Source organism: Achromobacter colocynthidis (genome assembly GCF_057334535.1).
Window position 1 is genome coordinate 1 of record NZ_JBHFIZ010000023.1, and the last position, 57,433, is coordinate 57,433.

Sequence of the window (57,433 nt, forward strand, 5' to 3'; positions counted from 1 at the left end):
CACGACCGTGCAACAAGCGATTGACTACATCAATTCGCACGGTAAGCAGTAAGCTCGATTTATATCCTTCCGGTTGCCCGACTTTCGGGGCCAACCGGGAAACGGGGCGGTTTCAGGAATTTGCCGTGTGGTCCGCGTGCGGGAAGGGCGTTGTAAAGCCCGACCCGCTTTCGCGTGGGCCACACGTGCAGCGCATCCCGAAAACCGCCTTTCTTTTGTCTGTTTGAGGAGTCATCCGTGAAGCGACGTGTCGTCATCACCGGCCTGGGTATCGTTTCTCCCGTTGGAAACGACCTGACCACCGCTTGGGACAATATCGTCAACGGACGTTCTGGCATCAGCCGCATCACCCGTTTCGATCCCTCGGCCATCACCACGCACATTGCTGGCGAAGTCAAAGACTTCGACATCAGCACCTATATCTCGAGCAAAGAAGCCCGCCAGATGGATACCTTCATCCATTACGGCCTGGCCGCCGGGATGCAGGCATGGCGTGACTGCGGCCTGGAAGTCACCGAAGCCAATGCCGAGCGCATTGGCGTGATCGTGGGCTCCGGCATCGGCGGTTTGCCGCGCATCGAAGAAACCCAGGTCGAATACATGGCCAAGGGTCCGCGACGTATTTCGCCGTTCTTCGTGCCGGGTTCGCTGATCAACCTGATCTCCGGTCATTTGTCGATTGCCTATGGCATGAAGGGCCCCAGCTACGCCGTTGTCTCGGCTTGCACGACTGGCCTGCATTGCATCGGCGACGCCGCGCGCCTGATCGAATACGGCGACGCAGACGTCATGGTGGCGGGCGGTGCTGAATCGACCGTGTCGCCGCTGGGCATCGGCGGTTTTGCCGCCATGCGCGCCTTGTCGACCCGCAACGATGATCCTCAGACGGCTTCGCGCCCCTGGGATCGTGACCGCGACGGCTTCGTCCTGGGCGAAGGCGCTGGCGTCCTGGTCCTGGAAGAGTACGAGCACGCCAAGAAGCGCGGTGCGCGCATCTATGGCGAACTGGCCGGTTACGGCATGAGCTCGGACGCGCACCACATCACGGCTCCGGACAAGGACGGCCCGCGCCGAGGCGTCATCAACGCGCTGCGCAATGGCGGCCTGAACGTGGACGACATCCAGTATGTCAACGCGCACGGCACGTCCACCCCCCTGGGCGACAAGAACGAAACCGAGGCGCTGAAGCTGGCGTTCGGCGATCACGCCAAGAAGCTGGTGGTCAATTCGACCAAGTCCATGACCGGGCACTTGCTCGGCGCGGCCGGCGGCATCGAGGCAGTGTTCACGACCTTGGCCGTGTACAACCAGGTTTCGCCGCCTACCATCAACATCTTCAATCAAGATCCTGAATGCGATCTCGACTACTGCGCGAACGAAGCGCGGCAGATGAAGATTGAAGTCGGCCTGTCCAACTCGTTCGGCTTCGGCGGCACCAACGGCTCGATGGCCGTGCGCCGGGTTTGATTTGGAAGGCTCCGACGCAGGGCGCTGGTCGCTGCATGTGCCCATCGGGCGGCCGGCCGGCGTCCATGCGCTCTACGGTCTGGCCGTCGTAGTCGCGGCCGGCAGCGCCTTGATGGCGCTGTCCTGGCACGGCATGGCGGCAGAGGCCGCGGTAGTGGCAATTGCGCTGCTGCTGGTGCCGGCCTGGCTGTTACACTCGGCACGGAGCGGACCGTCCCCAGTATCGGCTTTGCGCACGGCGGCCGGGGCGGGGCGCTGGCAGGTTCGCCAGCCGCAAGGCGGGCAAGACGCGCGCTTGTTGGATCACCAGCGCGGCCCTCGCTGGCTTACGCTCATTTTGCAGCCCTTGCCCACCGGGAGTACCGTCTTTACAAATAGCACAATCACCCTCACCGTCTGGCAGCGGACGTTGCACCCCCAGTCTTGGCGGCGCCTTTGCCTGCTGACGGGTACAACGCAGCAGGCTCGCCCGGCGGCACGTAGGCGGGAGACGTCATGAGCGAGCGCGAAGTCGACGCGGAGTTGGTCGCGCGCGTTCAACGGGGCGACAAGAAGGCCTTTGATCTGCTGGTGCTCAAGTACCAGCGCAAGATCCTGCGCCTGCTGGCCCGGATGATCCGCGACCCCTCGGAAATCGAGGATGTAGCCCAGGAAGCGTTCATCAAGGCTTATCGGGCCTTGCCCCAATTCCGGGGCGACAGCGCTTTTTACACCTGGTTGTATCGTATCGCCATCAATACGGCTCGCAATTGGCTGGCCTCGCAAGGCCGGCGTCCCAGCGCGCCCAATGCGATAGAAACGGAAGACGGTGAAACTTTTAACGAAACCGACAACCTAACCGACATAAGCACGCCGGAATCCATGGTTGCCAGCCGCGAAATCGCCGAGACGGTGAACGCGGCCATCGAGGAATTGCCCGAAGAGTTGCGCACCGCAATTGTCCTGCGTGAAATCGAAGGTATGAGTTACGAAGACATCGCCCAAAGCATGGATTGCCCCATTGGTACGGTGCGCTCCCGCATTTTTCGTGCGCGTGAGGCCATCGCGACCAAATTGCGTCCATTGCTTGGCACCGATGCCGAGCGTCGCTGGTAAGGAGTGGCAGTCATGCAAACAGCAGCCAAGTCCGTTGAAATCGCCGAGGCCTCCTGGGAGGAATCGGTTTCCGCCTGGATGGACGGAGAAGATTCCGACGATATTCTTTCCAGTCTGTTGTCCAAGGAAGGACGTCAGACCTGGGACACCTATCATTTGATCGGTGATTCTCTACGCAATGCTGATCTGGCATTGACGCCCAGCGCCGCGTTCCAGTCGCGGCTGGCGCGTGCGCTTGACGCGGAACTGCCTATCGTGGCCGCGCCGCGCCGACGTTCGCCGTTGCGGGTCGGCCTGTCCGGCCTGGCCGTGGCGGCTGCGGTGGCTACGGTCGCCTGGGTGGCGCAGCCTTACCTGACCGGCACGCCGGCCACGGAAGTGCGCGTGCTGGCCGATGCCAGCGGCACGCCCACGGCGGTCTCCGCCGCTGATGACGCCGGCCTGCGCGACTACCTCGAGGCCCATCGCCAGATGGCCGGCCCCAGCGCGGTCCGACAAGTCTCGTTCGACGCCGGAGCCGGACGTTGATGGCGCTGGCGTTACCGACACGTTGGCCGCGCGCAGCCTCCTGGAACGCACATCGCGCCGGATGGTTTGCCGCTACGCTTCTGACCGCTTTTCTGTCTGCCCATGAGCCGGCGCGCGCCGCCGATGCGGCCCCGGCCACGGATGACGTCGTCCAACTGCTGACGCGCATCCAGCAAGCCGCGCGCAAGCAGGACTATGCGGGCGTCTTCATGTATCAGCAGGGCGAAATGATCCAGTCCTCGCGCCTGGTGCACATGTTGGACGGCACCGGCGAGCGCGAGCGCCTCGAGATCCTGGACGGCCAGCCGCGTGAATACCTGCGTCACAACGACGACGTACAGTGCCTGATTCCCGAGCGCAAGACCGTGCTGATCGAACGCCGGCGCGGCGACCGCTTTCCCGGCTTGTTGCTGGGTGATCCGGCCAATCTTGCCGAGCACTACAAAATCCGCACCGAGGCCAAGCTGCACCGGGTGGCGGGCCGCGAATGCCGCCTGATCACGATCGAACCGCTGGACAAGCTGCGCTATGGCTATCGCCTTTGCGCCGACGTTGAAACCAATCTGTTGCTCAAGGCGCAGACGCTGAATGCTGCCCGGGGCGTGGTTGAGCAAGTGTCGTTCACGTCGCTGCGCCTGGGCTCGGAAGTCGATCCGCAACAACTGAGTTCGCGCTGGAGCACGCGCGACTGGAAGGTGCTGGAATCGACCATGACGCCGGTCGACCTGACGGCCCAGGGCTGGCGCATTCCTGCCCCCAAGGGCTTCAAGGTGGTCATGCAGGTGTCGCGGTCGATGGGGCGCGGCGCGGCGGTCAGCCAGATGGTGTTGTCCGACGGCTTGGCGGCCATCTCGGTTTTCATCGAGCCCTATGACAGCGAGCGCGGACATCATCCGCCGCCCGGGGCCGCGCAGCGCGGGGCCATCACGGTGTATGGCACGCGCATTGCTGATTACTGGTTGACGGCCGTGGGCGAGGTGCCCGTGGCAACGCTGGAACAACTTGCGCAAGCGACAGAATACGTGCCGGCCGCTGGGTCCAAGTGATTCAGGCCCGGGCTACAGGCAGCAAGCAGCAACTTCGGAGTAACTTATGAAAGCAATGACGGTGTCGAACGCTTTTTTCCGGCGCTTTCTGGTGGCCGTGGCAGCAGGGGTTTTCATGTCTGCCGCCTATGTGCCCGCTTCTGTCGCGCAAACGCCCTTGGTGGCGTTGCCCGACTTCACGGGGATTGTCGAAAAAGCTGACCCGGCGGTGGTTAACATCCGTACGACGGCCACCGTGCCGGTCCGTGGGCCTGGCCCCGGCGGCGGTAGCGACCCCTACGAACTCTTCCGCTGGTTCTTCGGCCCCGACATTCAACCCCCTGGCGGCGGCGGGCAAGTGCCTGCGCCGCGCCAGCGGCCCCAGCCTGAAGAGCGGACCGTGCCGCGCGGCGTGGGATCGGGCTTTTTTGTGTCTGACGACGGCTACATCCTGACCAACAACCACGTGGTGGTTGACGCAACGGATATCTACGTCACCTTGACCGACGGACGTGAGTTCAAAGCCAAGGTCATCGGCACCGACGAACGTACCGACGTGGCGCTGATCAAGATCGAAGCCAAGGACATGGTTCCGCTGGTGATTGGCGACCCCAAGAAGCTGAAGAAGGGCCAATGGGTGCTGGCGATCGGTTCGCCGTTTGGCCTGGATTCCACCGTGACCTCGGGCATTGTCAGCGCGATCGGTCGCGACACCGGTGAATACCTGCCGTTCATCCAGACGGACGTTGCCGTCAACCCGGGTAATTCGGGCGGGCCCTTGATCAACCTGGATGGCGAGGTTGTGGGTATCAACTCCCAGATCATTTCGCGCAGTGGCGGCTTCATGGGTATTTCCCTGGCCATCCCCATCGACGAAGCAATGCGCGTCGTGGACCAATTGCGCACCACCGGCAAGGTGACTCGCGGCCGGGTTGGCGTGCAGATCGGTGAAGTGGGCAAGGACGTGGCCGAAGCCATCGGGCTGCCCAGGGCGGAAGGCGCGCTGGTCAGCAGCGTTGAAGTCGATGGCCCCGCCGAACAAGCGGGCGTGCAGCCGGGCGACGTGATCTTGAAGTTCAACAACGAACCGATCAAGCGCTGGTCCGACCTGCCGCGCATCGTGGGTGAAACCAAGCCTGGCACGCGCGCCGACATGCAAGTGTGGCGCAAGGGCAAGAGCCTGACGTTGGCGGTCAAGGTGGGTGAGATCCCGACCGAAAAGGCGGCCGCGGCCGAAAAGAAAGCGGCGCCCGTGCCGGAAGTGACCAATGCGCTGGGCCTGGGTGTGGTGGATGTGCCGGCCGACGTGCAGAAGAAGCTGCGCATCAAGGGTGGCGTCCAGGTGAAGGCCGCCGAGGGCGCGGCCGGCAAGGCCGGCCTGCAGGAAGGCGACATCGTGTTGGCTTTGAACGACACCGACGTGACGGGTGCCAAGCAATTCGGCGAACTCGTGGCCAAGCTCGACAAGAGCCGCACTGTGGGTCTGCTGGTGCGCCGTGGGGACCAGACCCAATGGGTCGCGGTGCCTGCATCGAAGTAGGGCAGGTTTGCCCCGGTGGGGCGCCTTTTTGCCAGGCTGCGGGCAGCCGGCAGAAAAAATTGCCCAAGACCGGCTAAAATGGCTGGTTGCCGCAAGAGGGGGCGCTTGGCGCCCCCTCGTTTTGCCCGGGTTTTGCCCCGTCAGCGCCCCTCTCGTCAGCCGTGTGTTCTCCGGCGGCGGCGTCTTCCGGCCTGGTGCCGAGTGTTCCGTCCCTTATAATTTCAAGCATGCAGCATATTCGCAACTTCTCCATCATTGCCCACATCGATCATGGCAAATCGACCTTGGCCGATCGCTTGATCCAGCGCTGCGGCGGATTGGCGGATCGCGAAATGTCGGCGCAGGTGCTCGATTCCATGGAAATCGAGCGCGAACGCGGCATCACCATCAAGGCCCAGACCGCCTCCCTGCAATACAAGGCGAATGACGGCAAGGTCTACAACCTGAACCTGATCGACACCCCGGGGCACGTGGACTTCTCGTACGAAGTCAGCCGCTCGCTGTCGGCCTGCGAAGGCGCGCTGCTGGTGGTGGACGCGTCGCAGGGCGTGGAAGCGCAGACGGTCGCCAACTGCTACACCGCCATCGAGCTGGGCGTGGAAGTGGTGCCGGTGCTGAACAAGATGGACCTGCCGCAGGCGGATCCCGAAGGCGCGCGCCAGGAAGTGGAAGACGTCATCGGCATCGATGCCTCCGAAGCGGTGCTGGCCAGCGCCAAGACGGGCATGGGCATCGACGAAATCCTGGAAACCATCGTGGCGCGCGTGCCCGCGCCCAAGGGTGACCCCGAGGCGCCGCTGCAAGCCCTGATCATCGACTCGTGGTTCGACAACTACGTGGGCGTGGTCATGCTGGTGCGCATCATCAACGGCGTGCTCAAGCCCAAGGACAAGATCCTGCTGATGGCCTCCGGCGCCACCCACCTGTGCGAGCAGACCGGTGTGTTCACGCCGAAGTCGCAACAGCGTCCGCACCTGTCGGCGGGCGAAGTGGGCTTCATCATCGCCGGCATCAAGCAGTTGGAAGACGCCAAGGTGGGCGATACGGTCACGCTGGCCAACAAGCCCGCGCCGTCCGCGCTGCCCGGCTTCAAGGAAGTGAAGCCGCAGGTGTTCGCCGGCCTGTATCCGGTGGAAAGCTCTGAATACGACCAACTGCGCGATTCGCTCGACAAGCTCAAGCTGAACGACGCCGCGCTGATGTTCGAACCGGAAGTGTCGCAAGCGCTGGGTTTTGGCTTCCGCTGCGGCTTCCTGGGCTTGTTGCACATGGAAATCGTGCAAGAACGCCTGGAGCGCGAATTCGACATGGACATCATCACCACCGCGCCGTCGGTGGTGTATGAAGTCGAGCAGCGCGATGGCTCCGTGATTACCGTGGAAAGCCCGTCGCGCATGCCCGAAGTGGGCAAGATCCAGGACATTCGCGAACCCATCGTGAAGGTCACGCTGTTCATGCCGCAGGACTACGTCGGCCCGGTCATGACCCTGTGCAACAACAAGCGGGGTTCGCAGATCAACATGAGCTATCACGGCCGCCAGGTGCACCTGGTGTACGAGATTCCGCTGGCCGAAATCGTGCTCGACTTCTTCGACAAGCTGAAGTCGGTATCGCGCGGCTACGCCTCGATGGACTACGAATTCCTGGAATACCGCTCGGCCGACGTGGTGCGTGTTGACCTCCTTATCAACAACGACCGTGTCGACGCGCTGGCTGTGATCGTTCACCGCAGCAACGCACGCCATCGCGCCCGTGACGTCGTCACGCGCATGCGTGGGCTGATTCCCCGCCAGATGTTCGACGTGGTCATCCAGGCCGCCATCGGCGCCGAAATCATCGCGCGTGAAAACGTGAAGGCCCTGCGCAAGAACGTGCTGGCCAAGTGCTACGGCGGCGATATCTCGCGCAAGAAGAAGCTGCTTGAAAAGCAGAAGGCCGGCAAGAAGCGCATGAAGCAGGTGGGTAGCGTTGAGATTCCGCAGGAGGCGTTCTTGGCCATCCTGCAAGTGGAAGACAAGTAGAACCAAAAGAAGGCGGTTAGCTGATGAGTTGGAACTTTGCCCTGATCCTGTTTGTTCTGCTGGTCTTGACCGGCATTATCTGGGTGCTTGATCTGGCGGTGCTGCGGCGTGGCCGCGAAGCGCGGGCGCAAGCGGCAATGGCGCAGTACGATGCGGCCCTGGTCGGAGACGCCCAGGAAGCCGAACGCCTGCGCCGCGAAGCCGGCGACATCGCGCGGCGCGTGCCCTGGTGGATCGAATACGCCGTCAGCTTCTTTCCCGTCATTCTGTTCGTGTTCATGCTGCGCTCGTTCGTGGTGGAGCCGTTCCGGATTCCGTCGGGTTCCATGTTGCCGACGCTGCAGTCGGGTGACTTGATCCTGGTGAACAAGTTCAGCTATGGCTTGCGCCTGCCCGTGATCGACAAGAAGGTGATCGACATTGGTGAACCCAAGCGCGGCGATGTGTTCGTGTTCCGCTATCCCGTTGATCCGGACGTGGACTACATCAAGCGTGTGGTGGGCCTGCCCGGCGATGAAATCGCCTACCTGGACAAAAAACTGTACGTCAACGGTGAACTCGTGCCCCATGTGCGCGACGGCGACTACTTCGAACCGGACCGGGTTTCGTATATTGCCCAATATAAAGAGAAGTTGGGCGACGTTGAGCACAAAATACTGCTAGATGAGAACAAGCCGCAGGATTATTCTCCGATGTGGCAATTTCCTCACCGCCAGAACTGCCAATACAGCCGCAATGGGGTACGCTGCAAAGTACCTGAAGGCAGTTATTTCGCCATGGGTGATAATCGGGACAACAGCGCGGACAGCCGGTACTGGGGCTTCGTACCTGAAGCCAATATCGTCGGACGCGCGTTCTTCATCTGGATGAATTTCAGCGATCTCAGCCGCATCGGCCGGTTCAACTGATTATGTCGCTAGCCACGCTAGAAAACCGCCTGGATCACCACTTCGGTGATCCGGCTTTGCTTGAACAGGCACTGACGCATCGCAGTCATGGTGCGCGCCACAACGAGCGCTTGGAATTCCTTGGGGATTCCGTGCTGAACTTCGTCGTGGCGGCCATGCTGTTCGAGCGCTACTCGAAAATTGACGAAGGCGATCTGTCGCGGCTGCGGGCCAATCTGGTCAAGCAGGCCTCGCTGGCGGATATCGCCCAGCGCCTGGAGCTCTCGCAGTATCTGCGCCTGGGCGAAGGCTAATTGAAACGCGGCGGGTTCCGCCGGCCATCGATTCTTGCCGACACGGTCGAGGCGCTGTTTGGAGCCGTCTTTCTGGACGCGGGCTTTGAGGCCGCGCGCCGCGTGATCGTGCGCCAGTACCTGCCGGTGCTGGCTTCGGTTGACCCCAAAACGCTGGGCAAGGACGCCAAGACCTTGCTGCAGGAATTCCTGCAAGGCCGCAAGTTGGCGCTGCCGCTGTATACGGTGGTGGCCACGCATGGCGCGGCCCACAGCCAGCAGTTCGAAGTCGAGTGCGCCATCCCGGCGCTCGAGATCAAGGTTACGGCGCCCGGCGCCAGCCGCCGCGCCGCCGAGCAATCGGCGGCCAAGCTGGCTTTGGAGGCGGCGCTGGCTATCAGCCCGGCCACCAAGGCTGCCCGCAAGTCGGGCAAGGCGCGCAAAACCGCGCAATTGTCGCTGCCCGTGGCAGTGGCTCAAGAGACTAAATGAGCGATACCCCTTTTCGTACCGGCTTTGTTGCCATTGTTGGCCGCCCCAATGTGGGCAAGTCCACGCTGACCAACGCCCTGATCGGTTCCAAGATCTCCATCGTGTCGCGCAAGGCGCAGACCACGCGCCATCGCATCCATGGCGTGTTGACGCGCGAACACGAGCAGTTCGTCTTCGTTGATACCCCCGGTTTCCAGACGCGCCATGGCGGCGCCATGAACCGCATGATGAACCGCGTCGTAACGCAGGCCCTGGCCGACGTTGACGTGGTGGTGCATGTGGTCGAGGCCGGCAAGTGGTCGGAAGGCGACGCCAAGTTGCTGCCGCTGTTGCCCAACCCGGAACGCACGATTCTGGTCGTCTCGAAGATCGACCAAATGAAGAATCGTGATGATCTCTTCGCCTTCGTTTCCAAGATCGTGGCGCTGCATCCGTTCGGCGCCGTGGTGCCGATTAGCGCCACGAAGAACCAGCAACTGGATCAGTTGCTGGAAGAAATTGCCACGCGCCTGCCCGAAGGCGAGGCGATGTTCGAAGAAGACACCCTGACTGACCGCCCCATGCGCTTCATTGCCGCCGAACTGGTGCGCGAGAAGATCTTCCGCCTGGTCGGCGACGAGCTGCCCTACGGCTGTACCGTCGTCATCGAGCAATGGGAAGAGACCGCCAAGGGCGCCAGCATCAACGCCTGCGTGGTGGTCGAGCGCGACAGCCACAAGCCCATTCTCTTGGGCACGGGCGGCATGCACATGAAGCGTATCGCCACGGAGGCGCGGCAGGACATCGCCAAGCTGCTGGACAAGCCCGTGCACCTTGAGGTCTACATCAAGGTGCGCAAGGGGTGGTCCGACCGCGAGGGTGCGCTCCGCGATCTGGGCTATGAGTAGACGGGCGCCTCGCGTCCAGGATCGCCCGGGCTTTATGCTGCACGCCACCGCGTGGCGTGAGACCTCCCTTATTGTTCAGACTTTTTCCCGCGATCATGGCTGTGTGGCCATGGTCGCCAAGGGCGCCAAGCGCCCTTACTCGGTGCTGCGGCCCGTGTTGTCGGCCTTTCAGCCCTTGTTGCTGTCCTGGACCGGCAATGGCGAAGTCAAGACGCTGACGCGCGCCGAAATCGCGGGCATCCGCCCGTTGACCGGCACCGCACTGATGTCCGCCTGGTACATGAACGAGCTTTTGCTGCGTCTGCTGCCACGTGAGGACGCCCACCCCTTGTTATTCGATGCCTACGACATGGCGTTGCAGCAGTTGTCCAATGGCACGCGCGCCGCGGGCGCGTTGCGCCGCTTTGAATGGACCTTGCTGCGCGAGACCGGCTATGGCGTGGACGAAGCCGCGCCCGATTTCGAAGATACCGCCATCGAACCCGCGTTGCGCCGCGACTTGCGCGAGCGCCTGGCCGAAATTCTTGCCGGCCGCCCCTTGTCTACCCGCCGCGTCCTGATGGACTTGCAGCGCGTCTGAGCGTGCCGCAAGCAGCCTATGACCTTCACGCTGAAACAGGTCGAGACGTTCCGCACCGTGTACGAAACGGAAAGCGTGACGGCCGCGGCTCGGCGGCTGGATGTGTCGCCCGCGACAGTCAGCGCGACCTTGGCCGCGCTGGAAGCCAGCATTGAGTTGCGCTTGTTCGAGCGCGTGCGCCAGCGGATGCAGCGCACGCCCGAGGCCACCTTGCTGTACGAGGAAATTCGCCGTTTGAACGCGGGGCTGGAAAGCCTGGGGCGCAAGATCCGCGCGATACGTGGCGCCGCGCAGCCGCGCCTGCGCATTGGTTGTATCCATGCGTACGGCGGCACCATCGTCAGCGACGCGATCTCGCGGTTTCGCACGCGCTATCCCGACACGCCGCTCTATCTGCAAATTCGAGACTCCAACAGCTTGCGCGATATGGTGGTGTCGGGTGAGCTCGACCTGGCGGTGGTGGCCGACGAATCTGAACTGGAAGGGCTGCTCGGCCACCGGCTGGCCAGCTTGCGTGCCGTGGCGGTGTTTCCCGCCGGCCATGCGCTGGCGCGCGTGGAACGCGTGGAATTCGCCCATCTTGCAGATGCCGAGATCATCGCCCTGAATGCGGAGGACGGCTCGCGCAAGCGTCTGGATTCGCTGTTGTTGCAGGCGGGGCTAAGCCTGAAGGTGGCCATCGAAACCCCGTATTCCAGCACCGTGTGCCAATTGGCGCTGGCGGGGCATGGGGTAGGCATCGCCAACCCGGCCACCGCCGTGGGGATGGAGGCCGCCGGCCTGTGCTACCGCCCGCTGACCGCGCCCGTGCATTTTGAATGCCACATGATTCTGCACGGCAGCCGGCCCCTGTCCGAGGCCGGCAAATTCTGGGCCACCTGCCTGCGCGGCGCGCTGGCCCCGCTGGTGGAGCGCTTCGGCGTCTAGGGCAGCAAGGCTCGTTCAGCCGCGGCGTCCGTCCGAGGTCAGCATCAGCACCACCGACGATTCGGCATCCAATACGCCTGAGCGCCGCAGCCGAGCCACTGCCGCCAGCGCGGCCGCCGAAGACAGCTCGGTGCTGATCCCCCTTCGTTCCAGCCGTTGCTGCGCCTGGGCGGCCGCCGAATCGGATACTTCCACCGGCATGCCACTTGAGCGCGTCAAGGCCTCCAGGGACTGTAGCGTGCAGGTGCCGCCGGCAATGGAGTACAGGTCCGTTGCCGCGTCCCACAAGCCGCGCGCGTCCCCGGTGGCTTGAGCTTGCGACAGGCGCGCATAGGGCTCGACGGCGTGCAGGCGGGGCAGGTGTTGGATACGGCCGCTATGCAACAGGTGCTGCCAGCCCAGGAAGATTCCCCAAAGCAGATCGCCGCGCGCGGTGGGCACGATGATGTCGGTGGGCAGGCCGCAGCGGTCCAGGATCTCGGCGGCGATGGGCTTGTAGCCCTCGACGCCGTAAGGGTGTGTGCCGACGGGCGGATTCAAATAATTGGTGCCCGCGAATGCGCCGTGGTTGCGGCACAGGTCTTCCACGTACGGCCAACGGGCCAGGCTGTCTTCGAAGGCGCTGAGCTTGGCGCCGAAGCGCTGCATGGCTTCGCGCTGCAAGGGAGGGCAGTTGCGGGTGATGGCGATATCGGCCTGCAAGCCGGCGGCGGCGCAATAGGCGGCGATCGAGACGCCGGCATTGCCGCTGGAAGCCGCCGCTACGCGGGTGGCGCCGGCCAGCCTTGCCCGCGATACCAATTGGGCCGCCATGCGGTCCTTGTGGCTACCGGTGGGGTTGGCGCCTTCACATTTAAGCCAAAGCTGGCCGATGCCTTCGGCCTGCGCCAGGTCCAGCGCTTCCAGGCAGGGCGTGTCGCCTTCACCCAGCGTGAAGGGGGCCAGGATCGGCAAGGGCATGGCGGGATTGTCGCCGGACGAGTCGTAGCAGCATTCCAGCGTGGCGGGGTGGCCGGCCGCCAGGCAATGGGCGCAGCCTTCGGGATAGTCGCCGGGCGGCCACAGGCTTGCACAGCGAATACAACGCAGGCCGGACAATCTTGGGTTCATCTGCATGGGTCAGTATTTCGACACGAGAGTTTCAAGGGGAAGGGCGGGCGCCACTTGCAGCAGGCAGTCGCCGTCGTCGCTGCGGGCAATGGCGCGCAGGCACACGACCGTGCCTGCTTGGGGGCTGTGCAAGGGGCGCATGGGGATGTCCGGACGGGCGGGTTCGATCAAGCGGCCAATCTGCTGGCCGGCAGCGACGGATTGCCCCAGTTCCACACCGGGCACGAACACCCCCGCCTCGCTTGCGCGCAACGTCGCAGCGGGGGCGTCCAGGTCGTAAAGCTGGATGTTCGGGTTGCGGGGGCTAGTGTGGCCGGGCAGCAGGCCCAGTTCGCCCAGACAACCGAGCAGCCCATCACGGCAGCGCTCGACCAGGGCAGCGTGGGTTTCCCTGCCGCCGCCGATCTCGGCGCTCAGGCGCAATACGCCGTGGCGGCTGGCCGCGGCCGGCATGGAGCCCGCTTCATTGCCGCGAAAGAACACGCAATGCGGCAGACCGAACGCGCGCGCCAGGGCAGGCAGGCGCTCGTCGTAGGTGTCGTTGCCGTAGCGCGTGATCACGGATGACGGTAGATAGCGTAGGGACGCGCCACCGCTGTGCACGTCGACCATGGCCTGCACGCGCGGCAGCAGACGCGCTTCCAACGCGGCCGCGACGCTTTCGGTGTAGCCGCGCGCCGGGGCGCCCAGGAAGGCGCGGTTCAGGTTGCCGCCATCGGCGGGAGACAGCCTTGTACCGGCTAGCGAGGCCTCCGCGTTGACGGCGGGCAGCAGATAGACCGTGCCGCGTTGCAGAACGTGGGGCAGGTGATGCCACAGATCCAGGATGGCCGCCTGGCCTTCCCATTCGTCGCCATGCACGCCGGCAATCAGGGCAACGGAGGGGCCGGGGCCGGCGTCGATCCGCAACACGGGGATGGTGATGCGCCGATAGGCCGATTCGTTGGTCGCGGCGGCGACGGAGAAGTCTTCCCGGCTTAGCTGAACCATGTGGCGCCTCCCGCCGAGGTGTCTGCGGAAGGGCCGCCCGCCGCAGGTTCGCCTGCCGCAGGACCGCCCGCCGCAGGATTCCCCATGGGCCTTAATCCAGCGTGGCGGCCTTGATGATGTTTTCCCATTTGGGCAGTTCCTTGCGAATTTGGGTTTGTACGTCTTGCGGAGTGCCGCCCAGCGGCGCCTGGGAACGGCTGCGCAGTTCCTTTGCGACATTTTCCGATCGCAGCGCCTGGTTCATCGCGGCATTCAGGCGGTCGATGACGGCAGGCGGCGTACCGGCCGGGGCGATCAGTGCACTCCAGGCGGACTGCTCATAGTTGGGGTAGCCCTGTTCGGCCACCGTCGGCACATCGGGGTTGGAGGCGGCGCGGGACGTCGTCGTGACGGCCAGCGCGCGCAGGCGGCCGTCCTTCAAATTTCCGATCAGCGGTGGCAGGTTTTCCATCATGGCGTCCACGTGGCCGCCAAGCAGGGCGGAGAGCTGCGCGGCCGTTGCCTTGTAGGGAATCTGGCGCACGGCCGCGCCGGTCTGGGCGATGAAGAGCTTCACCCCCACCTCGCTGGTCGTGCCCGGGTCCGCCGACGTCATCGTCAGGCGGTCGGGCTGGGCGCGGCTGGCCTCGATGAAACTCTTCAGGTCGCGATAGGGCGAGGCCGCGTTCACCACGATGACGTTCGGGGTTTCGGCCACCAGGCCGATCGGCGTCACGTCACGGTCCAGATCGTAGAGTTGTTGTTTGAACAGAAACCGGTGCAGCACCAGCGTGCCAACGTGGGCATAGCCGATGGTGTAGCCGTCGGCTGGGGCGCGAACCACTGCCTGGGTGCCGATGCGGCCACCGGCCCCCACGCGGTTTTCCACCACGACGGGCTGGCCAAGCTGACGGCTCATCTCCTGGCCGATCAGGCGCGCGGTGATGTCCGCGTTGCCACCCGCGGCCGCAGGCACGATCAAGGTGATGGCCCTTTCGGGATAGGCAGCGTGCGCGGACGTGGCGCTAAGGCAAAGCAGCAGGGCGGCAAGGCAGGCAGAGCGTTTCATGACGATTCCCCAGGCGTTGAGAGCTGCGCCATTGTGCGGCGGCCGCCCGCGAGATCCGTTTGGTTTACTAAGATGCTTGTTTGGAAAAAACTAATGGTTGTCGGGCTTTCTGGCGTCGGCCTGCCTTCCCAATGCGTAGCCCACGGCGGCCGCGCCCAGCGCCACGGCCGCGCCCAACAGCGCGATCAGCGCCACGCCATGGCCCAGCATGTCCACCCCCGCCTTGACCCACCCGCTGGCGGCGTCTCCGCCACGGTAGACCACGGTGTCAATGACGCTCTTGGTTTTGTACTTGTCTTCGGGCGGAACCGCAGTGAACAGCATTTCACGACCCGGCCTGATCAGGGCGTATTCGCCGGCCCGGCGCAGGATCATGGCGGCCGCCAACACGCCAAAGACCGGAAACGCGGCCAGGGCCAGGAACGACACCCCCACGGCCAGCGGCACCGCGGTCAACAGGAAGCGCAGCCCCAGGCGCGCGGCCACGCGGCCCGTAATGAACACCTGCGACAACAGCGCCAGCGTCTGCACGGTGAAGTCCAGCGCGCTGAAGACGCGGATGCGCTGCGCCGTGTCGGGAAACGTATCGGCGACGAGTCGCGCCTGCTCCATGTACAGAAAGGTGTTGAGCGTGGCCAGCAGTACCACCAGCAGCGAAATGCCCAGCAAGTAGCGTGATCGGAAAATTCGCGAAATGCCGGCCAGGACGCTGCCTTCAATGGGGTGCTTGATGTCTTCCAGACTGACGTCCGTCCGCGTGGCCGCGCGCCATCGCAACAGCCATTGCTTGAGCGGCAAGGTTGCCGTGAGCAGCAGCGCGGACAATAGCAACAGGCCCGCCGGGCCAAGCGCGCCGGCCAGCAACGCGCCCAACAGCGGACCGCACAGCCCGCCCGCGCTGGCGCCGGCGGCAATCAAGGCGAACAGGCGCTTGGCTGATTCCATGCGGAACACGTCGGCCATCAGGCTCCAGGCGATGGAAACCACGAACAAATTGAAGACCGACAGCCACACATAGAACGCGCGCGCGGCCCAGATGCTGCCCGGTTGCAGGTACAGCAGGACAGCGAAGCCCGCCATGGTCAGCGCGAAGAGGCCGTAGACCCAGGTCAGCAGCGTTGAGCGCGGCACGCGCGAGGACAATACGCCAAACAGGGGCACCACCGCCAAGGTGGCGACGAAGGTGGCGGTGAACAGCCATTGCAGTTGGTTCACGCCCGCCTGGATGCCCATGGTTTCGCGGATGGGGCGCAGCATGAAATAGCCGCAGAACAGGAAGAAAAAGAACGCGAAACCGCAGGCGGCGGGCGCGATTTCTTCTTCGTGTATGCCCAGGGCCCGCGCCGCGCGGCCACGCAGGGAGCCAAGGCCGACTGAGGCCATGGCTTATGCCAGCAGGGCGGCGATGCGGTCGCGCAGTGCCGCGTCGGGTTGCGGTCCGAACCCGGCCAATGCGTTGTCCGCCATGTTCGCGGGTTTGGAGGTGGCGGGAATGACGGCGGTGACGGCCGGGTGTCCGATGATGAATTTCAGGAAAATCTGCGCCCAGGAGGTGCAGCCGATGTCGGCAGCCAGACCGGGCAGGGCGCGGCCCTTGACCTGGCGGAACAGCGCGCCGTCCTGGAAGGGGCGGTTGATCAGCACCGCGACGCCGTTGGACTGGCAAGCCGGCAGCAGGCGCTTTTCGGCGTTGCGCGCGCCCACTGACAGATTGATCTGAAGAAAATCGGGCTTTTCGCGTTCGACCAGTTCAGTCAGTTCGTCGTGGGCATGGTCCAAGTAGTGCGTGATGCCGACGTAGCGGATCACGCCTTGCTGCTTCAGGTCGCGCAACAAGCTCAGCTGATTGCGGGTGTCGATCAGGTTGTGGATCTGGATCAGGTCCAGTTTGTCGCGGCCCAGGTACTTCTGTGATTCGCGGATTTGCTCCATGGCGGCGTCGTGGCCGCGCGCGCCGATTTTAGTCGCCAGGAAGTACGGATTGCCCTTGCCGCTTTGGCGCGCCAGCAGCGCTCCCACGACAGCCTCGGCCTGGCCGTAGCTGGGGGCGGTGTCGATCAGAGTGCCGCCGGCTTTGGTGAAGGCGTCCAGCACCTGCGCCAAGGGCTGCATGGCAGCCGCGTCATCGGGCGAAGCGTTGAAGGTGTCGGCGGTACCCAGGCCGATGACGGGTATCTGTTCCTTGGTGGACGGAATGGCGCGCTTCAGCATGGCTTGCTTGGCGCTCAGGGCCTGGGCGGCGCCAGCGGGTCCCAGCAGGGCGGCGCAGGCGGCGGTCTGGAGGAAGCGGCGGCGATCGTGCATGGGAACGCTCCAAAGAAAAAGGCCTACATGCGAATGTAGGCCTTCAGTACTGAACTTGCGGCGTGCGATTACTCGCGGTTGCCGCCGAAGATGCCCAGCAGCATCAGCAGGTTCGAGAAGACGTTGTAGACGTCCAGGTAGATGGCCAGGGTGGCGGACACGTAGTTGGTTTCACCACCATTGACCACGCGCTGCAGGTCAACCAGCATGAACGCCGAGAACACCAGGATGGCCATGACCGAGATGGTCAGCATCAGTGCGGGCATTTGCAGGAAGATGTTGGCCAGCGCCGCAACCAGGATCACGACCGCGCCGATGAACAGGAATTTCTGCATCCCGGACAAGTCGCGCTTGATGGTGGTGGCCAGCGTGGCCATCGTGCCGAACACGATCGCCGTGCCGCCGAACGCCGTCATGACAAGCTGCGAACCGTTGCTGAAGCCCATCACGAAGCCCAGCAGGCGCGACAACATGATGCCCATGAAGAACGTGAAGGCAAGCAGCAGCACCACGCCCATCGAGTTGTTCTTGTTTTTCTCGATGGCGAACATCATGCCGAACGCGCCCACCAGGAACACGATGGCCGACAGGCCGGGGCTTGCGCCCATGACACGGTTGATGCCGGTGTAGAGGCCGACCGCCGCGCCCAGCACCGTGGGAATCAGCGAGAGGGCCAAGAGCCAGTACGTGTTGCGCAGCACTTGATTGCGCGCGACCTCGCCCGGCGCGCCAGCGACCGAGCCGGAACGGTTAAAAGGGGACGGACGATATTCGTTCATGGAGAACTCCTGTATGCGCCAAAAATAATTGCCTAGAAGGCTTAGAGGGGAAGGATACCTTACAGTTCCCTGAAGAATCCAGTTTTTGGAAGATTTAGACCCGCTGCCGGACGCCCTGTTTACCCAGGGCGGACCTCGTTCAATACCCGGGAAACGATACTCGGTAATTCGGCGTCCATGCGCGTCTGAATCTGCTCGATGGCGTCGGCCAGCGCCCGTCGCATCAATTGTTCGACCTCGGCTTGCAACCGGGCGGTCAACACCGACGCGTCGGGCAGCGCGGCGGCGGTGTGCGTGGCGTTGGCGTGAACCGCCGGGGCTTCGTCCACGTCCCAGTCCTGGCCGCGTCCATCGGCAATGTCGGTCAGCAAGGGGAACGCATCGTCGGCATCGGGGACAGGGGCGTCATCGGCCCGATCGGTCAGTACGGGGGGGCCGGAATCTTCAGGCTCTGCTGGCGCGCGCGGCGCGTAGAGCGTCGGTTCGGCCCGCTGGGTCAAGGTGGGGATGCCGGTATCGTTGGAGCGAGAGGGCATGGGGGCTCCCAAATATCAAAAGATCGCGGCGGGCACGGTGCCCGCCGGGATGGATGGGGCAGGTCAGCCCCCGGGGGGCTGGCGGCTGAGGTCGTGGCTTACCGGGGTGTGGCCCGCATTCTGGTAGACGCGCCAGCGCTGGCGAGCGGCTTGCTTGTCGTCCGGGTCATCCGACACGATTTCAAGCAGGCGCTCGAAGGTGTCGAAGCCGGGCGGGCAATCGTTGTCCAGATTGAGCAGCCACAGCGGGGCGGCATCCGCGCCCGCTTCGGGTTGAGCGGCCTGGGCCGCTTGCTGGGGGTCTCCCGCTGTCAGGACCACCGGCGTTTCGGGCGCCAGCGGGTCGTTGGCCAGCACGTGCGGCACGAACGAGGTGTCGTCAAAGGCCCAGAGCATGCGGTCAAACGCGGCCAGCCGCGAACCGTCTTTACAGTACACCACCAGCCGCTGCCCTGCCAGAACGCGCTTGCGCACGACCTGGCAGGCCATGCGCAAGCGGTCGGGCGCGCCGAAGGCGAAGTCGATCCGCGTCATGCCCGGTTCCGTTGCAGTGGCTTCAAGCCTGGTCCAGCAGATATTGCATCAGCAGGGGCACGGGGCGGCCGGTGGCGCCCTTGTCCTTGCCGCCGCGCCAGGCGGTGCCGGCGATGTCCAGGTGAGCCCACGGGTAGGCCTTGGCGAAGCGCGACAGGAAGCACGCCGCGGTCACCGCGCCGGCCGGGGGGCCGCCGATGTTGGCCAGGTCGGCGAAGTTGGACTTCAGTTGTTCCTGGTAGGCGTCGTCCATCGGCATGCGCCACGCGGTGTCCAGCGACTTGCGGCCAGCCGTGGCCAAGGCCTCGGCCAGCGCGTCGTCTTTCGAGAACAAGCCGCTGTTGACGTGGCCCAGGGCCACGACGCAAGCACCGGTCAGCGTGGCGATGTCGATCACGGCCGACGGCTTGAAGCGTTCGGCGTAGGTCAGGGCATCGCACAGGACCAGGCGGCCCTCGGCGTCGGTGTTCAGGATTTCGATGGTCAGGCCGGCCATGCTGGTGACGACGTCGCCGGGCTTGTTGGCGGTGCCGCTCGGCAGGTTCTCGCACGCGGGGATCAGGCCGACCACGTCCAGCGGCAGCTCAAGTTCGGCCAGGGCGCGGAACGAGCCCAGCACGCTGGCGGCGCCGCACATGTCGTACTTCATTTCGTCCATGGTGGCGGCGGGCTTGAGCGAGATGCCGCCGGCGTCGAAGGTGATGCCCTTGCCGACCAGCACGATCGGGCCCTGGGCGCTCTTCGCGCCTTTCTTGGCGGCCTTGGCGCCGGCGTGGCGCAGCACGATGAAGCGCAGCGCTTCGGCGGAACCGCGCGCGACCGACAGGAAGGAACCCATGCCCAGCGCCTCGACCTGCTTGCGGTCCAGCACCTCAACCTTCAGGGATTTGAATTCGCGGGCCAGGCGCTTGGCGGTGTCGCCCAGGTAGGTGGGCGTGCAGATATTGCCGGGCAGATTGCCCAGCGTGCGCGTCAGTTCCATGCCGTTGGCAATGGCGGCGCCTTCGCGCAGGCCTTTCTGGGCCTGGGCCGCGTCGGCGCGCTCGACCACCTGGACGATCTTCTTGAGCTTGGGGCGGGCGTCGCGGTCGGGTTTGCCGAAGCTGGCGTCGTAGTGATAGGTGGCGGCGCCGGCCGCAATGGCGGCGCTGCGCGCGCGGGCAATGATGGCGATGTCGGCGATGGGGTTGGCGGCCAGCGTGGACACGCCTTCCGTCAGTTGGGCGGCCACGCAGACCGAGGCGAAGGCTTGTTCGGCCGAGGCGTGGACGCGGGCCGAATATTCTTCCTGCTTGCCCAGACCCACCAGCACCACGCGCTGGGCGGTCACGCCGGGCAGCGTGCGCAGCGTCAACGTGGAGCCGGCACGGCCGCGGAACTCGGTCTTGACCACGGCGCGCACGGCGCCGTTGGAAGCTCGGTCGATGATGTCCGCGGCGGGGCTCAACACGCCATCCGCGTACACCCCGACAGCCAGGGCGGCGGTTTTAACCTGGTGCAGGGAAGCAGTGGTCTGTGTGCTAAATTCCATGAGGGTTTCCCGTGTATGTCTGTGTATGATGCGGTCGATTATCCCGCATATTCTCCCATGTCTCTATTTAAACGCTCTGTCGTCAGCGAGATCACCAGTCACGCTGGCGTTGTCTTTTCCACGTTGCTCGTCGTGTGGCTCAGCGTGCTTCTCGTGCGCCTGCTCGGTGAAGCGGCGGGGGGCAACATCGGAGCCGACGTCGTCGTGGTGCTGGCTGCGCTGTCCACCATCACTGCATTGCCGACCATTCTGGCCGTGTCCATCTTCATCGCGGTGCTGACGACCGTCACGCGCAATTACCGCGAATCCGAAATGGTGGTGTGGTTTGCCAGCGGCCTGGCGCTGGCCGACTGGCTAAGGCCCGTGCTGCGGGTGGCCATTCCGGTGGCCCTGGCAGTGGCCGGCTTGACGCTGGTGGCCGCGCCTTGGGCCTACCGGCAGATCGGCGAATACCACGAACGGTTCGAGCAGCGTTCCGACCTGTCCAAAGTGACGGCCGGGCAGTTCGCGGAATCGTCTGGCGGCAGCCGCGTGTTCTTCTCGGAAGACCCGGTCAAGCCCACCGACGAATTGGGCAACGTGTTCGCGCGCGAAACCGGGCCTGAATGGTTGAGCGTGCTGACGGCAAGCAGCGCGCACAGCGAAACCCTGCCCAATGGCGACCGTTTCCTGGTGCTGGGCGAAGGCCATCGCTACGACCTCAAGCCGGGTACGCCCGAGATCCGCCTGGTGCACTTCGACAAATACGGGTTGCGCCTGGAAAGCAAGGCGGGCGAAGACCCCATTGGCGAAGCCCGCGCCGCGGCCGAGCGTTCGTCGAAGGCGCGCGCCACCATGCAACTGATTGCCGACAACACCGACAGCAGTTGGTCGCAGGTCATGTGGCGCATTTCCTTGCCGCTGGCCGCGCTCAACCTGGCGCTGCTGGCCATTCCCTTGGGGGCGGTGAACCCGCGCCTGGGGCGTTCGGGCGATTTGCTGATTGCAGGCCTGGTGGGCTTGCTCTACATGAACATGATCAACTTGTCGCGCGCCTGGATATCCAACGGCAAGCTCAGCTTCGGCGTGGGGGTGTGGGCGATTCATGGCGCGGTTGCCTTGTTGACCGTGTTCCTGCTGATGCGCCGTCTGCGGGTCAAAGCCCCCAAGAGCGCGACCCCGGCTTAAGGCCGGGCAAGAGGCGTACCAGGCAAGACGCAAAGAGGGGCCGGTTTCCGGCCCCTTTGCTTTACGGCAGATACTCCATCACCGCAGGTATTCCATCACGGCAGGTATTTCATCGTGCCGCGCTTGCCGGCCAACAGGTCGGCGTTCTTCAGCACCGACTTGCGGATGAATTCCCACAGCACCGTCACGCGCTTGAGCTTGCGCAGGTCTTCATGGCAGTACATCCAGAACGAGCGCGTGATCTCCACTTCCTTTTCCAGCACCGGCTTCAAGCGCGGGTCCTGCGCGGCGATGAAGCAGGGCAGGATCGCCAACGACTGACCTTGCAGCGCCGCATGGTATTGCGCCACCACGCTGGTACTGCGCAAGACCACATTGCTGGCGGGCAGCAGGTCTTCCAGGTAGCGCAGCCGTTCGCTGAACAGCAGTTCATCCACATAGCCGATGAAGGTGTGCTGGGCCAGGTCCGCGCGCGTGGCAATCGGCGGGTGGCGCGCCAGATATCCCGGCGTTCCGTATAGCCGCAAGGTGTAATCGCACAGCTTGCTGCACACATAGGGGCCGCGCTGCGGGCGTTCGATGGTGATGGCCAGGTCGGCCTCGCGCGTTGACAGGCTGACAAAGCGCGGCACGGGCAGGATGTCTAGCGTGATGTGCGGGTAGCGGCGCTGGAAGTCGGCGGCCAGCGGCGTCAGCACATAGCTGCCGAACCCCTCGGTGGCGCCGATGCGCACGTGCCCCGACAAGGCCTGGCCGATACCCGACAGGTTTTCGCGGGCGGTGTGCACCGTGCTTTCCATCTGCTCGGCGTGTACGAACAGGCGCTGGCCATCGTCCGTCAGCATGAATCCCGCGCTGCGGGACTTTTCAAACAGCAGGGTGTCCAGCTCGGTTTCCAGCGCACGAATGCGGCGTGACACCGTAGTGTGTTCCACCCCCAGCTTGCGCGCGGCGGCGCTGACCCGCTGGGTACGGGCGACTTCCAGGAAGTACCGCAGGCTATCCCAATCCAGCACGATTTCGCTCTCCGCAGGCCTTGCGCCGCGAGGGGCGCGGGGCAGTTTTTTGATTGTGCATGAATGCACAAGGAATGTGCATTTCTAGTGTTGCTTGTTGATTTTCACACATCTACACTGGGTCGGCAGGCCTCGGGGAATGCCCCCGGGAGCCGCAGGCCGCAAAGACGGCATATCGCTACGACTCAGCGCATAACACTCAGGAGACAAATCCATGAAATTGCACGCACGCGGGCTGGCCGCAGGCTTGTGTCTGGGCGCTTTATTGGTAAGCCAGGCGCAGGCGGCCGACAAGCCGCCAGTGAAGATCGGCATTCTGACGGATATGTCCGGCACCTATGCCGGGATGGGCGGTCCGGGTTCGGTGGCGGCGGCGCAATTGGCCATCGACGACTGCCTGGCCGCGGAATGCAAGGGCATGAAGATCGAACTGGTGTCCGCCGACAACCAGAACAAGGCGGATGTGGGCGCCGCGAAAGCGCGCGAATGGTTTGACCGCGATGGCGTGACGGCCATTGCCGACCTGACCAACTCGGCGGTGGCGCTGGCGGTGCAAGGTATCGCGCGCGAGAAAAACAAGGTGGTGATGTTCTCCGGCCCGGCTACCACCGCGCTGACGAACAAGGAATGCTCGCCCGTCGGGTTCCATTGGATGTTCGACACGTATTCGCAGTCCGCGGGCGGCGCCAAGGCGACCGTGCGGGCGGGCGGCAAGTCCTGGTACTTCATCACCGTGGACTATGCGTTTGGCCATTCGCTGGAAGCAGACACGGCCAAGGCAGTGAAGGCGCTGGGCGGCACGGTTGCCGGCAATGTGCGGCATCCTTTGAACGCGCCGGATTTTGCGTCTTACCTGTTGCAGGCGCAAAGCTCGAAGGCGCAGGTCGTGGCGCTGGCCAATGGCGGCCAGGACACCGTCAACGCGGTCAAGCAGGCGCGTGAATTCGGCATCGTGGACGGTGGGCAGCGCCTGGTGTCGCTGTTGATCTTCCTGTCGGATCTGCGTGCGCTGGGCCTGGAAAACGCCCAAGGCCTGTCATACGTGGACGGCTTTTATTGGGACTATGACGATGCATCCCGGCAATGGGCCGTGCGCTTTGAAAAGGCCTTCCGTGGCCTGAAGCCCACGATGACGCAGGCGGGCGTGTATTCCAGCGTGCTGCATTACCTGCGCGCGACCGCCGCCGCCGGCAGTACCGACGGCAAGGTTGTGGCCGACAAGATGCGTGAATTGCCCATCAAGGACCCGATCATGCGCAATGCATCGATCCGCCCCGATGGCCGCGTGATCCACGATATGTACCTGTACGAAGTGAAGAAGCCCGCGGAATCCAAGGGCGGTTGGGACTATTCCAAGCTGGTGGCCACCATTCCGGCGGCCGAAGCCTTCCAGCCCCTGGCCGATTCAAGTTGCCCGCTGGTGAAGAAATAAGCCTGGCGGGGCCGGCTTGGGCCCCTGTCCTGCCGGCGCGCTGCAAGATCCAAGAACGCGGATTCCATCCGCATCGACTACGCAGTGTGAGGAGCATGAAATGAGTGAAGTCCCCCGCGTTCCGCTATTGATCGGCGGCAAGCTCGTGCAGTCCAAATCCACCGAATGGCGCGACGTGATCAACCCCGCCACCCAGGAGGTCGTTGCCAAGGTGCCCTTCGCCACGCGCGAAGAGCTGGACCTGGCCGTCTCCAACGCCAAGGAGGCCTTCAAGACCTGGCGCAACAGCGGGCAGGGCACGCGGATGCGCGTCATGCTGAAGTTCCAGGAACTGCTGCGCGCCAACACCGGCAAGCTGGCCGAGATGATTACGCGTGAACATGGCAAGACGCTGCCCGACGCCGAAGGCGAAATCGGGCGCGGCCTGGAAGTGGTTGAGCACGCCTGCTCGATCGCCAATCTGCAACTGGGCGAGTACGCCGAAAACGCCGCGTCCGGCATCGACGTCTACACCCTGATCCAGCCGCTGGGTGTTTGCGCGGGTATCACCGCGTTCAACTTCCCGGTCATGCTGCCTTGCTTCATGTTCCCGATCGCCGTGGCCTGCGGCAACAGCTTCGTGCTCAAGCCGTCTGAACAGGATCCGACCGCGTCGCTGTTCCTGGCCCAATTGGCGCTGGAAGCCGGCCTGCCCCCGGGCGTGCTGAACGTGGTGCATGGCGGCCCCGACACGGCCAACGGCCTGTGCGAACACCCCGATATCAAGGCGGTGTCGTTCATTGGTTCGACCCGCGTGGGCACCGAGATCTACAACCGCGCATCGGCCGCGGGCAAGCGTTGCCAGTCGATGATGGGCGCCAAGAACCATTGCGTGATCCTGCCGGACGCAGATCCCGAAGTGGCGCTGAACCAACTGGTGGGCGCGGCTTTCGGCGCCGCCGGCCAGCGCTGCATGGCCTCGTCGGTGGCCGTGCTGGTGGGCGATGCCCGCAACTGGCTGCCCGATTTCGTCGAGCGCTCCAAGAAGCTCAAGGTCAATTCCGGCACCGACCGCGAAGCCGACCTGGGCCCGCTGGTGTCGCCCAATGCCAAGAAGCGCGTGGAAAGCCTGATCCAGAAGGGCGTGGACGAAGGCGCCAAGCTGCTGCTGGATGGCCGCAACCTGAAGGTATCCGGCTTTGAGCAAGGCAACTTCGTGGGCCCGACGATTTTTGACGGCGTCAACGAAGACATGACCATCTACACCGAAGAGATCTTCGGACCGGTCCTGTGCTGCGTCGGTGTGGAAACGTTGGAAGACGCGGTGGCCTTCATCAACCGCAATCCCAACGGCAACGGCGTTGCGCTGTTCACGCAGGATGGCGGTGCGGCGCGCTACTTCCAGAACAACATCGATGTGGGCCAAGTTGGCATCAACGTGCCGATTCCCGTGCCGGTGGCGTGGTTCAGCTTCACGGGTTCGCGCGGCTCCAAGCTGGGCGACCTGGGGCCCAATGGCAAGCAGGCCGTGCAATTCTGGACGCAGACCAAGACGGTAACCGCCCGCTGGTCGGCTCACGCCAAGACGGTGAATACGACCATCTCGATGCGCTGAAAGGAGGGACGCCTTGCTCCTAAGCTTATATAAATAAGTTATATAGTGAGGCGTCCTTATTACTTATAATTGGCCGATCTATCAGGGGCCAATTCAATGAACCTCCAGCAATTTCGTTTTGTGCGTGAAACCATCCGGCGCGACTTCAACCTGACCGAAGCCGCCCGGATGCTCTATACCTCGCAGCCTGGAGTCTCCAAGGCCATCATCGAATTCGAAGACGAGCTGGGCATCAAGATCTTCGAACGCCATGGCAAGCGCATCAAAGGTCTGACCAAGCCCGGCTTGGCCGTATCGCAAGTGATCGACCGCATCATGCGCGAGGTCGACAACCTGAAAAAAGTCAGCGATGAATTCGCCCGCCGTGACGAGGGTGGCCTGGTCATCGCCTGCACCCACACTCAAGCGCGCTACCTGTTGCCCCGCGTGATCCCCGCGTTCCGCAAGCAATTTCCCAAAGTGCATTTGTCGCTGGCCGAAGGCAGCCCGGCGCAATTGGCAGAAATGGTCCTGCATGAGCAGGCCGATCTGGCGCTGGCAACCGAGTCCCTGGCGCTGACGCCGGGCCTTGCCACCTTGCCCGTTTACGCGTGGGAGCACACCGTGGTGGTGCGCCCGGACCATCCGCTGGCTGAATTGACGTCCAGCGCCGCCAAGCGCTTGTCGCTGGCGCAACTGGCGGAACACCCCATCGTGACCTACGACCGCGCGTTTACGGGCCGCAGCACGATCGACGAGGTATTCGCCAACCAGGGCATCCACCCCGACATCGTGCTGGAAGCCATTGATGCCGACGTGATCAAGACCTACGTGGACGTGGGACTGGGTATCGGCATCATCGCCGGCGTGGCCTATGACCCGCGCCGCGACTCGAACCTGGTGGGCCTGCCGGTGGGGCATCTCTTCGGCACGCACACGACGCGCGTGGGTGTGAAATCGGGTGTGTTCCTGCGCGACTACGTCTACACGTTCCTGGAAATGCTGGCGCCTTCGCTGACGCGGGCGGTCGTGTCCGCGGCAGTGCAGGGCACGCCGAAATAGGCGGAAGTCCTTTTCGCGATCAAACCAGCGCGGCGTCCTCGGACGGCGCGCTTTTTTTTTGGGCAACCGCAGCGTGCCGGTAGTGGCGCGACCGGCCGGACAGCCGCGAGTTCCCTGGCTGATAGCAAATCTCGCTATCCCTTTTCACTAGCTCATATAAATAATTAAATAAGAACCGATCTCATTTAAGTTGACTAAAAAATAGGAATCATTATCATTACATCCAGGCTCAACGACCAGTGAGGTTCATCATGACGGCAGGACTCAGTGCAGTAGTGGTTGGGGCAGATCGACTGGGTAATATTCCGGATCTGCTCAAAGGACACAACATTTCGATCACGCATCACATCAGCGGCCGTGATCCCTCGCATCAGAAGAAGACGCTACAACTGCCTTCGGGCACCCAACTGGTCATTTTGCTGACCGACTTCCTCGGCCACAACGTCATGAAGACCTTCCGCAACGCGGCGCAGCGTGGCGGCATCCGGGTCGTGGCTTGTCGCCGTTCGGTATGCAGCATGCAGCAAGCCCTGCAGCAATGCGGCCTGTGCTCGCGTGCAGGCACCGTGCACTGAATTCGCTGCTTGTCGCTGGACCATAAAAACTGGGGAGGCCGAAACGGCCTGCGGCCCCCGGGCCGCGAAGAGCAATTAAAAACGCCGTCAGACCAAAGTCTGACGGCGTTTTGCTTTTGGGGTATGGCGTTTCGGCAAGCGCTTGTGCGAGCATGCCGGAAGCAGGGAATCAGTTGGCGGCGCGGGCCGAAGCCATCAAGCTGTTGTCCAGCCGGCGGGCGCCGTTGTAGCGCTTGGTCCAGTAGGCCATGGTCATGCTTTCCACGCGCACGACGCCACCGGCGCTGGGCGAATGCACGAAGCGGTCGTCGCCCAGGTAGATACCCACGTGTGAATAGCGGCGTCCCATGGTATTGAAGAAGACCAGGTCGCCGGCGTTCAATTCGTTTTTGGCGACCGAGACACCTTGCTGGGCCATTTCGGCGGCATTGCGCGGCAGTTTCAGGCCCAAGGAGCGTTCAGCGGAGTACGAGACCAAGCCGCTGCAATCAAAACCGGTTTCGGGGGTGCTTCCGCCGAAGCGGTAGCGGATGCCCAGGTAGTTCAGGGCTTCGCTGACCATGGCGTTGTCGCCGCCATTGGCCCCGGCGTTGCCGGCATTGCGGCCCTGGCGATCGCGCTTGAATTTTTGCGTCACCAGCATGCCGATAGGGTCATCGGCGGTGGCGACCCATTCCATTTCGTACGGGTCAATCTCGGACGTATGGGCGGTTGACTTTTGCCCGGTGCCTGCACAACCTGCCAGACTCGCAACACATGCCATCAGCGCGAGCGTACGCAGACCGCGCTTTGCCTGGCCAGTGGATGAATAGAATCGCGCGAGTATGGAGTGTCGATGCATTCGCCTGGGATGACCTGCTTTTTCACAGCAAAAACCACGGAATTAGCCGTGGATTGGGCCGAAATGTCAGCAGAATCAACAATTATCTACAACTTCGCGGGCATTCTACCAAACTTTTATTACTAATCAGTGCCAGATCAGTAACGGTTCCGTGCCGCGTGGACGTTTGGAAGAATATTTTTGACTTGTGGCAAACCTCGTGCAAGGTTTGCCTACCAAAATGACCGAAAGATTCGCAAGAAATCAATCCGCCTTAAGGCGTACGAACAATACCAGGAGACACAAATGCAAAAAACTCGGGATTTCCATTACAGATCATTGCATGACCGGGATGGCTTCTGGCGCGAGGAGGCGGGACGCATCCACTGGGATACGCCTTTTCAGTCTGTCCTGGATTTCTCTCGGCCGCCATTCGCCAAGTGGTTCGTGGGCGGAACGACCAATCTTTGCTACAACGCGGTCGACCGATGGTTGCCGACTCAGGCTGGCCACCCCGCGCTGATCTGGGTGTCCACCGAGGTGGAGCAAGAGCGGACGTACACCCGGCAAGACGTGTACGAAGAGGTCAACGCGGCCGCCGCCATGCTCAAGGAGCTGGGCGTGGGGCGGGGCGATCGCGTGTTGCTGTACATGCCGATGGTGCCCGAAGCCGTGTTCACCATGCTGGCCTGCGCCCGGATCGGCGCGGTGCATTCGGTGGTGTTCGGCGGGTTTGCTTCCGTCAACCTGGCCCAGCGCATCGACGACGCGGCGCCCAAGGTTGTGGTGTGCACCGATGGCGGATCGCGCGGCGGCAAGGTGGTGCCGTACAAGCCCTTGTTGGACAAGGCCTTGGGCCTGGCGAAGTCGCCGCCCGCGTCGGTGGTGGTGTTTGACCGGGGGCTGGCGCCCTTCGAACCCGTGGCCGGACGCGACCTGGATTACGCCACCTTGCGCGCGCGCCACCGTGGCGCCCGGGTGCCGGTGCAATGGCTGGAATCGTCCGAGCCCAGCTACATCCTTTACACGTCCGGCACCACCGGCAAGCCCAAGGGCGTGCAGCGCGACACGGGCGGCTATGCGGTAGCGCTGGCGTCGTCCATGGAATACCTGTTCAACGGCCGCGCGGGCGACACGTTTTTCTGCACCAGCGACATCGGCTGGGTGGTCGGCCATTCCTATATTGTCTACGGCCCCTTGATCGGCGGGCAGGCCACGGTGCTGTATGAAGGCACGCCGGTGCGCCCCGATGGCGCCATCCTGTGGAAACTGGTGGAGCAGTTCGGCGTGAACACCTTGTTTTCCGCGCCCACCGCGGTGCGGGTGCTCAAGCGGCAGGACCCCGCGCTGCTCAAGCGCCATGACCTGTCCAGCCTGCGCGCGGTGTATCTGGCGGGCGAGCCGCTGGACGAGCCGACCGCCACCTGGATTTCGCAAGGGCTGGGCAAACCCATCATCGACAACTACTGGCAGACCGAGTCCGGCTGGCCGATCCTGTCCGCGCAGCCTGGTGTTGAAAACGTGCCGACCCGATTCGGCAGCCCATCATTTCCTGTCTACGGTTTTGACGCGCGCATCGTCAGCGAGGCCACGGGCGAAGATCTGGGGCCGGACGAGAAAGGCGTGGTGGCAATCGTGCCGCCGCTGCCGCCCGGCGCCATGTCCACGATCTGGGGCGACGACGCGCGTTTCGTGCAGACGTATTTCACGTCGATTCCCGGGCGGCAGGTGTATTCCACGTTTGATTGGGGGCGGGTGGACGCGGACGGTTACTGGTTCATCCTGGGCCGTACCGACGACGTGATCAACGTGGCAGGTCACCGTCTTGGTACGCGAGAGATCGAGGAATCCGTCAACAGTCACAGCGAAATTGCCGAATGCGCGGTGGTGGGCGTGGCGGATGCATTGAAAGGCCAGGTCGCGATGGCGTTCGCCGTGTTGAAGAATCCCGCCGGGGCCGAGACGCCCGACGGGGCAAAGCAGCTGGAAGGCGATATCATGCGGCTGGTGGAAGATCAGCTGGGAGCGGTGGCAAGACCCGCCAGGATCCGGTTCGTGGGCGCATTGCCCAAGACCCGTTCGGGCAAGGTGTTGCGCCGTGCGATCGTCGCAGTATGCGAAGGCCGCGATCCCGGAGACCTGACGACCATTGAAGACCCATCCGCCCTGGAACAGATCAAGGAGTCGTTGCAATGAATACCAAACCCGTGCTGAGCGCCGAAGACGTCAAGAAGATCCTCGCCGCGGCCGAAGCACACGCCGTGCAGAACAAGTGGGCCGTGACCATCTCGGTGGTCGATGACGGTGGCCACCTGCTTGGCATGCTGCGTCTGGATGACGCGGCCCCCATCTCGGCGCACATTGCGCCCGCCAAGGCCAAGACCGCCGCGCTGGGCCGCCGCGAATCGCGCATCTACGAAGAGATGATCAACAACGGCCGCGTGTCGTTCCTGTCGGCTCCGCGGATCGAAGGCATGCTGGAAGGCGGCGTGCCGGTTACCGTCAACGGCCATGTGGTGGGCGCCGTCGGCGTGTCGGGCGTGAAGTCGACCGAAGACGTGCTGATCGCGCAAGCAGGCATTGCCGCGCTGGGCCTGTGAGCCAGACGCAATTGCCGGAACCGCCCACGGGCGGTTCCACGCCTGAAGTCGGGGCAGGGGGCGCCAGCCCCTTGAACCCCGGCGTGGCTAAACGCGAAGTCTGGGCCTGGGCCATGTACGACTTCGCGAATTCCGGCTACACCACCGTCATTCTCACGGCGGTGTTCAGCACCTATTTTGTTGGCGTGGTCGGGGGGCGAGCCCCGTGGGCCACGTTGGCCTGGACGGCGGCGCTGTCGCTGTCCTACCTGCTCATCATGTTGACGATGCCCACGCTGGGCGCGCGCGCCGACGCCAGCGGCAGCAAGCGTCGCCTGCTGTATTCCAGCACCATCGGCTGCGTGGCCGCCACACTGGTCCTGACGCAAGCCGGCCCCGGCGACGTATGGCTGGCGCTGGCCGCCATCGTGGTGTCCAACTATTGCTACTGCGTGGGGGAATCCGTGGTGGCGGCATTCCTGCCCGAACTTGCCCGCCCGGCCGCGCTGGGCCGCGTATCGGGCTGGGGCTGGAGCTTCGGTTATTGCGGCGGCATGCTGACGTTGGGCTTGTCGCTGGTGGTGGTGACATCGGCCGAAGCCCGTGGCATGACAGCGGAACATTTCGTGCCCTGGGTCATCGTGGTGACGTGCTCGGTGTTCGCGTTGGCGGCGCTGCCGTCATTCTTTTTGCTGAAAGAGCGCGCGCGGCCGCAGGCAGTCAAGCCGCAGGCGTTGCACATGCTGAAGCGCCTGGCGTACGCCTGGCGCGAAACCGGCCAGCACTTTCCCGAGTTCCGTCGCCTGCTGATGTGCATCGCCTGCTATCAGGCGGGGATCTCGGTCGTCATCACGCTGGCCGCCGTTTACGCATCCGAAGTCATGGGGTTCACCACGCCGCAGATCATGCTGCTGGTGTTCACCGTGAATATCGGCGCCGCTGTGGGTGCGTTCTCGTTCGGCTATGTGCAAGACCGCATCGGCCACAAGCCGGCGCTGGCCATCACCTTGTGCGGCTGGATCGTGATGGTGCTGGTGGCATATTCGGCTGTGACGGCGCCGGTGTTCTGGGTGGCCGCCACGTTGGCGGGGCTATGCATGGGCACGACCCAAAGCGCCGGTCGCGCCATGACCGGCGCGCTGGCGCCTGCCGGCCGCCTGGCCGAGTTCTATTCGCTGTGGACCTTTGCCGTGCAGTTGGCTGCGGTGATCGGGCCGTTGACCTACGGCATCGTCACCTGGGCTACGGATGGCAACCATCGCCTGGCCATTCTGGTGACCGGTGTGTTCTTCGTGGGTGGCCTCATCCTGTTGTCGCGCGTAGATATGAAACGCGGCCTGGCGCGGCGTCCCGCCGTCTGAATCAACGCCTGCGGCAGCCTGCCGTGGTGTTGATCAGGCTGCTATCCTTATGCACTGCCTTCAAGGCATCACGTGTGTTGCGTGATGCCTTGCGTTGATTGCTCGGGCTCCGGCCCGGTTTTTGCGTAAGGTGCCCGTAAGAGCGTGGCGATACGGTGGTGGGTGGATAAGAAATGTCCCTGCGCCGCACGCCCTCACGAAGCTTGCGGTTCGGCGGCCAAGGCAAAACAGCGGCATCAACAACAAAATCACCGTTTGGAGACAAGATCATGTCGAATGCAATTGAGTCCGTCTTGGTAGAAACCCGCGTCTTTCCGCCGCCCGAGCGCGCGGCCCAGGGCGCGGCGATTCCCAGCATGGACGCCTACAACGCGCTGTGTGCCCAAGTGGAAAACGACTTCGACGGCTTCTGGGCCGGCCAGGCCCGCGACAATCTGCAATGGACCAAGCCCTTCACGCAAGTGCTGGATGAATCCGACGCGCCGTTCTACCGCTGGTTCGGCGATGGTGAACTGAACGTGTCGGCCAACTGCCTGGACGTGCACCTGACCAACGGCAACGCCGACAAGACCGCCATCATCTTTGAAGGCGACGACGGCACGGTGAACAAGGTCAGCTACCGCGAACTGCTGGCGCGCGTGTGCCGCTTTGCCAATGGTCTGAAGGACCTGGGCTACAAGAAGGGTGACCGCGCGATCATCTACATGCCCATGTCGATCGAAGCCGTGGTGGCCATGCAGGCTTGCGCGCGCCTGGGCGTGACGCACTCGGTGGTGTTCGGCGGCTTTTCGGCCAAGAGCCTGCAAGAGCGCATCGTGGACGTGGGCGCATCGCTGGTCATCACCGCCGACGAACAAGTGCGCGGCGGCAAGACCATTCCGCTCAAGCCCGCCGTGGAAGACGCCATCGCCATGGGCGGCTGCGAAGCCGTCGGCAAAGTGATCGTGTACCGCCGCACCGGCGGCAAGGTGCAGTGGAACGAAGGCCGCGACCTCTGGATGCACGAGGTCGAAGCCGGCCAGCCCGACACCTGCGAACCCGTGCCGGTCAACGCCGAACACCCGCTCTTCATTCTTTACACGTCCGGTTCCACCGGCAAGCCCAAGGGCGTGCAGCACTCGTCGGCGGGCTACCTGCTGTGGGCGCTGCTGACCGTGAAGTGGACCTTCGACGCCCGCAAGGACGACGTCTACTGGTGCACGGCCGACGTGGGCTGGGTCACTGGCCACACCTACATCACCTACGGCCCGCTGGCCGCCGGATTGACGCAGGTGGTGTTCGAGGGCGTGCCCACGTACCCCAATGCCGGCCGCTTCTGGGACATGATCGCGCGCCACAAGGTGACCACGTTCTACACGGCGCCCACGGCCATCCGTTCGCTGATCAAGGCGTCGGAAACGACGCCGGACGCGCACCCAAAAAATTACGATCTGGACAGCCTGCGCATCATCGGCACGGTGGGTGAGCCCATCAACCCCGAAGCCTGGATGTGGTATCACAAGCATGTCGGCCGCGAACGCTGCCCCATCGTCGACACCTGGTGGCAGACCGAAACCGGCGGCCACATGATTACCCCCTTGCCGGGCGCCACGCCGACCAAGCCGGGCTCGTGCACGCTGCCGCTGCCGGGCATCGCCGCCGCCATCGTTGATGAAACCGGCGGCGACGTCGAAAAAGGCAATGGCGGGTTCCTGGTCATCAAGCGCCCGTGGCCCGCGATGATCCGCAACATCTGGGGCGACCCGGAGCGCTTCAAGAAAAGCTACTTCCCGTCGGAGCTGCGCGGCTATTACCTGGCCGGCGACGGCGCGCAGCGCGATGCGGACGGCTACTTCTGGATCATGGGCCGCATCGACGACGTGCTGAACGTGTCGGGCCACCGCCTGGGCACGATGGAAGTCGAGTCGGCCTTGGTGGCGCACGAACTGGTGGCGGAAGCCGCCGTGGTCGGCCGTCCGGACGACACCACCGGCGAAGCCGTGGTGGCTTTCGTGGTGCTCAAGCAGGCGCGTCCCGAAGGCGAAGCCGCACAAGCCATCGCCAAGCAGTTGCGCGACTGGGTCGCCAAGGAAATCGGCCCCATCGCGAAGCCCAAGGACATCCGCTTTGGCGACAACCTGCCGAAGACCCGTTCGGGCAAGATCATGCGCCGTCTGCTGCGCGTGGTAGCCAAGGGCGAGGAAGTCACGCAGGACGTGTCCACGCTTGAAAATCCCGCCATTCTTGAGCAATTGGCCAAGCCGCTGTAAGTGCGATCGGCCATAAACGGCCGATCGACCACCTGGCGACAGGAGCATAATGTCAGACGCCCGCACCGGTAATCGCCGGTCCGGGCGTCTTTTCATTTTGTGCCCTTGCATTTCTCACCCACACAAGACGGAGCCAACCACGTGAGCCGCAGCAGTTTCGATCGCGCAGGACTTGCCCTGATGTTCAGCACCATCGTGGTCTGGGCGGGTAGCTGGATCGCGATGAAACTGATCGTGCCTTATATCGGCCCCTTCGACTTCGTGGCGCTGCGCTATGTGGTGGGCAGCCTGGTGCTGTTCGCGCTGGCCATCGCGACCCGTCGGCCGCTGGGCATGCCCCCGTGGAAACTGACTCTGTTGATCGGCCTGACCCAGACGGCGGGATTCCAGGGCTTCGTGCAGACGGCGCTGGTGTCGGGCGGCGTGGGCAAGGTCTCGCTGATGGCCTACACCATGCCGTTCTGGGTGGTGCTGTTTGCGTGGTGGCTGCTGGGCGAGCGCCCGTCGGCCAAGCATGGCGTGGGCATCGGCCTGGCGGCAATCGGCCTGGTCTGTTTCGTGGAACCTTGGAACGGCCTGGGCGATATGCGCCCCGTGTTGCTGGGCCTGGGCAGCGGCCTGTGCTGGGGCGTGGGCACGGTGCTGTCCAAGCGCATGTTTGAACGCCACGCGCCCGACGTCATGACGTTTACCGCGTGGCAGATGCTGTTCGGCGGCCTGGTCATGGTGCCGGTGGCGTACCTGGTGCCGCAGATGACGGCGCAATGGGACTGGCCGCTATGGACGGGCATGACCTACATCATCTTGATTGCCACGGCGGCGGGCTGGCTGCTGTGGTTGCAGGTGGTGCGCCGCGTGCCCGCATCGATTGCCGGCCTGTCCAGCCTGGGTGTGCCGGTGGTGGCCATGCTGCTGGCCTGGGCGATTCTGTCCGAGCGCCCCTCGCTGGTCGAACTGGGCGGCATGGCGCTGATCCTGGCTGGCATTTTTGTGGTGAGCCGGGCCGCGCCCGCCGCCCCGGCCTCCCGCAGCACCTGACTCCGCATTTACCTTCCCGATCCTCCTACTCCCCCATCAAGGATTCCCCAATGATCGATCTGCGTAGCGACACCGTCACACGGCCCACGCCCGCCATGTTGCAGGCCATGGTTTCCGCCCCCTTGGGTGACGACGTGATGGGCGACGACCCCACCGTGATTCAGCTTCAAGCGGCCGTGGCCGAGCGCGCCGGCAAGGCGGCGGGGCTGTTCTTTCCGTCGGGCACGCAAAGCAACCTGGCCGCGTTGATGGCCCATTGCGATCGCGGCGATGAATACCTGGTGGGGCAACTGGCGCACACCTACAAGTACGAAGGCGGTGGCGCGGCCGTGCTGGGCAGCATCCAGCCCCAGCCCATCGAACACGCCGAAGACGGCTCGCTGCCGCTGGAGAAGCTGGCGGCGGCGGTCAAGCCCCAGGGTGATCCCCACTTTGCCCGCACCCGTTTGCTGGCCTTGGAAAACACCTTTCACGGCAAGCTGATTCCGGCCGGCTACATCCAGGCCGCCACGGATTGGGCGCGCAAGGAAGGCTTGGCGACCCACCTGGATGGCGCGCGCGTGTTCAACGCGGCGGTGGCCAGTGGCAAGCCGCTGGTCGACATGTGCCAGCCCTTCGATTCGGTATCCATCTGCTTTTCAAAGGGCTTGGGCGCGCCGGTGGGATCGGTGCTGGTGGGCAGCAAGGAACTGATCGCCCGCGCGTACCGCTGGCGCAAGGTGCTGGGCGGCGGATTGCGTCAGTCCGGCGTGCTGGCCGCTGCCTGCCTGTATGCGCTGGAACATCACGTGGCGCGCCTGGCCGACGATCATGAAAACGCCCGAGCGCTGGCCGAAGGCCTGCGGGCGATTCCGGGCGTGAAGGTACTTAGCCAGGATACGAACATGTTGTTCGTGGAGTTCGAGCCGGCGCGATGCGAGTCGTTGACCGAAGCGCTGGGCAAGGAAGGCATCCAGATGCGCGCCGTGTACGGCGGCCCCACGCGCCTGGTTACGCACCTGGACGTGTCGGCCGACGACGTCCAGCGCGTGGTTCAGGCGGTGGCGCGCCACCTGGCCTGAACGGCGCAGGCGGCGTCAGCCATGCCGCGTGCGGCTGTCGGTGGGCGCTTCGTCGCGCTCGTCCATGCCGTAGTCGCGCAGCACCTGCGCCACGCGCAGGCGATAGTTCTGGAACACGCCGCCGCGTCCCGCTTCCTGGGCGCGGCGGTGCGACTCCAGTGAACGCCAGCGCTTGACGGCGTCTTCATCGCGCCAGAAGGACAGCGACAGCAACTTGCCCGGCGTGCTCAGGCTTTGAAAGCGTTCGACGGATATGAAGCCGTCGATGGTCTTGAGTTCGTCGATCAGGCTGGCGGCAATGTCGAGATAGCGGGCGGGGTCGCCGTTGGCGGGTTCAACTTCGAATATCACGGCGATCATGGCGGTGGCTCCTTGGCGGTTTCACGTTGCGCGGCGCGTGTGGAATGCGGCGGCCGGCAGGGTCTGCCGCCAGTATCGGCGGTGGTGGCCGACGTTGATTCGATGTGAGGCGAACTATGCCTGCATTGCCCAGTACACCGCGCGGCGCGTCACGCGACACATCACGCCGAGCGGGTCACACGACACATCACGCCGAGCGTCTCGCTGCGCATCAGCTTGCAGCCAACCCTGCGTCTGCCAGCAGCGCCGCGTAGCCCTGGCGCGAATCCGGCCATTGCAGCGTAAATCCGCTGGCGCGCAGGCGCGCGTTGCTGAGCTTTTTGCTGCCGACATTCGCAGGCGCGGGCGCCTCGCGCGGCGCGGGGGCGCCGATCATCGCGGCCAGCTCGGTGTACAGCACGTGCAGCGGCAACGGCGTGTCGTCGCAGCCGATGTAGACCGGAGCCACGTCCGGCAACAGCGCCAGATGGAACACGGCCCCGGCGGCGTCGTCGATGTGGATGCGATTGGCCCAGTGCTCGGGCTCGCGCGGCGCGCCCGCCGCGCCGCTACGCAAGCGTTCAATCAATTGCAGCCGGCCCGGCCCGTACAGCCCGGCGAAACGAATCGACGTGGATGAAAATCCACGCGCCGCCAGCGCCGCTTCGGCCTCAAGCAGCACCTGGCCATTGAAGCCCTGCGGCGCGGGCGGCGTGTCTTCGTCAACCCAGCCGCCATGGTGTTCGCCATACACCGCGCTGGACGACACGAACACCACGCGCTTGAGTTGCGAGGTGTCCAGCGCATCCAGCACATGCCGCAGCCCGTCAACGAATACGCCCTGGTAGACGGCGGCATCGCGCGCGCCGGGGGCGGGCACGTGGATCAGCCGCGTAACGCCTTCGGGCAGCGCGGGCAGGGTGTCCGCGCGTGTGATGTCGCCTTGCAGCCATTGGATGCCGCTGTCGTCGGCGGGCGGGTGGCGGCGCAGCGCGGTCACCTGGTCGCCACGCGCCAGGAAGCGCCGGGCCACGCGTTGGCCGAGGTCGCCACAGCCGATGAGAAGTACGCGTTCAGTCATGATGCCGCCTTGGTTCGTGAAAAAGGCGCCCCGGAAGGCGCCTTGAGGCAGGGTATCCAACAACCCTGGCCGGGGTTTACATGCCGCTGTAGACGGGCCCTTCGCCGCCTTGCGGGGCCACCCAGACGATGTTCTGCGTAGGGTCTTTAATGTCGCAGGTCTTGCAGTGCACGCAGTTTTGCGCGTTGATTTGCAAGCGGTCCTCGCCGTGATCGTCCTTGATGAACTCGTACACGCCGGCCGGGCAGTAACGCGATTCCGGGCCGCCGTACTTGGCCAGGTTCACCTGCACCGGCACCGACGGGTCCTTCAAGGTCAGGTGGACGGGCTCGTTCTCTTCGTGGTTGGTGTTTGAAATGAACACCGAGCTGAGCTTGTCGAAGGTGAGCTTGCCATCGGGCTTCGGGTAGTCGATGCGCGCGCATTCCGACGCCGGTTGCAGACAGGCGTGGTCGGGCTTGTTGTGGCGCAGGGTCCAGGGCATCTTGCCCTTCAGCAGCAGTTGCTCCACGCCCGTCATCAACGTGGCGATGGTGCGGCCCTTCTTGAACCACTGCTTGAAGTTGCGCGCCTTGTTCAATTCCGCGTGCAGCCACGAGCCTTCGAAAGCCTTCGGATACGCGGCCAGTTCGTCCTGGCGGCGGTCGGCCAGCAGGGCGTCAAACGCGGCTTCGGCGGCCATCTTGCCCGACTTGATGGCGGCATGGCTGCCCTTGATGCGGGACGCATTCAGGAAGCCGGCCTCGCAGCCGACCAGCACGCCGCCCGGGAACGTCAGCTTGGGCAAGGACATCAAACCGCCCGCCGTGATGGCGCGCGCGCCGTAGGCAATGCGCTTGCCGCCTTCAAACGTGCCGCGGATGGCGGGGTGCGTCTTGTAGCGTTGGAATTCGTCGAACGGCGACAGCCAGGGGTTGGCGTAATCCAGGCCGACGATCATGCCCACGGCCACCAGGTTGTTGTCCAGGTGGTACAGGAACGAACCGCCGTAGGTGTCGGAATCCAGCGGCCAGCCGGCCGTGTGGATGACGAGACCGGGCTTGGATTGCGCCGGGTCGACTTCCCACATTTCCTTGATGCCGATGCCGTAGGACTGCGGGTTGCGGCCGTCGTCCAGCTTGAAGCGTTCGATCAGTTGACGGCCCAGTTGGCCGCGCGAGCCTTCGCCGAACACGGTGTAGCGGGCATGCAGTTCCATGCCGGGCTGGTAGTGGTCGGTGTGCGAACCGTCGCGGGCCACGCCCATGTCGCCGGTGGCCACGCCGCGCACGGCGCCGTTTTCGTCGTACAGCACTTCAACCGCGGCAAAGCCGGGGAAGATGTCCACGCCCAGCGCCTCGGCCTGCTCGCCCATCCATTTGACGACGTCGCCCAGGCGAACGATGTAGTTGCCCTCGTTGTGGAAACAGGGCGGCAGCATCCAGTTTGGCGTGGTGCGCGCGCCGGTCTGGGACAGGAACATGAACTTGTCCTGCGTGACCGGCACGGTAAGCGGTGCGCCTTTTTCTTTCCAATCGGGGATAAGTTCGGTCAGCGCCAGCGGGTCCATGACGGCGCCGGACAGGATGTGTGCACCCAGTTCCGCGCCTTTCTCCAGGACGCATACGCCGATTTCCTGATTCTTTTCAGCGGCCAGCTGCTTTAGACGGATTGCGGTGGCCAAGCCGGCGGGTCCACCGCCAACCACGACCACGTCATATTCCATCGACTCGCGTTCAGACATTTGCAAAGCTCCCCGTATGTATTCCATATTTGGCTGGAAGTATTATCGGCGATTGTATTGCAGGCGGAGGCCGTGTACGCCTTCGTATTTCTTTTAGCCTTCAGGAGTAATTGGTGAACCCGGACAATCTGTCTGCGCGGATTCTGGCGGTGGGCGATACCCATCAGGTGGAATTGCCTTTGCGTTGGGGCGACTCAGACGCCTTGAATCATCTGAACAACACGCTGTATTTCCGCCTCATGGAAGAGGCTCGCATGCAGATCCTGTATGACGCGGGCTTCGAGCTGCCCGCTGACAACGGCGCCATCCTGGCCCACGCCTCGTGCGATTTCCTGCGCCCGTTGACGTACCCGGCCACGGTCCGGGTCATCCACAAGGTCACGCGCATCGGCCGTTCCAGCGCCGAATTCGAGCTCTTGCTGGAGAAGGTCGGCGACGACGCCGGCCCCTATGCGCGCGGACGCAACGTGCTAGTCTGGATGGACTACGTGGCCAATACGTCCGCACCGTGGCCGCCCGAAGTGCTGGCGCAGATGGCCACGCAATTTCAGGCGGCCGCTTGAGATTAGGGGCGCGGAATCGCCCGTCATGCCGTTAAAATCAAGCGCAAAATCACAATAGAACTAAAGGGGCGCGCCACCCTCGGCGCCGCGACCCAGAGACATCGGGCAGTGTGGCGATGCCGTCTGGGGCCGACGCCGGCAGCCGCGCTCCAAGGAAAAACAGGGCTCACCCCGATTTTCTTGTTCCCCCATGGGACACACCGCGCAAGCGGCGGGGCGGGCTCTCTTCGGTTAGACCTTAACTAGGAGTTGGAGCGATGGACAAGGTTTTTGCAAGCGCCCAGGAGGCGCTGGCAGGCATCGTCAAGGACGGTCAGATGATCGCCGTGGGCGGTTTCGGCCTTTGCGGTATTCCCGAAGCCCTGATCGCCGCGCTGCGCGATTCAGGCGTGAAGGACCTGACCTGCGTCAGCAACAATGCGGGCGTTGACGGCTTTGGCTTGGGCCAACTGCTGAACACGCGCCAGGTGCGCAAGATGATCGCGTCCTACGTGGGCGAAAACAAGGAATTCGAACGCCAGTACCTGTCGGGCGAACTCGAGCTTGAGTTCACCCCGCAGGGCACGCTGGCCGAGAAGCTGCGTGCCGGCGGCGCGGGCATTCCCGCCTTTTTCACCCGCACCGGCGTGGGCACCATCGTGGCCGACGGCAAGGAAATCCGCGAGTTCGACGGCCAGCAATACGTGATGGAACGTTCGCTGACGCCGGACGTGTCGCTGGTCAAGGCGCACATCGCCGACCGCAGCGGCAACCTGGTGTTCCGCAAGACGGCCCGCAACTTCAACCCGAACGTCGCCATGGCCGGCAAGTTCACGGTGGTTGAAGTCGAAGAAATCGTTGACACCGGCAGCCTGGATCCCGATCAGATCCACCTGCCCGGCATCTATGTGCAACGGATCGTGCTGAACACGACGCCGGAAAAGCGCATCGAACAACGCACCACTCGCCCGGCCTAAGGAGAAGACGACATGGCATGGTCCCGCGATGAAATGGCGGCGCGCGCCGCGCGCGAGCTGCAAGACGGTTTTTATGTGAACCTGGGTATCGGCCTGCCGACCCTGGTGGCCAACCACGTGCCCAAGGGTGTTGAGGTGTGGCTGCAATCCGAGAACGGCCTGCTGGGCATCGGCCCGTTTCCCACCGACGCCGAAGTCGACGCTGACCTGATCAACGCCGGCAAGCAGACGGTGACGACGCTGCCGGGCTCGTCGATCTTCTCGTCCGCCGATTCGTTTGCAATGATCCGCGGCGGCAAGATCAACCTGGCCATCCTGGGCGCGATGCAGGTGTCCGAAAAGGGCGACCTGGCCAACTGGATGATCCCCGGCAAAATGGTCAAGGGCATGGGCGGCGCAATGGACCTGGTGGCCGGCGTTGGCCGCGTCGTGGTCCTGATGGAACACGTGGCCAAGAAGAAGGACGGCACCGAAGACATCAAGCTGCTGCCGGAATGCAATCTGCCGCTGACCGGCGTGGGGGTGGTCGACCTGATCATCACCGACCTGGGCGTGATGGAAGTCACCGAAAATGGCCTGAAACTGCTGGAAACGGCACCGGGCGTGACGGTGGACGAAATCCAGTCCAAAACCCTGGCCAAGCTAGACGTCTCGGCCCTGTAACGACAACGCCCCGCAAGGGGCGTTTTTTTTCATGCGTGCGTGTGCGCTCCTGGTCTACCCCAGCCGCATCCCCACGTGCGGAATCCCGTCCTCGATATATTCCTCGGTCACTTCCACAAACCCGTGCCCGCCGTAGTAAGCCCGCAGCCGGGCCTGCGCCCCCAGATACATCGCACGACCCGGCCAACGCCGGCGCACCTCCGCCATCGCATGGCGGATCAACTCATGTCCCAGCCCCTGGCCGCGCGTCCAGGGCGCGCTGATGACCCGGCCGATCTCGATATCGCCGTTCTTGTTCAGCGACGGATCCAGAATGCGGCAATACGCAGCCAACTGATCTCCCTGCCAAGCCATCAAGTGCGAGGTCTGCCCGACCAGATCCTTCCCGTCGAGGTCCTGAAAAATGCAGTTCTGCTCAACGACAAACACTTCCGTGCGTAGCTGGAGAATCGCGTAGATCTCGGCAACGGTCAGTTCCTGGTGGGGCTTGCAGATCCAATCGGGCATTGCGGCATTCCAAGGGAAGAAAAAGAGGCGCCGATAGCGTACCTCAAACCGGCCCCGTTTCTTTTCGTCCACCGTTACATAAATTCACGGGTATACCCTGAGTATGAAAAGGAATTTTCTTATTTAAAATTTGTGTGTAAACAGATTTACACAAACACCCGCTAAGACGCACCCCAAAAAGATGAACAAGGCCGTACTGTCGATCGCTGATCGGATCGCCCGGGCTCAGCCCGCGCTGAGCCGGACTCAGCACAAGATGGCCGAGTACGTGCTGGCACATCAGTTCCGCGTGGCCACCATGACCATCGACGAATTCGCCGTGGCGGTCGGGGTGTCGGTGGCAACGGCGAACCGCTTTGCGCGCGCCCTGGACTTGCCGGGCTACCCGCAGTTTCGCGCCGAGCTGGCGCGCGGCTTCGAAGCCGCGCTGGAACCCGTGGAAAAGCTGCGCACCGAATTGGCGCATTCCGCCAGCGCCGTGCAGATCTTTGCCGCCACGCTTGAAGAAGACATCCGCAACGCCCAGCGCAATTTGCAGGCGCTGGACTCGGGCGCCTGTGAACAGGCGGTGCAATCCATCCTGGCGGCCGACCGCGTCTTCATCATCGGCTTCGGCGCCAGCGGTTTCCTGGCCGGCCTGCTGCAGCGCGGACTGTGCATGCACCTGCGTTCCGTTGAATCGCTGGCCGGGCCGGGCGGCGTGTCGCACGCGGCGCGGCAGATGTCGCGCATGACCGCCAAGGACCTGGTCATTGCCATTGGTTTCCCCCGCTATCTGGCCGACACCGTGACGCTGGCCGCCGCCGCCAAGCAGGCCGGCGTGCCGGTGCTGGTGCTGACCGACAAGCCCACCTCGCCCCTGGCGCCCACGGCCTCTGTCGTGCTGTATGCGTACTCGGCGCGCCAGTTGATCCCCAATTCCGAAACCGCCGCGCTGGGCTTGATCGAAGCCCTGTCCGCCGCGGTGGCCTATCGGGCCGAGAATTCCGTTGCGGCAGCCGCTGGGGTGACCCAGTCCGTGATGCCGTGGCTTATCCATGGAGTAGGTAAACGATGATTCAACCCGTGATTGCCATTCACGGTGGCGCCGGCGCGATGTCCCGCGCGGCCATGTCGCCCGAGAAAGAACAGGAATACCTGGCCGCCCTGGAGTCCATCCTGACGGCCGGCCAGGCCGTGCTGGCCCGTGGCGGCAGCGCCCTGGACGCCGTGACCGAAGCCGTGCGCCTGCTGGAAGACTGCCCCTTGTTCAACGCCGGCCACGGCGCCGTGTTCACCAGCGCGGCCACGCACGAATTGGACGCGTCCATCATGGACGGCGCCACGCTGCGTTCGGGCGCCATCGCCAACGTGAACTGCGTGCGCAACCCGGTGTTCCTGGCGCGCCGTGTCATGGAAAACAGCAAGCACGTGTTCTTCGTGGGCGAGGGCGCTGAAGCCTTCGCCAAGGCGGAAGGCCTGGAAATCGTTGACCCGTCGTACTTCTCGACCGAGGCTCGCCGCGAACAATTGCTGCGTGTGCAGCGCGAAACGCCGGACGCCGCCGTGCTGGACCACGATGGTCAAGCCATGGTTGCGCGCGGCCAGCCCGCGCCGGCCGACCCGCTGGACGCCGACAAGAAGTTCGGCACGGTGGGCGCGGTGGCCGTGGATGCAGAGGGCAATCTGGCCGCTGCCACGTCAACCGGCGGCATCACCAACAAGCAGGTCGGCCGCGTCGGCGATGCGCCCATGATCGGTGCGGGCACTTACGCCAGCAACAAGACTTGCGCCGTATCCACCACGGGTACCGGCGAGATGTTCATCCGCATGGTTGCCGCGTATGACGTTGCGGCCCAGATGGAGTATTGCGGGGCGTCGCTGCAAGAAGCCGCGGACCGCGTCGTAATGGAAAAACTGCCCACCATCGGCGGCAAGGGCGGCCTGGTGGCCGTTGACGCCCAGGGCAATGTGGCCTTGCCGTTCAACACGGAAGGCATGTATCGGGGTTACGCCCGCGTTGGCGAAAAGCCGGTCACTGCTATCTACCGATAAGCGTGGCGGGTTCTGTTTTGATTTTGGGGATTAATAAAGATGGTTGATCGCGCAAACAGCCTGGCGCTGCCGGAAAACCGCGTGGTCCAGGTCGACGACCTGACGGTGCGCTTCGTGGGTTCGGAGCGCACGGTCGAAGCCGTGCGCAACTTGTCGTTCCATGTGGACCGGGGTGAAACCCTGGCCATCGTGGGCGAATCGGGTTCGGGCAAGTCGGTAACGTCCCTGGCTCTCATGCGTCTGGTGGAACATGGCGGTGGCCGCATCGCCCAGGGCCGCATGGCGCTGCGTCGGCGTAACGGCTCCGTGGTCGATCTGGCCGGATCGAGCCAGCGCGTCATGCGCAATGTGCGCGGCGCCGACATGGCCATGATCTTCCAGGAGCCGATGACGTCCTTGAACCCGGTGTTCACCGCCGGCGACCAGATTGCCGAATCGATCCGCCAGCACCAGGGCAAGGACGCCGCCGCCGCGCGCGCCGAAGCACTGCGCATGCTGGAGCAGGTGCGCATCCCGGAAGCCAAATCGGTGCTGGACCGCTACCCGCATCAACTGTCGGGCGGCATGCGCCAGCGCGTGATGATCGCCATGGCGCTGGCCTGCAAGCCCGCGCTGCTGATTGCCGACGAACCCACCACCGCGCTGGACGTCACTATTCAGGCGCAGATCCTGCAACTGATCCGTCAGTTGCAGGAAGAAATGCACATGGGTGTGGTGTTCATCACCCACGACATGGGCGTGGTGGCCGAAGTGGCCGACCGTGTGCTGGTGATGTATCGCGGCGACAAGGTCGAGGAAGGCCCGTCGGAACAGGTGTTCGCCGAGCCGCGCCACAGCTACACCAAGGCGCTGCTGTCCGCCGTGCCGAAGCTGGGCGCGATGGAAGGCACCGACTTGCCCGCGCGTTTCCCCTTGCTGCAAGTGGAAGGCCAGGTCCAGCCCGTGGCGGAACCCGGCATCACCAGCACGCAGGAAGTGCCGGCCGCAAAGCGCGAGCCGATTCTTTCCGTGCGCAACCTGGTGACCCGCTTCGACTTGCGCGGCGGCATCCTGAGCCGCGTGCAACGCCGCGTGCATGCGGTGGAGAAGGTCAGCTTCGATCTGTACCCCGGCGAAACGCTGTCGCTGGTGGGGGAATCGGGCTGCGGAAAATCCACTACCGGCCGCTCGCTGCTGCGCCTGGTGGAAAGCCAGGGCGGCGAGATCAAGTTCGGCGGCCGCGACATCGTCAGCCTGAAGAACAACGAATTGCAATCCCTGCGCCGCGACATCCAGTTCGTGTTCCAGGACCCGTTTGCCTCGCTGGACCCGCGTGTGACCGTCGGCTTCTCCATCATGGAGCCGCTGCTGGTGCACGGCGTGGCCAAGGGCAAGGAAGCCGAGCGCCGCGTGGCTGAGCTGCTTGAGCGCGTGGGCATGCCGCCTGAAATGGCGCAGCGCTACCCGCACGAATTTTCGGGCGGCCAGCGTCAGCGCATCTGCATCGCGCGCGCGCTGGCCCTGAACCCCAAGGTGGTGATCGCGGACGAATCCGTGTCGGCGCTGGACGTCTCCATCCAGGCGCAGATCGTGAACCTGCTGATCGACCTGCAGCGCGACATGGGCATTTCGTTCCTGTTTATCTCGCACGACATGGCCGTGGTGGAACGCGTCAGCCACCGCGTGGCGGTGATGTACCTGGGCCAGATCGTTGAAATCGGCCCGCGCCGCGCCATTTTCGAGAACCCGCAGCACCCGTACACCAAGAAGCTGATGTCGGCCGTGCCGATCGCCGATCCGGCGCGCCGTCACCTCAAGCGCACCTTGTTGTCCGATGAAATTCCCAGCCCGATCCGCAAGCTCGGCGACGAGCCCGTGGTGCAGCCGCTGGTGCAGGTTGGAACCGATCACTTCGTTGCCCGCCATGCGGTCGGCGGCGCGTATTGATTCCGTTGTCGTACTCGTTTTTCTTCCACCAAACCCCCTAATTCCAATTTGGAACCAGGAGTTGCAATGATGAAAGTTTTGCGCCCCACCAAGCTGATGGCCGCCGCCGCGGTGGCCTTCGGCGTGCTCACTTCGCCGTTGGCGCATGCGTCCAAGGACGTGACGTTTGCCGTCTCCATCGCACTGGAAACGCTTGATCCGTACAACACCAACAGCACCCTGAACCAGGCGGCCGGCAAGGCCTACTACGAAGGCCTGTTCGAGTTCGACAAAGACCTGAAGATCCAGAAGGTGCTGGCCACCGACTACAGCGTCAGCGAAGACGGCCTGGTCTACACGTTCAAGCTGCGTCCCGGCGTGAAGTTCCACGACGGCACCGACTTCAACGCCGAAGCGGTCAAGATCAACTTCGATCGTCCGGCCAACCCGGACAACCGCCTGTCGCGCTACATCCAGTTCAGCGTCATCGACAAGACCGAAGTGGTTGACCCGATGACCATCAAGATCACGTTGAAGAAGCCGTTCTCGGCCTTCATCAACGCGCTGGCCCACCCGGCCGCCATGATGATCTCGCCGGCTGCCCTGGCCAAGTACGGCAAGGAAATCGGTTTCCACCCGGTGGGCACCGGCCCGTTCGAATTCGTCGAATGGAAGCCGGCTGAATACCTGAAGGTCAAGAAGTTCGACGGCTACTGGAAGAAGGGCTACCCCAAGGTCGACACGCTGACCTTCCGTACCGTGACCGACAACAACACCCGCGCCGCCGTGGTGCAGACGGGCGAAGCGCAGTTCGCTTTCCCGGTGCCGTTCGAACAAGCCGCCGTGCTGAAGAAGAACGACAAGCTGGATGTGGTCGATCACCAGAACTCGATCATGGCCCGCTACCTGTCGATGAACACGCAGCAAAAGCCGTTCGACAACGTGAAGGTGCGCGAAGCCATCAACTACGCCATCAACAAGGAAGCCCTGGCCAAGGTCGCTTTCTCGGGCTATGCCACCGTCGTTGACGGCGTTGTGCCCAAGGGCGTGGACTTTGCCCACAAGACCGGCCCGTGGCCGTATGACCTGAAGAAGGCCAAGGCCCTGCTGGCCGAAGCCGGCTACCCCAACGGCTTCGAAAGCACGCTGTGGTCCGCCTATAACGACGGCACCTCGGTGAAGGTGGTTCAGTTCCTGCAGCAGCAACTGGCGCAAGTCGGCATCAAGGTGCAGGTTGAAGTGCTGGAATCGGGTCAGCGCGTGCAGCGTGTGCAGCAAGTGCAAAAGCCGGAAGACGCCAAGGTTCGCATGTACTACGCCGGCTGGTCGTCCTCGACCGGTGAAGCCGACTGGGGCCTGCGTCCGTTGCTGACCACCGCCGCTTTCCCGCCGGTGCTGAACAACGTGTCGTACTACTCGAACAAGACGGTTGACGCCGGCGTTCAAGAAGCCCTGGCCACGACCGATCGCGCGAAGAAGACGGAAATCTACAAGAACGTTCAGGAAACCATCTGGAAGGACGCCCCGTGGGCCTTCCTGGTGACCCAGAACAACCTGTATGTGAAGTCGAAGAACCTGTCGGGCGTGTACGTGGAACCGGACACCTCGTTCTGGTTCGGCGACATCGACCTGAAGCAGTAAACCTAGCAGTCACTCTCGGGGCCTTCGGGCCCTTGTAAGGCCACATTCGGCGGGGGCGCGGTGTCCCCGCCGATGTTGCAGGAATTTCAATGCTGACCTACATCGTCAAACGTCTTCTGGGCATGATCCCCACGCTGCTGCTGGTAGCCGTGGTCGTGTTCCTGTTTGTGCACATGCTTCCGGGCGACCCGGCGCGGCTGGCCGCGGGCCAGGAGGCCGACCAGCAAACCGTTGAGCTGGTGCGCAAGGAACTTGGGCTGGATCTGCCTCTGCCGCAGCAGTTCGTGCGCTACTTCAGCAACATGCTGCAAGGCGACCTGGGTACCTCGCTGCGTACCAAGCGCCCCGTCTCGACCGAAATTTCCGACCGCTTCATGCCCACGCTGTGGCTGACGCTCGCCAGCATGGCGTGGTCAGTGACCTTCGGCATGATCATCGGCATTGTCTCGGCGGTATGGCGCAATCGCTGGCCCGACCGTCTTGGCATGACACTGGCGGTGTCAGGCATTTCTTTCCCCGCGTTCGCGCTGGGCATGATGCTGATGCAGGTGTTTTCCGTGAATCTGGGTTGGCTGCCGACCGTGGGCGCCTCGACCTGGCAACACTACATCTTGCCGTCCATCACGCTGGGCGCCGCGGTAGCCGCCGTCATGGCGCGCTTTACCCGGGCTTCGTTCGTGGAAGTCATCCAGGAAGACTTCGTGCGCACCGCCCGTGCCAAGGGCCTGACCGAGCGCCGCGTCATCATCAAGCATGCGCTGCGCAACGCGCTGATTCCGGTCGTCACCATGATGGGCCTGCAATTCGGCTTCTTGCTGGGCGGCTCGATCGTGGTGGAAACCGTCTTCAACTGGCCCGGCCTTGGCCGCCTGCTGGTTGACGCCGTGACCCAACGCGACTATCCGGTGATTCAGGGCCTGGTGCTGCTGTTCTCGCTGGAATTCATTTTGATCAACCTGATTGTCGACGTGCTCTATGGCGTCATCAATCCCAGCATCCGTTACAAGTGAGGCGGCCATGAGCAATACGACACCCGCCACGACCATTGCCGCCGTTCCGAAGAACGACGTGCGCACGCCCGCCACCGAGTTCTGGCGCAAATTCAAGAAGCAGAAGCTGGGCGTGGGCGCCGGCATCTTCGTGCTGTTGCTGGTGGTGGTTGCGGCCTTCGCGCCGTGGATCGTGCCCTTCGATGCCGAGAACTTCTTCGACTACGACGCGCTGAACGCCGGCCCGTCGCTGACCCACTGGCTGGGCGTGGATTCGCTGGGCCGCGACATCTTCAGCCGCATCGTCATGGGCGCGCGGATCTCGCTGGCCGCGGGCTTCCTGTCGGTGGCCATGGGCGCCATCGTGGGCACCTTCATGGGCTTGATGGCCGGCTACTACGAAGGCTGGTGGGAACGCATCACGATGCGCATCTCGGACGTGCTGCTGGCATTCCCGGGCATGCTGCTGGCCATCGGCGTGGTGGCCGTGCTGGGTTCCAGCATGATCAACGTGATCGTGGCCGTGGCCGTGTTCAGCGTGCCGGCGTTTGCCCGCCTGGTGCGCGGCAACACGCTGTCGATCAAGCAGATGACCTATGTCGAAGCGGTCAAGAGCGTGGGCGCATCCGACTGGACGATCATCATGCGCCACATCCTGCCCGGCACGATCTCGCCGATCGTGGTGTACGGCACGATGCGTATCGGCACGTCGATCATCACCGCCGCCAGCCTGTCGTTCCTGGGCATGGGCGCATCGCCTCCCACGCCGGAGTGGGGCGCCATGCTGAACGAAGCGCGCGCCGACATGGTGATCGCCCCGCACGTGGCCATCTTCCCCGCGCTGGCGATCTTCCTGACGGTGCTGGCCTTCAACCTGCTGGGCGACGGCTTGCGCGACGCGCTCGATCCGAAGATCGATCGCAAGTGATAAGCGCTAGTAGCTAGTAAATAGGAAAGGCCCCGCTGCCGGGCGGCCCCAAGGCGGGGCAGCTAGCCCCGAAGGGGCGCGGCGTGGGGGCTCTACATCTCGCCGTCGCTCCTGAACGAAGGGCGGCGGCGTTTTGCATTTAGGACCTTGGCGAACACCATGGACAAACAAGCGCTGGACCTTCCCCGCATCGGCGTGCTGCCGTCGGGACCGTTGGATTCGATTTGCGACGTCGGTGACGTCACCGTCGGGCACTGCACGTTGGCAGACGGTGCGCAACAGACCGGCGTCACCGTCGTGCGTCCACATGGCGGCGACCCTTATCTGGACAAAGTGCCCGCCGCCGCGACGGTGCTGAACGGCTTCGGCAAAAGTACCGGCCTGATCCAGGTGCAAGAGCTGGGTGTACTGGAAACGCCCATCGCGCTGACCAACACCTTTGGCGTGGGCACCGTCGCCAATGCGCAGATCCGGCAAGCCATCGCGGCCAACCCCGAGATCGGGCGCGGCATGGCCACCGTGAACCCGCTGGTCTTCGAGTGCAATGACGGTTACTTGAACGACATCCAGGCGCTGGCCGTGCAGGAAGCGCATTACGCCGACGCCTATGCCAGCGCCGCCAAATCGTTTGCGCAAGGGGCAGTAGGCGCGGGGCGCGGCATGTCGTGCTTTTCGTTCAAGGGCGGCATCGGTTCAGCATCCCGCGTGGCGTCCATCCAGCCCGGCTTGCGTTACACCGTCGGCGCGCTGGTGCTGGCCAACTTCGGCCGGCTGCCCAATCTGACCGTGGCGGGCCGCCCGTTCGGCCGTCGGCTGGCGGATCAGTTGGACCGTGGGCTGGCGCAGCAAGGCGAGAATGCGGCGATCGTGCCAGAGAAGGGTTCGATCATCCTGTTGCTGGCCACTGATGCGCCGCTGGATGCGCGCCAACTGCGCCGCTTGTCGCTGCGCGCGGGCGCGGGCCTGGCGCGTACGGGCTCAGTGTTCGGCCATGGCAGCGGCGACATCGCGCTGGCTTTTTCCACCGCCTACACCGTGCCGCAACTAGCCGAGCAGCCCATGCCGGCCGTGGCGATGCTGCATGAAACCCGTATCGACCCGCTGTTCGAAGCGGCGGCCGAGGCCTGCGAGCAAGCCATCATTGCCGCGCTGTGGCATGCCGATGCCGTCACCGGGCGCGACGGCCATCACCGCGCGGCCATCCGCGAGGCCGCGCCGCAATGGCGCCAATGGCTGTCCGACACCGCATTCTGAATTTCTTGAAGGCTGATTCCATGAAGATCCTGATTTCCACCGATATCGAAGGCGTCGCCGGCGTCTTCCACCCCGAACAGGTCCGCGCCGGCAATGGCGAGTACGAGCGCGCCCGCGCCTGGATGACCGCCGAGGCCAACGCGGCCGTGCAAGGCGCATTCGCGGGCGGCGCCGACGAGATTCTGGTCAATGACTCGCATGGCGGCTTTCGCAACCTGCTGCCCGACGGCCTGGACGAACGCGCCCGCCTGGTGCTGGGCAAGCCGCGCTACCTGGGCATGATGGGCGGGCTGGAAGAGGGCTGCGACGCCGTCTTCATGATCGGCTACCACTCGCGCTCGCAAGGCCGAGGCATCCTGGCGCACACCATCAACAGCTTTGCGTTCGCGCGTGTGTTCATCAACGGCATGGAGCTGGGTGAGGCGGGCCTGTACGGCGCGCTGGCCGGCGAAATGGGCGTGCCGGTGATTTTGGCGACGGGCGACGACGTGTTCATCTCGGAAACGCGCGACACCTTCCCCGGCGCCGAATGGGTGCAGACCAAAGTGGCCCATGGTCAGGGCAGCGGGGTGACCTTGTCGCCGACGGCATCACGCCGCGCCATCGCCGCCGCCGCCGAAACCGCCGTGCGCAAGCTGAAGGAAGGCGCCCCCGCTTCCGGCGAGGTGAAATCCGTTCCTTTCCGTATTGCCGCCCCTATAGAATGCCGGTTGCAGACGCAGAGCGCGGCATTGGCCGACCTGTTCTGCATGTGGCCCACGCTGGAACGCGTGGACGGCGTCACCTTGCGATTCACCGTGGATAGCATGCAGTCGGCCGTCCGCACGCTGAACAGTCTGGCCGCCATGTCTTTCATGTTGCGCTAAGGATTCCATCCCCCATGTCTAGCACCGACGCCCGTATCGCCCAATTGCGGCAGGCCATGAGCCGCCGCGGCCTGTCCGCCTATATCGTTCCGTCTTCGGACCCGCACCTGTCCGAGTACCTGCCGGCGCGCTGGCAGGGGCGGCGCTGGCTGTCGGGCTTCACGGGGTCGGTCGGCACGCTGGTCGTCACGGCTGACTTCGCGGGCTTGTGGGTGGACAGCCGCTATTGGGTGCAGGCCGAGGCGCAACTGGCCGGTACCGGTGTGCAGTTGATGAAGATCGCGCTGGCGTCCACGCCGGGCCATGTCGACTGGCTGGCCGCCAATACCCGCGCGGGCGACGTCATCGGCGTCGATGGTCAGGTGCTGGGCCTGGGGGCGTTCCGCGCCTTGTCGGCCGCTGCCGCCACGTCCGGCGCCACGCTGGAAATCCGCGCGGACCTGCTGGACGACATCTGGACCGACCGCGCCGGCCTGCCCGACGCGAAGATCTATGAACACGTCGCGCCCGAGGCCTGCGTGGCCCGCGCCGACAAGCTGGCGCAAGTGCGAGACGCCATGCGCGCGCACGGTGCCGACGTGCATTTCATTTGCACGGTGGACGACATTGCGTGGCTGCTGAACCTGCGCGGCGCGGACGTGGATTACAACCCGGTGTTCGTTGGCCATGCGCTGATCGGCCTGGACCACGCCACGCTGTTCGTGGCGGACGGCAAGATCGACGACGCACTGCGCGCCACGCTGGCCGCCGATGGCGTCGAAGTGGCCGCGTATGCGCAGGCCGCGGACGCCCTGGCTTCGCTGGAGATCGACCAAAAGCTGCTGATTGATCCCGCGCGCGTGACCTGCGGTGTGTTTCACGCCATGGACCCGGCGGTGCCGCGCATTGAAGCGATCAACCCGTCCACCTTGCTGAAGTCGCGCAAGACCGATGCCGAACTGGCCCATGTGCGGCAGGCAATGGCGCAGGACGGCGCGGCGCTCTGTGAATTCTTCTCGTGGTTTGAAGGCGCGCAGGGCAAGGAAACGATTACCGAACTGACGATAGATGAGCAGATCACCGCCGCCCGCGCACGCCGCCCGGCCTACGTCTGCCCCAGCTTCGCCACCATCGCCGGTTTCAATGCCAATGGCGCCATGCCGCATTACCGCGCCACGCCGGAATCGCACGCCACTATCGAAGGCGATGGCCTGCTGCTGATTGATTCGGGCGGCCAGTACCTGGGCGGCACGACCGACATCACGCGCGTGGTTGCGGTGGGCACGCCCAGCGCCGACCAGAAAGTGGATTTCACGCTGGTGCTCAAGGGCATGATCGCGCTGTCGCGCGCGTCCTTCCCGCGCGGCACGCCGTCGCCCATGCTGGATGCGATTGCGCGTGCCCCCATCTGGGAAGGCGGTGCGGAATACGGCCATGGCACCGGCCACGGCGTGGGCTACTTCCTGAACGTGCACGAAGGCCCGCAGGTGATTTCCTACCGCGCCATGCCGGGCCCGCACACCGCGATGGAGCCGGGCATGATCACGTCAAACGAACCGGGCATCTACCGCCCGGGCCGCTGGGGCGTGCGCATCGAAAACCTGGTCGCCAACCGCAGTTGGCTGACGTCCGAGCTGGGCGAATTCCTGTGCTTTGAAACCTTGACGCTCTGCCCGATCGACACGCGCTGCATTGAAGTATCGCTGCTGCGCACCGACGAAATCGCCTGGCTGAACGACTATCACAAGACGGTCTTCGACCGCCTGTCACCTTTGGTGGAAGGCGAAGCCCTGGCCTGGCTGGAACGCAGCACGGCGCTGTTAAACGTATAGCCACGACCCACGTAGGATGGGTGAAGCGCGGCAGGAACGCCAGAAACAAACAGGCGTGAACCGCGCGCAACCCATCAAGCAACGGGTCGCGCGTCAACGGCCTATTGCAAGAACATCGCACCGCCCGATGGGTTACGCGCGGCATGCGGCAATTCAGTGGTCCCCAGCCGCGCGCGCTTCACCCATCCTACGAGCCTACGTGGCGTGGGCGCGGCGATACAGCGCCAGCTTGCCGAGGATGCATCCCAATGCCAGCAGCGCGGCATAGATCGCCAGGGCCGCCACGGCGGCGCCAATGGATTCAGCCGCGCGTATCAGTTGGCTCCAGCTCATCGACTTGATGGCCAGGTAGGCGATGCCGATGCCTGCCGCCTGCGCCAGCCAGAACACAATCGTGCCGTGGACCACAGCCCGCCCCGGCCCCACTGCGCCCAGTTGGCGCGGCAGGATGTTCAGGCAAACCAGCGTGCACAGCACCAGCAGCAGCGCGGGCAGGACCAGGTATCCCAACACGAAAGACGGCCAGTCGGCATTCAGAAACATCATTTGCAGGTAGCCGCCCAAGGCGATCGATACGGTCAATTGCCAGGCCAGCACAGTAAAGCCGGTGGTCCAGGCCGCGTGACGCCGATCGTAGGCGGGCGCGCCCGCAGGCCCCGTGCGTTGCACTGTCCAGGCGGCGATGCGCACCGCCAGGAACATGCCAAGGATTTCCAACACGATGGCCACGATGCGGAAGAGCACGCCCATGGCCAGGAACTGCCCGGCCAGGTCGATGCCGAACCGCTCGGTCAGCATGTCGCGTTGCGCCATGATGAACTGCATGCCGACGTTGTGCAGGTAGGCGGTGGCGGCCGAGACCATCAAGGTGTAGATCAACTGCAACGCGATGAAGGTGCCGAACAGCTTGCGCGGTTCGTCCACCGCGGTGGTGTCGTGGCGGCGCAGCCAGCCGTGCATCGTGCCCCACACCGTCAGCCCGACCATGACGGCGGACGCCACGATGTTGGTCAGCAGGGGCATCAGATACTGCGGCTGGCTATACATTTCGCGCATCTGCTCGGACTGGGGCAGGCCCAGCATCGTGGTGCCTTGCAGCAGCGCGGCGTAGACCAGGCGCACGATGACGGCGACAAGCGCCAGGCGCCAGGCAAGCGAGGTGGGGGATCGGGCGGAAGGGATCATCGGCGAGGGGCGAGTGTTGAGAAAAAACAGCAGCTGAAAATTAGGGATCGAACATATCACGGCGCTGTCAGCCCACGTGCAAGCGCCGCGCCGCGGGGCCTATTTGAGTGCTGCCAAATGTTACTCGTCATCGCTAGGGGAAAACCCAAATAACTTCCGCCTCCCGGCTATAATCCAAATTTCCCGCACGCGCCCGCTCGTCCCGGGTGCTCATTACGATGACCAAATACGTATTTGTCACCGGCGGAGTGGTGTCTTCCCTGGGCAAGGGCATCGCCGCTGCGTCGCTCGCCGCCATCCTCGAGTCGCGTGGTTTGCAGGTCACCATGCTGAAGCTCGACCCGTACATCAACGTCGATCCGGGCACGATGAGCCCCTTCCAGCACGGTGAAGTGTTCGTCACCGAAGACGGCGCCGAAACCGATCTGGACCTGGGCCACTACGAGCGCTTCATTTCCGCTCGCATGCACAAGGTGAACAACTTCACCACCGGCCAGATCTACGAATCGGTGCTGCGCAAGGAACGGCGTGGCGACTACCTGGGCAAGACTGTCCAGGTCATTCCGCACATCACCAACGAAATCCAGGACTTCATCGCTCGTGGCGCTGAAGCGGGCTGGAACGGCAACACGGACGTCGCCATCGTCGAAATCGGCGGCACCGTGGGCGACATCGAGTCCCTGCCTTTCCTGGAAGCCGCGCGTCAGATGAGCCTGCGCATGGGCCGCAACAACGCGGCCTTCGTGCATCTGACCCTGGTGCCGTTCATCGCCTCCGCCGGCGAACTGAAAACCAAGCCCACGCAGCATTCGGTCCAGAAGCTGCGCGAAATCGGTATCTATCCGAACGCGCTCTTGTGCCGCGCCGACCGTCCCATTCCGGACGACGAGCGCGCCAAGATCTCGATGTTCTCGAACGTGCCGCTGGACGCCGTCATTTCCGTGTGGGATGCCGACTCCATCTACAAGATTCCCGCCATGCTGCACAAGCAAGGCGTGGACAACATCGTCTGCGAAGCGCTGGGCCTGACCCCGCCGCCGGCCGATCTGTCCATGTGGGACAACCTGGTCGAAGCGCTGGAGCACCCGCAGCACCAGTTGACGATCGGCATGGTCGGCAAGTACGTCGACCTGACCGAATCGTACAAGTCGCTGACGGAAGCCCTGGTCCACGCCGGCATCCACACGCGCTCGAAGATCAACATCGAGTACATCGATTCGGAAGACATCGAAACCCGCGGTACCGACCAACTGAAGCATCTGGACGCCATTCTGGTGCCGGGCGGCTTCGGCAAGCGCGGCACCGAGGGCAAGATCGCCGCCATTCGCTTTGCCCGTGAAAACGGCGTGCCCTACCTGGGCATCTGCCTGGGCATGCAGTTGGCCGTCATCGAGTTCGCGCGCCATGTCGCCGGCCTGGGCGGCGCCAACAGCACGGAATTCGATCCGTCGGCGCCCCACCCGGTGGTGGCATTGATCACCGAATGGATGGACCGCGAAGGCAAGGTCGAAAAGCGCGACAACTCGTCCGACCTGGGCGGCACCATGCGCAAGGGCGCGCAGCGCGTGCCGATCAAGCCGGGCACCCGCGCGCAGACCATCTATGGCGATGAAGTGAACGAGCGTCACCGTCACCGCTACGAGGTCAACAACGTCTACGTGCCGCGCCTGGAAGAGGCCGGCATGGTGATCAGCGCCCGCACGCCGACCGAGAACTTGCCTGAAATGATGGAATTGCCTGATCACCCGTGGTTTGTGGGTGTGCAATTCCACCCGGAGTTCACGTCCACGCCGCGTGATGGCCACCCGTTGTTCTCCAGCTATATCCGCGCCGCCATCGAGCAGAAGTCTCGTCGCGGTCAGGGGGCGTAATGCGGGTTCGCGGTCTCGAGTTCCGTAAGCGGATCCTCGGGGCCGCGGCCCTGTCCCCCAGCGCCGCACTATGCGGCGGCGCTGCTTTCGGATACAACCAATTAGCATCGGATATGCGTCGCCAGACCGCCTTGGGCGACACTGGCGGCTTTGCCGTATCCGGCGTCCCCCTTTCAACGCCACTGCTCTGAAGGAACCCCATGAGTGCTTACATCATCGCCGAAGTCACGGTGACCAAGCCCGCGCAATACGAGGATTACAAGCGTCTGTCCACGCTCGCCATGCGCGCGTACGATGCCAAGGTCCTGGTGCGAGGCGGCGAGACCAAGCACCTTGAGGGCCGTAAGCCTGGCCGCACCGTCGTGATGGAATTTCCGTCCATGACCGCCGCCCAGGCCTTCTACGACTCCTGGCAGTACCGCCGTGCCCGCAACGCCCGTGAGGGCGCGGCTGTCATGAATATGTTTATCGTTCAGGGAATGTAAAGTCATGAGTGCAATCGTCGATATCATCGGCCGCGAGATTCTGGATTCGCGCGGCAACCCCACCGTGGAATGCGATGTGCTGCTGGAGTCTGGCGCCATGGGCCGTGCGGCCGTGCCGTCCGGCG

The 57,433-nt window shown here is 64.0% G+C and carries 52 protein-coding genes and 1 pseudogene (1 of these 53 cut by a window edge); 37 read left to right on the top strand and 16 right to left on the bottom strand.

Features of this window, described 5'->3' with window-relative positions; genetic code table 11:
- Positions 1-237 precede the first annotated feature (237 nt).
- The 11 genes and pseudogenes from fabF (at position 238) to ACE04A_RS07985 (ending at position 11,742) form a co-directional block, all read left to right on the top strand.
- Positions 238-1,467, top strand: a complete 1,230-nt coding sequence (fabF, locus tag ACE04A_RS07935) for a beta-ketoacyl-ACP synthase II (RefSeq protein WP_259251877.1) — start codon at positions 238-240, stop codon at positions 1,465-1,467.
- A gap of 495 nt (positions 1,468-1,962) precedes the next feature.
- Positions 1,963-2,562, top strand: a complete 600-nt coding sequence (gene rpoE / locus ACE04A_RS07940) for an RNA polymerase sigma factor RpoE (protein WP_006218045.1) — start codon at positions 1,963-1,965, stop codon at positions 2,560-2,562.
- A gap of 12 nt (positions 2,563-2,574) precedes the next feature.
- A complete protein-coding gene (locus ACE04A_RS07945) occupies positions 2,575-3,090 on the top strand; it encodes a sigma-E factor negative regulatory protein (RefSeq protein WP_259251876.1) in 516 nt (171 codons plus the stop codon).
- Positions 3,090-4,136: a MucB/RseB family sigma factor regulatory protein gene (locus ACE04A_RS07950; protein WP_259251875.1), complete on the top strand. Its 1,047-nt coding sequence runs from the start codon at positions 3,090-3,092 to the stop codon at positions 4,134-4,136. The genes ACE04A_RS07945 and ACE04A_RS07950 overlap by 1 nt, the downstream gene beginning before the upstream one ends.
- Before the next feature lie 46 nt (positions 4,137-4,182).
- The gene (locus tag ACE04A_RS07955) at positions 4,183-5,655 is read left to right on the top strand and encodes a Do family serine endopeptidase (RefSeq protein ID WP_259251874.1); all 1,473 of its coding nucleotides are present in this window, start codon (positions 4,183-4,185) and stop codon (positions 5,653-5,655) included.
- 227 nt (positions 5,656-5,882) lie between these two features.
- Positions 5,883-7,676: a translation elongation factor 4 gene (gene lepA / locus ACE04A_RS07960; protein ID WP_100857321.1), complete on the top strand. Its 1,794-nt coding sequence runs from the start codon at positions 5,883-5,885 to the stop codon at positions 7,674-7,676.
- A 23-nt stretch (positions 7,677-7,699) separates the two neighbouring features.
- Entirely contained in the window at positions 7,700-8,584 is an 885-nt protein-coding gene (gene lepB, locus ACE04A_RS07965; RefSeq protein ID WP_259251873.1) for a signal peptidase I, read from the top strand.
- 2 nt (positions 8,585-8,586) lie between these two features.
- A pseudogene (gene rnc, locus ACE04A_RS07970) lies at positions 8,587-9,348 on the top strand (ribonuclease III).
- Positions 9,345-10,235 (top strand): GTPase Era, encoded by an 891-nt coding sequence (gene era, locus ACE04A_RS07975; RefSeq protein ID WP_279995936.1) that lies wholly within the window; start codon positions 9,345-9,347, stop codon positions 10,233-10,235. Before rnc ends, era begins: the two are co-directional and overlap by 4 nt.
- Positions 10,228-10,815: a DNA repair protein RecO gene (gene recO / locus ACE04A_RS07980; RefSeq protein WP_259251871.1), complete on the top strand. Its 588-nt coding sequence runs from the start codon at positions 10,228-10,230 to the stop codon at positions 10,813-10,815. The genes era and recO overlap by 8 nt, the downstream gene beginning before the upstream one ends.
- Positions 10,816-10,833: 18 nt before the next feature.
- Positions 10,834-11,742: a LysR family transcriptional regulator gene (locus tag ACE04A_RS07985; protein ID WP_448718559.1), complete on the top strand. Its 909-nt coding sequence runs from the start codon at positions 10,834-10,836 to the stop codon at positions 11,740-11,742.
- Between the two features lie 15 nt (positions 11,743-11,757).
- Here the strand turns inward: ACE04A_RS07985 and ACE04A_RS07990 are convergent, their stop codons facing one another.
- From ACE04A_RS07990 to ACE04A_RS08030, 9 genes are all read right to left on the bottom strand, one after another.
- Entirely contained in the window at positions 11,758-12,858 is a 1,101-nt protein-coding gene (locus ACE04A_RS07990) for a pyridoxal-phosphate dependent enzyme (protein WP_448718558.1), read from the bottom strand.
- Between the two features lie 3 nt (positions 12,859-12,861).
- The gene (locus tag ACE04A_RS07995) at positions 12,862-13,842 is read right to left on the bottom strand and encodes a M14 family metallopeptidase (protein WP_485820024.1); all 981 of its coding nucleotides are present in this window, start codon (positions 13,840-13,842) and stop codon (positions 12,862-12,864) included.
- A 91-nt stretch (positions 13,843-13,933) separates the two neighbouring features.
- Complete coding sequence (locus ACE04A_RS08000) at positions 13,934-14,890, bottom strand: Bug family tripartite tricarboxylate transporter substrate binding protein (protein WP_485820025.1); 957 nt, start codon at positions 14,888-14,890, stop codon at positions 13,934-13,936.
- A 90-nt stretch (positions 14,891-14,980) separates the two neighbouring features.
- A complete protein-coding gene (locus ACE04A_RS08005) occupies positions 14,981-16,273 on the bottom strand; it encodes an NTP/NDP exchange transporter (RefSeq protein WP_100857312.1) in 1,293 nt (430 codons plus the stop codon).
- A 3-nt stretch (positions 16,274-16,276) separates the two neighbouring features.
- A complete protein-coding gene (locus tag ACE04A_RS08010; RefSeq protein WP_448718556.1) occupies positions 16,277-17,194 on the bottom strand; it encodes an aldo/keto reductase in 918 nt (305 codons plus the stop codon).
- Positions 17,195-17,262: 68 nt separating this feature from the next.
- Positions 17,263-17,973 (bottom strand): Bax inhibitor-1/YccA family protein, encoded by a 711-nt coding sequence (locus tag ACE04A_RS08015; RefSeq protein WP_050447648.1) that lies wholly within the window; start codon positions 17,971-17,973, stop codon positions 17,263-17,265.
- Positions 17,974-18,092: 119 nt separating this feature from the next.
- The gene (locus ACE04A_RS08020) at positions 18,093-18,509 is read right to left on the bottom strand and encodes a hypothetical protein (RefSeq protein ID WP_448718555.1); all 417 of its coding nucleotides are present in this window, start codon (positions 18,507-18,509) and stop codon (positions 18,093-18,095) included.
- A gap of 63 nt (positions 18,510-18,572) precedes the next feature.
- Positions 18,573-19,043 carry a DNA polymerase III subunit chi gene (locus tag ACE04A_RS08025; RefSeq protein WP_279995942.1) on the bottom strand — a complete coding sequence of 157 codons (471 nt, stop codon included), beginning with the start codon at positions 19,041-19,043 and terminating at the stop codon, positions 18,573-18,575.
- Between the two features lie 22 nt (positions 19,044-19,065).
- Positions 19,066-20,574, bottom strand: coding sequence for a leucyl aminopeptidase (locus ACE04A_RS08030; protein ID WP_259251863.1), 1,509 nt, complete (start codon positions 20,572-20,574; stop codon positions 19,066-19,068).
- Between the two features lie 57 nt (positions 20,575-20,631).
- On the opposite strand from ACE04A_RS08030, the gene lptF reads away from it, so the two are divergent.
- Positions 20,632-21,741, top strand: coding sequence for an LPS export ABC transporter permease LptF (gene lptF, locus ACE04A_RS08035; RefSeq protein WP_485820026.1), 1,110 nt, complete (start codon positions 20,632-20,634; stop codon positions 21,739-21,741).
- A gap of 95 nt (positions 21,742-21,836) precedes the next feature.
- Here lptF and ACE04A_RS08040 read toward each other — a convergent pair whose 3' ends face one another.
- A complete protein-coding gene (locus ACE04A_RS08040; protein ID WP_448718553.1) occupies positions 21,837-22,757 on the bottom strand; it encodes a LysR family transcriptional regulator in 921 nt (306 codons plus the stop codon).
- A gap of 214 nt (positions 22,758-22,971) precedes the next feature.
- Between ACE04A_RS08040 and ACE04A_RS08045 the strand changes: the two genes are divergently transcribed.
- From ACE04A_RS08045 to ACE04A_RS08060, 4 genes are all read left to right on the top strand, one after another.
- On the top strand, positions 22,972-24,189 hold the full coding sequence (locus ACE04A_RS08045; RefSeq protein WP_485820027.1) for an ABC transporter substrate-binding protein: 1,218 nt from the start codon (positions 22,972-22,974) through the stop codon (positions 24,187-24,189).
- Between the two features lie 100 nt (positions 24,190-24,289).
- Positions 24,290-25,783 (top strand): CoA-acylating methylmalonate-semialdehyde dehydrogenase, encoded by a 1,494-nt coding sequence (locus tag ACE04A_RS08050; RefSeq protein ID WP_230693665.1) that lies wholly within the window; start codon positions 24,290-24,292, stop codon positions 25,781-25,783.
- A 96-nt stretch (positions 25,784-25,879) separates the two neighbouring features.
- The gene (locus tag ACE04A_RS08055; RefSeq protein WP_100857303.1) at positions 25,880-26,824 is read left to right on the top strand and encodes a CysB family HTH-type transcriptional regulator; all 945 of its coding nucleotides are present in this window, start codon (positions 25,880-25,882) and stop codon (positions 26,822-26,824) included.
- 251 nt (positions 26,825-27,075) lie between these two features.
- Positions 27,076-27,399: a DUF2325 domain-containing protein gene (locus ACE04A_RS08060; RefSeq protein ID WP_039883953.1), complete on the top strand. Its 324-nt coding sequence runs from the start codon at positions 27,076-27,078 to the stop codon at positions 27,397-27,399.
- Positions 27,400-27,568: 169 nt separating this feature from the next.
- Here ACE04A_RS08060 and ACE04A_RS08065 read toward each other — a convergent pair whose 3' ends face one another.
- A complete protein-coding gene (locus tag ACE04A_RS08065) occupies positions 27,569-28,240 on the bottom strand; it encodes a C40 family peptidase (RefSeq protein WP_485820028.1) in 672 nt (223 codons plus the stop codon).
- 246 nt (positions 28,241-28,486) lie between these two features.
- Here ACE04A_RS08065 and ACE04A_RS08070 point away from each other — a divergent pair, with 246 nt between their 5' ends.
- The 6 genes from ACE04A_RS08070 (at position 28,487) to ltaE (ending at position 36,507) form a co-directional block, all read left to right on the top strand.
- Positions 28,487-30,415, top strand: a complete 1,929-nt coding sequence (locus ACE04A_RS08070; RefSeq protein WP_448718691.1) for a propionate--CoA ligase — start codon at positions 28,487-28,489, stop codon at positions 30,413-30,415.
- The gene (locus ACE04A_RS08075; RefSeq protein WP_485820029.1) at positions 30,412-30,819 is read left to right on the top strand and encodes a GlcG/HbpS family heme-binding protein; all 408 of its coding nucleotides are present in this window, start codon (positions 30,412-30,414) and stop codon (positions 30,817-30,819) included. The genes ACE04A_RS08070 and ACE04A_RS08075 overlap by 4 nt, the downstream gene beginning before the upstream one ends.
- Positions 30,816-32,159 (top strand): MFS transporter, encoded by a 1,344-nt coding sequence (locus ACE04A_RS08080; RefSeq protein WP_100857300.1) that lies wholly within the window; start codon positions 30,816-30,818, stop codon positions 32,157-32,159. The genes ACE04A_RS08075 and ACE04A_RS08080 overlap by 4 nt, the downstream gene beginning before the upstream one ends.
- Positions 32,160-32,428: 269 nt before the next feature.
- Positions 32,429-34,408, top strand: a complete 1,980-nt coding sequence (gene acs / locus ACE04A_RS08085) for an acetate--CoA ligase (RefSeq protein WP_259251860.1) — start codon at positions 32,429-32,431, stop codon at positions 34,406-34,408.
- Between the two features lie 141 nt (positions 34,409-34,549).
- Positions 34,550-35,446, top strand: coding sequence for a DMT family transporter (locus tag ACE04A_RS08090; protein ID WP_259251859.1), 897 nt, complete (start codon positions 34,550-34,552; stop codon positions 35,444-35,446).
- 50 nt (positions 35,447-35,496) lie between these two features.
- Complete coding sequence (gene ltaE / locus ACE04A_RS08095) at positions 35,497-36,507, top strand: low-specificity L-threonine aldolase (RefSeq protein WP_259251858.1); 1,011 nt, start codon at positions 35,497-35,499, stop codon at positions 36,505-36,507.
- A gap of 15 nt (positions 36,508-36,522) precedes the next feature.
- On the opposite strand, the gene ACE04A_RS08100 is transcribed toward ltaE, so the two are convergent.
- The 3 genes from ACE04A_RS08100 to ACE04A_RS08110 all read right to left on the bottom strand — a co-directional run bounded on the left by ACE04A_RS08100 (position 36,523) and on the right by ACE04A_RS08110 (position 39,650).
- Complete coding sequence (locus tag ACE04A_RS08100) at positions 36,523-36,867, bottom strand: antibiotic biosynthesis monooxygenase family protein (protein WP_259251857.1); 345 nt, start codon at positions 36,865-36,867, stop codon at positions 36,523-36,525.
- Between the two features lie 211 nt (positions 36,868-37,078).
- Entirely contained in the window at positions 37,079-37,927 is an 849-nt protein-coding gene (locus ACE04A_RS08105; protein WP_259251856.1) for an NAD-dependent epimerase/dehydratase family protein, read from the bottom strand.
- Positions 37,928-38,003: 76 nt separating this feature from the next.
- Positions 38,004-39,650, bottom strand: a complete 1,647-nt coding sequence (locus ACE04A_RS08110; RefSeq protein WP_279995947.1) for an electron transfer flavoprotein-ubiquinone oxidoreductase — start codon at positions 39,648-39,650, stop codon at positions 38,004-38,006.
- Positions 39,651-39,763: 113 nt separating this feature from the next.
- Between ACE04A_RS08110 and ACE04A_RS08115 the strand changes: the two genes are divergently transcribed.
- From ACE04A_RS08115 to ACE04A_RS08125, 3 genes are all read left to right on the top strand, one after another.
- Entirely contained in the window at positions 39,764-40,213 is a 450-nt protein-coding gene (locus tag ACE04A_RS08115) for an acyl-CoA thioesterase (RefSeq protein WP_167401066.1), read from the top strand.
- A gap of 257 nt (positions 40,214-40,470) precedes the next feature.
- Positions 40,471-41,169 carry a CoA transferase subunit A gene (locus tag ACE04A_RS08120; protein ID WP_050447666.1) on the top strand — a complete coding sequence of 233 codons (699 nt, stop codon included), beginning with the start codon at positions 40,471-40,473 and terminating at the stop codon, positions 41,167-41,169.
- A gap of 12 nt (positions 41,170-41,181) precedes the next feature.
- Positions 41,182-41,832 (top strand): CoA transferase subunit B, encoded by a 651-nt coding sequence (locus tag ACE04A_RS08125; RefSeq protein ID WP_050447667.1) that lies wholly within the window; start codon positions 41,182-41,184, stop codon positions 41,830-41,832.
- Between the two features lie 54 nt (positions 41,833-41,886).
- Here ACE04A_RS08125 and ACE04A_RS08130 read toward each other — a convergent pair whose 3' ends face one another.
- The gene (locus ACE04A_RS08130; RefSeq protein WP_448718551.1) at positions 41,887-42,339 is read right to left on the bottom strand and encodes a GNAT family N-acetyltransferase; all 453 of its coding nucleotides are present in this window, start codon (positions 42,337-42,339) and stop codon (positions 41,887-41,889) included.
- A 181-nt stretch (positions 42,340-42,520) separates the two neighbouring features.
- Here ACE04A_RS08130 and ACE04A_RS08135 point away from each other — a divergent pair, with 181 nt between their 5' ends.
- From ACE04A_RS08135 to ACE04A_RS08175, 9 genes are all read left to right on the top strand, one after another.
- A complete protein-coding gene (locus ACE04A_RS08135; RefSeq protein WP_259251853.1) occupies positions 42,521-43,396 on the top strand; it encodes a MurR/RpiR family transcriptional regulator in 876 nt (291 codons plus the stop codon).
- Positions 43,393-44,373 carry an isoaspartyl peptidase/L-asparaginase family protein gene (locus tag ACE04A_RS08140; protein WP_100857284.1) on the top strand — a complete coding sequence of 327 codons (981 nt, stop codon included), beginning with the start codon at positions 43,393-43,395 and terminating at the stop codon, positions 44,371-44,373. Before ACE04A_RS08135 ends, ACE04A_RS08140 begins: the two co-directional genes overlap by 4 nt.
- A 39-nt stretch (positions 44,374-44,412) precedes the next feature.
- The gene (locus ACE04A_RS08145) at positions 44,413-46,299 is read left to right on the top strand and encodes a dipeptide ABC transporter ATP-binding protein (protein WP_259251852.1); all 1,887 of its coding nucleotides are present in this window, start codon (positions 44,413-44,415) and stop codon (positions 46,297-46,299) included.
- A 66-nt stretch (positions 46,300-46,365) separates the two neighbouring features.
- Positions 46,366-47,919, top strand: coding sequence for a glutathione ABC transporter substrate-binding protein GsiB (gsiB, locus tag ACE04A_RS08150; RefSeq protein WP_259251851.1), 1,554 nt, complete (start codon positions 46,366-46,368; stop codon positions 47,917-47,919).
- An 89-nt stretch (positions 47,920-48,008) separates the two neighbouring features.
- On the top strand, positions 48,009-48,929 hold the full coding sequence (gene gsiC, locus ACE04A_RS08155; RefSeq protein ID WP_100857281.1) for a glutathione ABC transporter permease GsiC: 921 nt from the start codon (positions 48,009-48,011) through the stop codon (positions 48,927-48,929).
- Positions 48,930-48,936: 7 nt separating this feature from the next.
- Positions 48,937-49,836 (top strand): glutathione ABC transporter permease GsiD, encoded by a 900-nt coding sequence (gene gsiD, locus ACE04A_RS08160; protein ID WP_050447674.1) that lies wholly within the window; start codon positions 48,937-48,939, stop codon positions 49,834-49,836.
- Between the two features lie 159 nt (positions 49,837-49,995).
- Positions 49,996-51,090 (top strand): DmpA family aminopeptidase, encoded by a 1,095-nt coding sequence (locus tag ACE04A_RS08165; protein WP_485820030.1) that lies wholly within the window; start codon positions 49,996-49,998, stop codon positions 51,088-51,090.
- A 20-nt stretch (positions 51,091-51,110) separates the two neighbouring features.
- Positions 51,111-51,956, top strand: coding sequence for a M55 family metallopeptidase (locus ACE04A_RS08170; RefSeq protein WP_279995949.1), 846 nt, complete (start codon positions 51,111-51,113; stop codon positions 51,954-51,956).
- Between the two features lie 14 nt (positions 51,957-51,970).
- Complete coding sequence (locus ACE04A_RS08175) at positions 51,971-53,767, top strand: aminopeptidase P family protein (RefSeq protein WP_438858889.1); 1,797 nt, start codon at positions 51,971-51,973, stop codon at positions 53,765-53,767.
- A 195-nt stretch (positions 53,768-53,962) separates the two neighbouring features.
- On the opposite strand, the gene ACE04A_RS08180 is transcribed toward ACE04A_RS08175, so the two are convergent.
- On the bottom strand, positions 53,963-54,952 hold the full coding sequence (locus tag ACE04A_RS08180) for a hypothetical protein (RefSeq protein WP_448718549.1): 990 nt from the start codon (positions 54,950-54,952) through the stop codon (positions 53,963-53,965).
- Positions 54,953-55,170: 218 nt separating this feature from the next.
- Here ACE04A_RS08180 and pyrG point away from each other — a divergent pair, with 218 nt between their 5' ends.
- The 3 genes from pyrG to eno form a co-directional block, all read left to right on the top strand.
- Positions 55,171-56,823, top strand: coding sequence for a CTP synthase (gene pyrG / locus ACE04A_RS08185; RefSeq protein ID WP_259251845.1), 1,653 nt, complete (start codon positions 55,171-55,173; stop codon positions 56,821-56,823).
- A 200-nt stretch (positions 56,824-57,023) separates the two neighbouring features.
- Complete coding sequence (locus ACE04A_RS08190) at positions 57,024-57,308, top strand: DUF1330 domain-containing protein (RefSeq protein WP_046802646.1); 285 nt, start codon at positions 57,024-57,026, stop codon at positions 57,306-57,308.
- Between the two features lie 4 nt (positions 57,309-57,312).
- On the top strand, positions 57,313-57,433 hold the 5' end (the start) of the coding sequence (gene eno / locus ACE04A_RS08195) for a phosphopyruvate hydratase (RefSeq protein ID WP_050447681.1). Its footprint extends 1,166 nt past the window's final position; 121 of the gene's 1,287 nt are visible here — the first part of the coding sequence; the start codon lies at positions 57,313-57,315; its stop codon lies beyond the right edge, outside the window.

Coding starts and splice junctions, on each gene's coding strand:
- lepB (WP_259251873.1), top strand. CDS start 7,700: ATGAGTTGGAACTTTGCCCTGATCCTGTTTGTTCTGCTGGTCTTGACC.
- ACE04A_RS08120 (WP_050447666.1), top strand. CDS start 40,471: ATGGACAAGGTTTTTGCAAGCGCCCAGGAGGCGCTGGCAGGCATCGTC.
- ACE04A_RS08005 (WP_100857312.1), bottom strand. CDS start 16,273: ATGGCCTCAGTCGGCCTTGGCTCCCTGCGTGGCCGCGCGGCGCGGGCC.
- ltaE (WP_259251858.1), top strand. CDS start 35,497: ATGATCGATCTGCGTAGCGACACCGTCACACGGCCCACGCCCGCCATG.
- era (WP_279995936.1), top strand. CDS start 9,345: ATGAGCGATACCCCTTTTCGTACCGGCTTTGTTGCCATTGTTGGCCGC.
- ACE04A_RS08130 (WP_448718551.1), bottom strand. CDS start 42,339: ATGCCCGATTGGATCTGCAAGCCCCACCAGGAACTGACCGTTGCCGAG.
- rpoE (WP_006218045.1), top strand. CDS start 1,963: ATGAGCGAGCGCGAAGTCGACGCGGAGTTGGTCGCGCGCGTTCAACGG.
- ACE04A_RS08180 (WP_448718549.1), bottom strand. CDS start 54,952: ATGATCCCTTCCGCCCGATCCCCCACCTCGCTTGCCTGGCGCCTGGCG.
- ACE04A_RS08125 (WP_050447667.1), top strand. CDS start 41,182: ATGGCATGGTCCCGCGATGAAATGGCGGCGCGCGCCGCGCGCGAGCTG.
- ACE04A_RS08010 (WP_448718556.1), bottom strand. CDS start 17,194: ATGCACGATCGCCGCCGCTTCCTCCAGACCGCCGCCTGCGCCGCCCTG.
- ACE04A_RS08065 (WP_485820028.1), bottom strand. CDS start 28,240: ATGCATCGACACTCCATACTCGCGCGATTCTATTCATCCACTGGCCAG.
- ACE04A_RS08175 (WP_438858889.1), top strand. CDS start 51,971: ATGTCTAGCACCGACGCCCGTATCGCCCAATTGCGGCAGGCCATGAGC.
- ACE04A_RS08110 (WP_279995947.1), bottom strand. CDS start 39,650: ATGTCTGAACGCGAGTCGATGGAATATGACGTGGTCGTGGTTGGCGGT.
- lepA (WP_100857321.1), top strand. CDS start 5,883: ATGCAGCATATTCGCAACTTCTCCATCATTGCCCACATCGATCATGGC.
- gsiB (WP_259251851.1), top strand. CDS start 46,366: ATGATGAAAGTTTTGCGCCCCACCAAGCTGATGGCCGCCGCCGCGGTG.
- ACE04A_RS08165 (WP_485820030.1), top strand. CDS start 49,996: ATGGACAAACAAGCGCTGGACCTTCCCCGCATCGGCGTGCTGCCGTCG.
- recO (WP_259251871.1), top strand. CDS start 10,228: ATGAGTAGACGGGCGCCTCGCGTCCAGGATCGCCCGGGCTTTATGCTG.
- ACE04A_RS08190 (WP_046802646.1), top strand. CDS start 57,024: ATGAGTGCTTACATCATCGCCGAAGTCACGGTGACCAAGCCCGCGCAA.
- ACE04A_RS08105 (WP_259251856.1), bottom strand. CDS start 37,927: ATGACTGAACGCGTACTTCTCATCGGCTGTGGCGACCTCGGCCAACGC.
- ACE04A_RS08100 (WP_259251857.1), bottom strand. CDS start 36,867: ATGATCGCCGTGATATTCGAAGTTGAACCCGCCAACGGCGACCCCGCC.
- ACE04A_RS08025 (WP_279995942.1), bottom strand. CDS start 19,043: ATGACGCGGATCGACTTCGCCTTCGGCGCGCCCGACCGCTTGCGCATG.
- ACE04A_RS07950 (WP_259251875.1), top strand. CDS start 3,090: ATGGCGCTGGCGTTACCGACACGTTGGCCGCGCGCAGCCTCCTGGAAC.
- ACE04A_RS08000 (WP_485820025.1), bottom strand. CDS start 14,890: ATGAAACGCTCTGCCTGCCTTGCCGCCCTGCTGCTTTGCCTTAGCGCC.
- ACE04A_RS08140 (WP_100857284.1), top strand. CDS start 43,393: ATGATTCAACCCGTGATTGCCATTCACGGTGGCGCCGGCGCGATGTCC.
- ACE04A_RS08015 (WP_050447648.1), bottom strand. CDS start 17,973: ATGAACGAATATCGTCCGTCCCCTTTTAACCGTTCCGGCTCGGTCGCT.
- ACE04A_RS07985 (WP_448718559.1), top strand. CDS start 10,834: ATGACCTTCACGCTGAAACAGGTCGAGACGTTCCGCACCGTGTACGAA.
- ACE04A_RS08135 (WP_259251853.1), top strand. CDS start 42,521: ATGAACAAGGCCGTACTGTCGATCGCTGATCGGATCGCCCGGGCTCAG.
- ACE04A_RS08075 (WP_485820029.1), top strand. CDS start 30,412: ATGAATACCAAACCCGTGCTGAGCGCCGAAGACGTCAAGAAGATCCTC.
- ACE04A_RS08145 (WP_259251852.1), top strand. CDS start 44,413: ATGGTTGATCGCGCAAACAGCCTGGCGCTGCCGGAAAACCGCGTGGTC.
- ACE04A_RS08055 (WP_100857303.1), top strand. CDS start 25,880: ATGAACCTCCAGCAATTTCGTTTTGTGCGTGAAACCATCCGGCGCGAC.
- lptF (WP_485820026.1), top strand. CDS start 20,632: ATGTCTCTATTTAAACGCTCTGTCGTCAGCGAGATCACCAGTCACGCT.
- ACE04A_RS08170 (WP_279995949.1), top strand. CDS start 51,111: ATGAAGATCCTGATTTCCACCGATATCGAAGGCGTCGCCGGCGTCTTC.
- ACE04A_RS08060 (WP_039883953.1), top strand. CDS start 27,076: ATGACGGCAGGACTCAGTGCAGTAGTGGTTGGGGCAGATCGACTGGGT.
- ACE04A_RS07995 (WP_485820024.1), bottom strand. CDS start 13,842: ATGGTTCAGCTAAGCCGGGAAGACTTCTCCGTCGCCGCCGCGACCAAC.
- gsiC (WP_100857281.1), top strand. CDS start 48,009: ATGCTGACCTACATCGTCAAACGTCTTCTGGGCATGATCCCCACGCTG.
- gsiD (WP_050447674.1), top strand. CDS start 48,937: ATGAGCAATACGACACCCGCCACGACCATTGCCGCCGTTCCGAAGAAC.
- acs (WP_259251860.1), top strand. CDS start 32,429: ATGTCGAATGCAATTGAGTCCGTCTTGGTAGAAACCCGCGTCTTTCCG.
- ACE04A_RS08030 (WP_259251863.1), bottom strand. CDS start 20,574: ATGGAATTTAGCACACAGACCACTGCTTCCCTGCACCAGGTTAAAACC.
- ACE04A_RS07990 (WP_448718558.1), bottom strand. CDS start 12,858: ATGCAGATGAACCCAAGATTGTCCGGCCTGCGTTGTATTCGCTGTGCA.
- ACE04A_RS08020 (WP_448718555.1), bottom strand. CDS start 18,509: ATGCCCTCTCGCTCCAACGATACCGGCATCCCCACCTTGACCCAGCGG.
- ACE04A_RS08050 (WP_230693665.1), top strand. CDS start 24,290: ATGAGTGAAGTCCCCCGCGTTCCGCTATTGATCGGCGGCAAGCTCGTG.
- ACE04A_RS07945 (WP_259251876.1), top strand. CDS start 2,575: ATGCAAACAGCAGCCAAGTCCGTTGAAATCGCCGAGGCCTCCTGGGAG.
- pyrG (WP_259251845.1), top strand. CDS start 55,171: ATGACCAAATACGTATTTGTCACCGGCGGAGTGGTGTCTTCCCTGGGC.
- ACE04A_RS07955 (WP_259251874.1), top strand. CDS start 4,183: ATGAAAGCAATGACGGTGTCGAACGCTTTTTTCCGGCGCTTTCTGGTG.
- ACE04A_RS08045 (WP_485820027.1), top strand. CDS start 22,972: ATGAAATTGCACGCACGCGGGCTGGCCGCAGGCTTGTGTCTGGGCGCT.